General features: G+C 62.2%; 47 protein-coding genes and 3 tRNA genes (2 of these 50 cut by a window edge). 15 read left to right on the top strand and 35 right to left on the bottom strand.

Annotation, left to right across the window (positions count from 1 at the left end; genetic code table 11):
• Positions 1-925: the 5' portion of an energy-dependent translational throttle protein EttA gene (gene ettA / locus MON38_RS13285; RefSeq protein ID WP_241936660.1), read on the bottom strand. Its footprint begins 740 nt before the window's first position; only the first 925 of its 1,665 coding nucleotides appear in the window; its start codon is at positions 923-925; its stop codon lies beyond the left edge, outside the window.
• Positions 926-1,215: 290 nt separating this feature from the next.
• Here ettA and MON38_RS13290 point away from each other — a divergent pair, with 290 nt between their 5' ends.
• The 3 genes from MON38_RS13290 to MON38_RS13300 all read left to right on the top strand — a co-directional run bounded on the left by MON38_RS13290 (position 1,216) and on the right by MON38_RS13300 (position 3,672).
• Positions 1,216-2,535 carry a DUF349 domain-containing protein gene (locus tag MON38_RS13290; RefSeq protein ID WP_241936661.1) on the top strand — a complete coding sequence of 440 codons (1,320 nt, stop codon included), beginning with the start codon at positions 1,216-1,218 and terminating at the stop codon, positions 2,533-2,535.
• A gap of 102 nt (positions 2,536-2,637) precedes the next feature.
• Positions 2,638-2,859, top strand: coding sequence for a DUF2795 domain-containing protein (locus MON38_RS13295; protein WP_035561220.1), 222 nt, complete (start codon positions 2,638-2,640; stop codon positions 2,857-2,859).
• Positions 2,860-2,988: 129 nt separating this feature from the next.
• On the top strand, positions 2,989-3,672 hold the full coding sequence (locus MON38_RS13300; RefSeq protein ID WP_241936662.1) for an ABC transporter ATP-binding protein: 684 nt from the start codon (positions 2,989-2,991) through the stop codon (positions 3,670-3,672).
• Between the two features lie 57 nt (positions 3,673-3,729).
• Here MON38_RS13300 and MON38_RS13305 read toward each other — a convergent pair whose 3' ends face one another.
• The 3 genes from MON38_RS13305 to MON38_RS13315 all read right to left on the bottom strand — a co-directional run bounded on the left by MON38_RS13305 (position 3,730) and on the right by MON38_RS13315 (position 7,400).
• Positions 3,730-4,932 (bottom strand): lycopene cyclase family protein, encoded by a 1,203-nt coding sequence (locus MON38_RS13305; protein WP_241936663.1) that lies wholly within the window; start codon positions 4,930-4,932, stop codon positions 3,730-3,732.
• A gap of 99 nt (positions 4,933-5,031) precedes the next feature.
• A complete protein-coding gene (locus tag MON38_RS13310) occupies positions 5,032-5,775 on the bottom strand; it encodes an LOG family protein (RefSeq protein WP_241936837.1) in 744 nt (247 codons plus the stop codon).
• Between the two features lie 395 nt (positions 5,776-6,170).
• Positions 6,171-7,400, bottom strand: a complete 1,230-nt coding sequence (locus MON38_RS13315) for a Glu/Leu/Phe/Val dehydrogenase dimerization domain-containing protein (RefSeq protein WP_241936664.1) — start codon at positions 7,398-7,400, stop codon at positions 6,171-6,173.
• 335 nt (positions 7,401-7,735) lie between these two features.
• Here MON38_RS13315 and MON38_RS13320 point away from each other — a divergent pair, with 335 nt between their 5' ends.
• A complete protein-coding gene (locus MON38_RS13320; RefSeq protein WP_241936665.1) occupies positions 7,736-8,002 on the top strand; it encodes an ArsR/SmtB family transcription factor in 267 nt (88 codons plus the stop codon).
• A gap of 75 nt (positions 8,003-8,077) precedes the next feature.
• Here the strand turns inward: MON38_RS13320 and coaE are convergent, their stop codons facing one another.
• From coaE to MON38_RS13360, 8 genes are all read right to left on the bottom strand, one after another.
• A complete protein-coding gene (gene coaE, locus MON38_RS13325) occupies positions 8,078-8,677 on the bottom strand; it encodes a dephospho-CoA kinase (protein ID WP_241936666.1) in 600 nt (199 codons plus the stop codon).
• Positions 8,678-8,701: 24 nt separating this feature from the next.
• Positions 8,702-9,379, bottom strand: coding sequence for a YbbR-like domain-containing protein (locus MON38_RS13330; RefSeq protein WP_241936667.1), 678 nt, complete (start codon positions 9,377-9,379; stop codon positions 8,702-8,704).
• A 3-nt stretch (positions 9,380-9,382) separates the two neighbouring features.
• A complete protein-coding gene (yajC, locus tag MON38_RS13335; RefSeq protein ID WP_241936668.1) occupies positions 9,383-9,718 on the bottom strand; it encodes a preprotein translocase subunit YajC in 336 nt (111 codons plus the stop codon).
• An 18-nt stretch (positions 9,719-9,736) separates the two neighbouring features.
• On the bottom strand, positions 9,737-10,252 hold the full coding sequence (locus MON38_RS13340) for a DUF1573 domain-containing protein (RefSeq protein ID WP_241936669.1): 516 nt from the start codon (positions 10,250-10,252) through the stop codon (positions 9,737-9,739).
• A 133-nt stretch (positions 10,253-10,385) separates the two neighbouring features.
• On the bottom strand, positions 10,386-11,384 hold the full coding sequence (locus MON38_RS13345) for an isocitrate/isopropylmalate dehydrogenase family protein (protein WP_241936670.1): 999 nt from the start codon (positions 11,382-11,384) through the stop codon (positions 10,386-10,388).
• A gap of 129 nt (positions 11,385-11,513) precedes the next feature.
• Complete coding sequence (locus MON38_RS13350) at positions 11,514-11,825, bottom strand: YtxH domain-containing protein (protein ID WP_241936671.1); 312 nt, start codon at positions 11,823-11,825, stop codon at positions 11,514-11,516.
• Between the two features lie 214 nt (positions 11,826-12,039).
• Positions 12,040-13,203 carry a transcription antitermination factor NusB gene (gene nusB / locus MON38_RS13355; protein ID WP_241936672.1) on the bottom strand — a complete coding sequence of 388 codons (1,164 nt, stop codon included), beginning with the start codon at positions 13,201-13,203 and terminating at the stop codon, positions 12,040-12,042.
• Positions 13,204-13,354: 151 nt separating this feature from the next.
• Entirely contained in the window at positions 13,355-14,446 is a 1,092-nt protein-coding gene (locus MON38_RS13360; protein ID WP_241936673.1) for a Glu/Leu/Phe/Val dehydrogenase dimerization domain-containing protein, read from the bottom strand.
• A 262-nt stretch (positions 14,447-14,708) separates the two neighbouring features.
• Between MON38_RS13360 and MON38_RS13365 the strand changes: the two genes are divergently transcribed.
• Both MON38_RS13365 and MON38_RS13370 read left to right on the top strand, forming a co-directional pair.
• Positions 14,709-16,493, top strand: a complete 1,785-nt coding sequence (locus tag MON38_RS13365) for an ABC transporter ATP-binding protein (RefSeq protein ID WP_241936674.1) — start codon at positions 14,709-14,711, stop codon at positions 16,491-16,493.
• A 73-nt stretch (positions 16,494-16,566) separates the two neighbouring features.
• Positions 16,567-16,959: a VOC family protein gene (locus MON38_RS13370; protein ID WP_241936675.1), complete on the top strand. Its 393-nt coding sequence runs from the start codon at positions 16,567-16,569 to the stop codon at positions 16,957-16,959.
• Positions 16,960-17,021: 62 nt separating this feature from the next.
• Here MON38_RS13370 and MON38_RS13375 read toward each other — a convergent pair whose 3' ends face one another.
• Entirely contained in the window at positions 17,022-17,498 is a 477-nt protein-coding gene (locus MON38_RS13375; RefSeq protein ID WP_241936676.1) for a T9SS type A sorting domain-containing protein, read from the bottom strand.
• A gap of 189 nt (positions 17,499-17,687) precedes the next feature.
• On the opposite strand from MON38_RS13375, the gene MON38_RS13380 reads away from it, so the two are divergent.
• The 4 genes from MON38_RS13380 to MON38_RS13395 all read left to right on the top strand — a co-directional run bounded on the left by MON38_RS13380 (position 17,688) and on the right by MON38_RS13395 (position 19,667).
• Positions 17,688-17,761: transfer RNA gene (locus tag MON38_RS13380), tRNA-Pro, on the top strand.
• A 108-nt stretch (positions 17,762-17,869) separates the two neighbouring features.
• Positions 17,870-17,943: transfer RNA gene (locus tag MON38_RS13385), tRNA-Pro, on the top strand.
• 136 nt (positions 17,944-18,079) lie between these two features.
• Positions 18,080-18,775, top strand: coding sequence for a hypothetical protein (locus tag MON38_RS13390; protein WP_241936677.1), 696 nt, complete (start codon positions 18,080-18,082; stop codon positions 18,773-18,775).
• Between the two features lie 181 nt (positions 18,776-18,956).
• Complete coding sequence (locus tag MON38_RS13395) at positions 18,957-19,667, top strand: hypothetical protein (RefSeq protein WP_241936678.1); 711 nt, start codon at positions 18,957-18,959, stop codon at positions 19,665-19,667.
• 9 nt (positions 19,668-19,676) lie between these two features.
• On the opposite strand, the gene MON38_RS13400 is transcribed toward MON38_RS13395, so the two are convergent.
• Together MON38_RS13400 and MON38_RS13405 are read right to left on the bottom strand one after the other, a co-directional pair.
• Complete coding sequence (locus MON38_RS13400; protein ID WP_241936679.1) at positions 19,677-20,195, bottom strand: hypothetical protein; 519 nt, start codon at positions 20,193-20,195, stop codon at positions 19,677-19,679.
• A 129-nt stretch (positions 20,196-20,324) separates the two neighbouring features.
• Positions 20,325-22,103 (bottom strand): ABC transporter ATP-binding protein, encoded by a 1,779-nt coding sequence (locus MON38_RS13405; protein ID WP_241936680.1) that lies wholly within the window; start codon positions 22,101-22,103, stop codon positions 20,325-20,327.
• Positions 22,104-22,240: 137 nt separating this feature from the next.
• On the opposite strand from MON38_RS13405, the gene MON38_RS13410 reads away from it, so the two are divergent.
• Entirely contained in the window at positions 22,241-23,335 is a 1,095-nt protein-coding gene (locus MON38_RS13410; RefSeq protein ID WP_241936681.1) for a DUF5700 domain-containing putative Zn-dependent protease, read from the top strand.
• 14 nt (positions 23,336-23,349) lie between these two features.
• On the opposite strand, the gene truA is transcribed toward MON38_RS13410, so the two are convergent.
• From truA to MON38_RS13425, 3 genes are all read right to left on the bottom strand, one after another.
• Complete coding sequence (truA, locus tag MON38_RS13415) at positions 23,350-24,108, bottom strand: tRNA pseudouridine(38-40) synthase TruA (protein ID WP_241936682.1); 759 nt, start codon at positions 24,106-24,108, stop codon at positions 23,350-23,352.
• 30 nt (positions 24,109-24,138) lie between these two features.
• Complete coding sequence (locus MON38_RS13420; protein WP_241936683.1) at positions 24,139-25,860, bottom strand: FG-GAP-like repeat-containing protein; 1,722 nt, start codon at positions 25,858-25,860, stop codon at positions 24,139-24,141.
• Positions 25,861-25,985: 125 nt separating this feature from the next.
• Positions 25,986-27,191, bottom strand: a complete 1,206-nt coding sequence (locus MON38_RS13425) for a thiolase family protein (RefSeq protein WP_241936684.1) — start codon at positions 27,189-27,191, stop codon at positions 25,986-25,988.
• A gap of 90 nt (positions 27,192-27,281) precedes the next feature.
• On the opposite strand from MON38_RS13425, the gene MON38_RS13430 reads away from it, so the two are divergent.
• Positions 27,282-27,755 (top strand): DUF4293 family protein, encoded by a 474-nt coding sequence (locus MON38_RS13430; protein WP_241936685.1) that lies wholly within the window; start codon positions 27,282-27,284, stop codon positions 27,753-27,755.
• Between the two features lie 88 nt (positions 27,756-27,843).
• Here MON38_RS13430 and MON38_RS13435 read toward each other — a convergent pair whose 3' ends face one another.
• The 6 genes from MON38_RS13435 to MON38_RS13460 form a co-directional block, all read right to left on the bottom strand.
• Positions 27,844-28,884, bottom strand: a complete 1,041-nt coding sequence (locus MON38_RS13435; RefSeq protein WP_241936686.1) for a proline and serine-rich protein 1 family protein — start codon at positions 28,882-28,884, stop codon at positions 27,844-27,846.
• A 77-nt stretch (positions 28,885-28,961) separates the two neighbouring features.
• Positions 28,962-30,515, bottom strand: a complete 1,554-nt coding sequence (locus MON38_RS13440; protein WP_241936687.1) for an aryl-sulfate sulfotransferase — start codon at positions 30,513-30,515, stop codon at positions 28,962-28,964.
• Between the two features lie 286 nt (positions 30,516-30,801).
• Complete coding sequence (locus MON38_RS13445) at positions 30,802-32,754, bottom strand: CHU_0125 family OmpA-like outer membrane integrity protein (RefSeq protein WP_241936688.1); 1,953 nt, start codon at positions 32,752-32,754, stop codon at positions 30,802-30,804.
• Positions 32,755-32,858: 104 nt separating this feature from the next.
• Positions 32,859-33,371 carry a hypothetical protein gene (locus tag MON38_RS13450; RefSeq protein WP_241936689.1) on the bottom strand — a complete coding sequence of 171 codons (513 nt, stop codon included), beginning with the start codon at positions 33,369-33,371 and terminating at the stop codon, positions 32,859-32,861.
• A 205-nt stretch (positions 33,372-33,576) separates the two neighbouring features.
• The gene (locus tag MON38_RS13455) at positions 33,577-34,428 is read right to left on the bottom strand and encodes a (Fe-S)-binding protein (RefSeq protein WP_168671782.1); all 852 of its coding nucleotides are present in this window, start codon (positions 34,426-34,428) and stop codon (positions 33,577-33,579) included.
• A gap of 178 nt (positions 34,429-34,606) precedes the next feature.
• Positions 34,607-36,010, bottom strand: a complete 1,404-nt coding sequence (locus MON38_RS13460) for a 4Fe-4S dicluster domain-containing protein (RefSeq protein ID WP_241936690.1) — start codon at positions 36,008-36,010, stop codon at positions 34,607-34,609.
• A 168-nt stretch (positions 36,011-36,178) separates the two neighbouring features.
• On the opposite strand from MON38_RS13460, the gene MON38_RS13465 reads away from it, so the two are divergent.
• Both MON38_RS13465 and MON38_RS13470 read left to right on the top strand, forming a co-directional pair.
• Positions 36,179-36,251 (top strand) — tRNA-Phe (locus tag MON38_RS13465).
• Between the two features lie 163 nt (positions 36,252-36,414).
• A complete protein-coding gene (locus tag MON38_RS13470) occupies positions 36,415-37,167 on the top strand; it encodes a COG4705 family protein (protein WP_241936691.1) in 753 nt (250 codons plus the stop codon).
• A gap of 76 nt (positions 37,168-37,243) precedes the next feature.
• Here the strand turns inward: MON38_RS13470 and MON38_RS13475 are convergent, their stop codons facing one another.
• The 10 genes from MON38_RS13475 to MON38_RS13520 form a co-directional block, all read right to left on the bottom strand.
• Positions 37,244-38,443 (bottom strand): T9SS type A sorting domain-containing protein, encoded by a 1,200-nt coding sequence (locus tag MON38_RS13475; RefSeq protein WP_241936692.1) that lies wholly within the window; start codon positions 38,441-38,443, stop codon positions 37,244-37,246.
• 117 nt (positions 38,444-38,560) lie between these two features.
• Entirely contained in the window at positions 38,561-40,156 is a 1,596-nt protein-coding gene (locus MON38_RS13480; protein WP_241936693.1) for a glycoside hydrolase family 32 protein, read from the bottom strand.
• 162 nt (positions 40,157-40,318) lie between these two features.
• Positions 40,319-41,833, bottom strand: a complete 1,515-nt coding sequence (locus MON38_RS13485; protein WP_241936694.1) for a glycoside hydrolase family 32 protein — start codon at positions 41,831-41,833, stop codon at positions 40,319-40,321.
• 95 nt (positions 41,834-41,928) lie between these two features.
• Positions 41,929-42,852, bottom strand: coding sequence for a carbohydrate kinase family protein (locus MON38_RS13490; RefSeq protein WP_241936695.1), 924 nt, complete (start codon positions 42,850-42,852; stop codon positions 41,929-41,931).
• A 283-nt stretch (positions 42,853-43,135) separates the two neighbouring features.
• Positions 43,136-44,452: a sugar porter family MFS transporter gene (locus tag MON38_RS13495; RefSeq protein WP_241936696.1), complete on the bottom strand. Its 1,317-nt coding sequence runs from the start codon at positions 44,450-44,452 to the stop codon at positions 43,136-43,138.
• A 202-nt stretch (positions 44,453-44,654) separates the two neighbouring features.
• Entirely contained in the window at positions 44,655-46,385 is a 1,731-nt protein-coding gene (locus tag MON38_RS13500; RefSeq protein ID WP_241936697.1) for a RagB/SusD family nutrient uptake outer membrane protein, read from the bottom strand.
• Between the two features lie 93 nt (positions 46,386-46,478).
• Positions 46,479-49,637 carry a SusC/RagA family TonB-linked outer membrane protein gene (locus MON38_RS13505; protein WP_241936698.1) on the bottom strand — a complete coding sequence of 1,053 codons (3,159 nt, stop codon included), beginning with the start codon at positions 49,635-49,637 and terminating at the stop codon, positions 46,479-46,481.
• Positions 49,638-49,892: 255 nt separating this feature from the next.
• A complete protein-coding gene (locus MON38_RS13510) occupies positions 49,893-52,712 on the bottom strand; it encodes a substrate-binding domain-containing protein (RefSeq protein WP_241936699.1) in 2,820 nt (939 codons plus the stop codon).
• Positions 52,713-52,761: 49 nt separating this feature from the next.
• The gene (locus MON38_RS13515) at positions 52,762-53,238 is read right to left on the bottom strand and encodes a cupin domain-containing protein (protein ID WP_241936700.1); all 477 of its coding nucleotides are present in this window, start codon (positions 53,236-53,238) and stop codon (positions 52,762-52,764) included.
• A gap of 162 nt (positions 53,239-53,400) precedes the next feature.
• Positions 53,401-55,839, bottom strand: coding sequence for a TonB-dependent receptor (locus MON38_RS13520; protein ID WP_241936701.1), 2,439 nt, complete (start codon positions 55,837-55,839; stop codon positions 53,401-53,403).
• A gap of 288 nt (positions 55,840-56,127) precedes the next feature.
• On the opposite strand from MON38_RS13520, the gene MON38_RS13525 reads away from it, so the two are divergent.
• On the top strand, positions 56,128-56,691 hold the full coding sequence (locus MON38_RS13525; RefSeq protein ID WP_241936702.1) for a fasciclin domain-containing protein: 564 nt from the start codon (positions 56,128-56,130) through the stop codon (positions 56,689-56,691).
• A 288-nt stretch (positions 56,692-56,979) separates the two neighbouring features.
• On the opposite strand, the gene MON38_RS13530 is transcribed toward MON38_RS13525, so the two are convergent.
• Positions 56,980-57,045: the end of a J domain-containing protein gene (locus tag MON38_RS13530; RefSeq protein WP_241936703.1), read on the bottom strand. It continues 1,077 nt past the right edge of the window; only the last 66 of its 1,143 coding nucleotides appear in the window; its start codon lies off the right edge, out of view — the gene reads right to left on this strand; the stop codon is at positions 56,980-56,982.

Genomic DNA, 57,045 nt, shown 5'->3' on the forward strand with positions numbered 1-57,045 from the left:
GCTCCTTGTCCTTGGCTTCTTCGCTGGCCAGCTTGTCGTAGTTGGCCAGGCGGGCTTTGCCCTTGCTCTGGCGGGCTTTGGGCGACATGCGCACCCATTCCAACTCGCGCTGCAGCGTCTTGGCACGCTTGCTTTCGGAGTTTTCCTCCTTGGCCAGGCGGTCGGTTTTCTGCTCCAGCCAGCTGCTGTAGTTGCCCTTCCACGGAATGCCCGAGCCGCGGTCCAGCTCCAGAATCCAGCCCGCCACGTTGTCGAGGAAGTACCGGTCGTGCGTCACGGCGATAACCGTGCCTTTGTATTGCTGCAAGTGCTGCTCCAGCCAGAACACGCTTTCGGCATCCAAGTGGTTGGTGGGCTCGTCCAGCAGCAGCACGTCGGGTTCCTGCAGCAGCAGGCGGCACAGCGCCACGCGGCGCTTCTCGCCACCCGAGAGGTTGCCGATGATGGCTTCTTCGGGCGGCGTGCGCAGGGCATCCATGGCGCGCTCCAGCTTGGTGTCGAGGTTCCAGGCGTCGAGCTGGTCGAGGCGCTCCTGCACCTTGCCCTGGCGGTCGAGCAGCTTATCGAAGTCGGCATCCTCGGCCCCGAAGGCTTCGTTGATTTCGTCGTATTCCTTGAGCAGCGCCACGGTTTCGGCGGCGCCTTCCTCCACTACCTCGCGCACGGTTTTGGTGGGGTCGAGCTGAGGCTCTTGCTCGAGGTAGCCCACCGAGTAGCCCGGCGAAAACACCACTTCGCCCTGAAACTGCTTATCGACGCCGGCAATGATTTTCAAGAGGCTCGACTTGCCCGAGCCGTTGAGGCCGAGCACGCCGATTTTGGCCCCGTAGAAAAACGAGAGGTAGATGTTTTTGAGAACTTGCTTCTGGGGCGGGTAAACCTTGCTTACCCCGGCCATGCTGAAAATGATGGTCTGGTCGCTCATGGGAAATATATAGAAGTTGCTGAAGGAGAAATGCCGCCGCCGGGTTTGCCGGTCGTTGCGGAGCGCAAAGAACGGCAAACCCGGCGGCACAAGCTAACCTCGCCGCAGCCCGGGCAAGCGCCAAAAATCCGCACATCGACATATGTGCGCGGCGCATCATCCCATCATCGCCTTTTTGCCGTAAACTTGTAATTCCTTCCTGTATTCCACGTTCCGGCCCCGGTACTGCTTACCCCTGACCTGCTCTTTTCCTTTTCCCACACGCTTCCTACCCACGAGGTTATTATTTTATGGAATCAACCGCCCACTTGCTGGCCGACGCCCAGCGTTTCGGCTACGTGGAAGCCGACGGCGTTTGGCTGCGCCCGGTACTCGACCAGCCCGCCCGCCCTATTGGCTTAGTGAAGGACACCGCCGAAGCCGCCCTGCTGTACTTCGCCCAACGTTTCGGCCTGCTGCGCACCAAAGTGGCCAACACCCTGGCTACCATGGAAGCCAGCGAGAACAAAGGCTCTTTCCTGATGAAAGTGCTGCACCTCAAGGAGCAGCTCAAAACCTACGAAGGCCTTGGCGATTTCGAAGACCTGCAGCGCCAGCTGGTGGCCGCCGAGCAGGCCATGGCCGCCACCGTGGCCCAGAACCGCGAAAAAAACCTGGCCACCAAGCTCGGCTTCATTCAGGAAGCCGAGACCCTGCGCGACAGCATCGAATGGGTATCGGCCAGCGAAAAAGTGAAGGACCTGCGCCAGGGCTGGCTCAAAACCGGCCCCGTCGATAAAGCCCGCGCCGAAGAGCTCGAAAGCCGTTTTCAGAATGCCATTCAGGTATTTTTCGACCGGCGCAAGGCGTTTCAGTCCGATAAAAAGGCCATGACCAACCGGGTGCAGGCCCGCTACCTCGACCTCATTCAGCAGGCCGAAAACCTGAAGAACTCCGACCAGTTCGAAACCACTTCGCGCTCGCTCAAGCAATTGCAGCAAGCCTGGCGCGAAGTGAACGGCACGCTGCCCAAAAAGCAGGCCTCCGAGTTATGGACGCGCTTTCGGGCCGCCAACAACCACTTCTTCGAGCGCCTCAAAACGCACATTGCTTCGCAGCAGGCTGCTGGCGCGCCCGGCGCCCCGGCCTCGCCCGAGGTGCTGTTGGCCCGCAAGCGCGCCCTGGCCGAGCGCGCTGAAGCCCTGATGAACGTGCCCCCGCAGGAAGCCATCAACCACGCCAAAGCCCTGCAGGCCGAGTGGAAGCAGGTGGGCACCGTGCGCGGCGAGGAGTCGGACCGCATCTGGCAGCGCTTCATGGTAGCCTGCGACAAAATATTCGAGCTCAGCGCCCTGGAATACCACCTGCGCAAGCGCACCGACGGCGCGCCCATGCCCACCAATCCGGCCGAGCGCGCCCGCTTCCGGGCCAGCACGCTGCGCACGCTTCTCGTCGATGACAACCAGGAGCTGGCCACGCTGCGCGACAACCTTGCCAACCTCAGCCCCAGCCCCGCCAACGACGCCTTCCGGCAGATGCTGCAAACCAAGGTGCGCTCCTTCGAGCGGAAAATCCGCACCAAAAACGACCTGATTGCGCTGTTCACGCAGCAAGCCCAGGCCGCTGGTTGAACCTTGGCCCGCATTATGCGTTGTCGGAAGCAGCGCAACCCCCGGTTTGTATCTTAGCCGGAAAACCTTACCTTCGCCAACCCTTTTTTATCCCTTCGCACTATGTACTGGACACTCGAACTGGCATCTTACCTCGAAGATGCGCCCTGGCCCGCCACCAAAGACGAACTGATTGACTTCTCCATCCGCTCGGGCGCGCCCATGGAAGTGGTCGAGAACCTGCAAGCATTGGAAGACGACGGCCAGCCCTACGAAAACATCGAGGAGGTATGGCCCGACTACCCGACCAAGGAGGACTTCATGTTCAACGAGGACGAATATTAGAAATGTTGAGTGCTAAGGGTTGAATGTTAAATGATTGACGCCGATTTGCCGACAGGTACCCGCCAGTTATCTAACACTCAACATTCAACACTCAACATTCAGGACTTGGTTGCGGGCTACCCCGGAAGGGTGTTGGTCCGCAATCTTTTTTTATGCCTGCCCGAGCCGGCTTTCGTGGCCATCGTGGGGCACAACGGCGCGGGCAAAACCACCCTGTTTCGGGTGCTCACGGGGCAGCTGCCGTACCAGGGCCGCGTGCAGCTGCACGGGCAGGAAGTACGCACGCTGCGCCGCGCCGCCACCGCCGGCCTGCTCGGCTACCTGCCCCAGCGCGGCAGCCTGGGCTTCGCCATTGCCGTGCGCGAGCTCGTGGTGATGGGCCGCTACCGCCACCACGGCCTGCTCAGTGCCTATTCGGCAGCCGATTATGCGCTGGCCGATGCCGCACTGGCCCGCGTGGGCATGGCCCACCTGGCCGCCCGCGATTTCACGCAGCTCTCGGGCGGCGAGCAGCAGCTGGTGTGGCTGGCCCAGCTCAGCCTGCAGGATGCTCAGGTATACCTGCTCGATGAGCCCACCCAGCAGCTCGACCCGTATTACCGGCGCCAGGTTTTCAGCCTGGTGCACAACTGGGCAGTTCAGGAGAAGAAAACCGTGCTCTGCAGTACCCACGACCTCGACAATCTCACCGAACTTACCGGCTATTTGCTGAACCTGTCGGAGCCCGAGCCGCAACTGCGGCCACTTTCCATCGAAACCGTGTACGAGGCGCGGGGCTGGCTGGAGCAGGCTCCTCTGACAGTTAAAAGCTAAAAGTGAGGAGTTAAGATTCACTGTCTATGTGATGTTATAACTCTTCAATCTTCACTTTTAACTTCCTTCCCGCCGTCCCGGTCGGCCGCGCAACACCTGCGCAATGGAGCGCATAAACGGCCCGGCCGATACTGAATTCATGATGCGCAGGTTGTCGGCCCAGCTCGTTTGCTCATCCAAAAAGCGGAAGATGCGCTCCACGGGGTTGCGCTCGAACAGTTGGCGGAAAATGTCGCGCGTGCTTTCGCCCCGGCGCTTCATAATGTCGAGCAGCAGCGTATCGAAAAGATGAAATTGCCACTTGTCGCCGGTTGCATCAGCGGGCGGCTGGCCGGTGGTAGCCAGCGCCGCCACCAGCCGCGCCGAGTGCTGCTGAATGCGCTTGAAGGCATAGCCGGTGCTGGGTTTGGCGCGTCCGCCCCGCGTGCCCAGGTTGAGGATGTGCTGGCCTGCCCGCGCCGGCAGCGGGTGGTCCGTCATCGGAATCGCGCCTACTTCCTCGGCCGTAATGCGGTAGCTTTTCAGGCCCAGCGTGTGGGTTAGGTATGCCCGAATGGCGGTTTCATATTCCGCTTTTGATAAGACGATTTCGGAAAATAACGTGTACTCCACCAGCGCTTTGCGCGCCGAAAACGGCAGTACATAGATGAACCGCGCCTCGTGTTGCTGCTCGCCGCGAAAGTCCATAAACTCTACCGTAGTGGGGTCGAATACGTCGGCTTCTGTCTCAATTTCCCAACCCACGAAGTGCTGCAGCAAGTACCGGTGCTTCTCCGGTTGCTTCAGCTGCGCCAGGTTCGGCGGGCGGGAGTCGAAGGCGTAGCGGGCGGTGGGGGCGGTGCCGTCGGCAAGGTGGGCCAGTGCACCGGTGGGCGTATTTTCTACGCTTTCGACTGCGCTGCGCACTACCGTAAACTGCTCCGGCCGCGCCGCCAGTGCCCGGTGCACGAAGCGGTAGTAAGCGAGCCCGTTAATGGTTTTGTAGCGGTAGCGACCCAGGTCAATCACGCGCTCGAAGCCGGGGCTGCGAAAGGCGATTTTGCGCCATTCGTGCGCCACGATGCCGTCGAACACGCCGGGCGCATCGGACCAGAACGACCACGTGCGGTCGTTCTGCGTTTTCGCTTCAGGCTCGATAAGCAGCACCTTCTTAAGGGCTAGCCGCGGCTCCTGCGCTATGTGGTAGGCCAGGCTTAGGCCCGCCGCCCCGCCGCCCACGATGAGGTAGTCGTACTCAATCAGCGAAGTGGCGTTGGACATTGGAAGAGGATTAGCAACCGCAAAAATGGCACCGCGGCCAACAAAAAAGCCGAACCATACGGCCCGGCTTTCTTGGTAGCTGAATAACGACCGAACGGCTTAGAAGTTCGGCGACAGCAGGTACTTGTGGTAGAAGTCGTCGATAATTTTCACGGCTTCGCTGGCGTCGTCCACAATCTGCACCAGGTTCAGGTCGATGGCCGAAATGTTATTCTCCTCGTGCAGCATCACGTCCTCAATCCACTTGAACAGGCCGTTCCAGTAGGCCGAGCCCACCAGCACGATGGGGAAGCGGCTGATTTTCTTGGTCTGAATCAGCGTCATGGCCTCAAACAGCTCGTCGAGCGTGCCGAAGCCGCCGGGCATGCCCACGAAGGCCTGCGCGTACTTCACAAACATCACCTTGCGCACGAAGAAGTAATCGAAGTCGATGCACTTGTCCTGGTCGATGTAGATGTTGTGCGTTTGCTCGAAGGGCAGCTCAATGTTGAGGCCCACCGACTTACCACCCTCGGAGCGGGCACCTTTGTTGCCGGCTTCCATGATGCCGGGGCCGCCGCCCGTGATGACGCCGTAGCCGTGGCGCACCAGCTTGGCCGCAATTTCCTCGGCCTGCTTGTAGTAGGGGTTCTCGGGCTTGGTGCGGGCCGAGCCGAAGATGCTCACGCAAGGGCCGATTTTGGACATCTTCTCGAAGCCCTCCACGAACTCGGCCATCACCTTGAAAATCTGCCAGCTGTCGGCGATTTTGATTTCGTTCCAGTCCTTGTCCACGAAGGCTTTGCGCAGGCGCTGCTCGTCTTCCAGGGCCATGGCGGTTTCGCCGTTGGCGTTCTGGCGCATCTCCGTGATGGAGGTGAGCTTGTCGTCGTTTACGTTGGGCTGCTTGATGGTTTTGCCGCTGCCAGCGTTCAGCATGTCGTCAGCAACTTTGGTTTTGCTGGTTTTGGGTTTTTTAAGAGTAGCCATATGTTCAAAAGGGAATTCCTGCAAAAGCAAAATCGCCCCGAAACCGGGGCGACCAAAAGTAGGGCGTCAAAGTTATCGAATTGTTACCGAATAAAAATGCGATTGCGCAAAGGATTTTATCGGCTCACGCGGAAAGGCATCAAAGGCAAAAGAACGTCATGCTGAGCGAAGCCGAAGCATCTCTACCGCAGTAGTAAATCATTACTCTCGCAGTAGAGATGCTTCGGCAAGCTCAGCATGACGTGCCAGACGATTGCTGACACTCAGCTCTACACCAGCTGCCGCAGCGCCATCTCGAACGAGCGTTGCGCAATGCCCGTGGGCTGCGCATTCTCGGCGTGCGTACGTTCCAGCGCCGCCCCGATGATGCGCGAGGTATCGGCGAAAATGGCCTGGTCGGTGATTTCGGCGCCGGTTTCCATCAGGTAGGCGAATACGCGGGCCATGCCGCAATTGGCGATGAAGTCGGGAATGACAGCCGCGCGCTCGTCGGCAAACACGCCGGTGGGGCCAAAGAAAATCTCGGGGTCAGCAAACGGTACGTTGGCTCCGCAGCTAATCACCTTGAGGCCGCCGGCCAGCAGCTGCTCTACCTGCCCGCGCGTGACGAGCCGCGAAGCCGCCGCCGGAATGAAAATATCAGCCCCAATGGACCACACTTTTTCGTTCACTTCCTCAAACGACAGCAGGTTATCGGCCGCCAGCGCGTTGCCCTGCCGCGCCAGCAGCAGCGCCCGAATTTCCTCCAGGCCCAGCCCGTCGGTGCTCAGCAAGCCACCGGCCCGGTCGATGATGCCCACGATGCGCACGCCTTGCCCAGCCAGGTAATAGGCCGCCGCCGCCCCCACGTTGCCCCAGCCCTGAATAATGGCCCGCTGCCCGGCCAGCGACGTGTTGGGCCAGAGGCGGTAGTAGTGGCGCACAGCCTCGGCCACGCCGTAGCCAGTGATGAGGTCGGCCACGGTGTACTTGCGGGCTAGATTGGGCGAGAAAGTGGCATCTTCTACCACTTTGATAACGCCCTGGCGCAGCTGGCCCAGCTTCTGAATCTTCTGGGGTTCGGTGGCGCGGTAATGGCCGTTCACGACGCCTTCCTGCGGGTGCCAGAGGCCGTACTCTTCGGTAATGGCGATGACTTCGTGAATCTCGTCCACGTTCAGGTCGCCGCCGGTGCCGTAGTAGTTTTTCAGCAACGGAAACACGGCGCGGTACCAGCGCTCCAGCACACCGCGCTTGCGCGGGTCCTGCGGGTCGAAGTTGATGCCCGACTTGGCCCCGCCAATGGCCGGCCCCGACACCGTAAACTTCACTTCCATGGTTTTGGCCAGGCTTTCTACCTCGCGCTTGTCCAGCCCTTTGCGCATGCGGGTGCCGCCGCCGGCCGCCCCGCCCCGTAGCGAGTTGATGACGACCCAGCCCTCGGCTTCGGTTTCGGCGTCTTTCCATTCGAAGACGATTTCGGGGCGCTTGTTCTCAAATTTGGCGAGCAGGTCGAGCATCAGGAGGTATTAATTGGGTGGGAAAAGCGGCCGGCCGGCCGGTCGGCAAAGGTAGCCATGTCCCCTCATGTAGCCGTAAAACCAGAAAATGCCGACCGCCGGCTTCACTAATACCTGAAAAGACGTAAATATTTAAGTATCTTATAAATGATAAACCCACTTACCCATATTTTGCGTATTCGTTCGGAACTACGGCCAAGTGCCAAACGTCTTGCAGCAGTAGCGCCAAAGTATTGCACTTATCTACACTTCCATTTTACTTTTCACTCTTTATCGACTTCATGAAACCATTGCATTCGCGTGTAGAAGCGCAACAGTTGGACCGTGCTGCGGCTATGCTCAAGGTTCTCTCGCATCCCAAAAGGCTGGCCATTGTTGATTTGCTAGGGAAGACCAAGGGCAAGGACAGCCAGATGTCGGTGACCGATATTTACCAAGCCCTGGATTTGCCGCAGGCCATCGCTTCGCAGCACCTCATTACCCTCAAAGACCGGGGCGTGCTGAAATCCAGCAAAATCGGTACGAAGATTTACTACTCGCTGGCTGTGCCGCAGCTGATGAAGGTTATTGACACCCTCGAAGACTATTCGGGCCGCATCTAATTACCCGCCGCTCTCCTTTCCGTTCTGCCAGATGAAGGCTGCCCCGCAAGAGGCGGCCTTTCTTTTTGCCCGCTGCTACAAGCCCGCCAAAAATTGCTGGTGCAGCGCCAGCACCTGCGGCAGCAGCGGCTGCACGTCGTCGTTCACCAGCACGTAGTTGGCGCGCTGCATCTTCTCTTCCTCGCTCAGCTGCTTGGCCATGATGGCGGCCACGTCGGTGGCCGAACGTTGCGGGTCGCGCCGCAGCACGCGGGCCGTGCGCACCACCAGCGGTGCAAACACCGTGATGATGCGGTCGAGCTGTTTGTAGGAGCCGGCCTCGAAGAGCAGCGCTGCTTCCTTCAGTACGTAGGCGTGGCCGGCTTGCTGCTGCGTGGTGGCCCAACGCTCGAAATCGGTGCCCACGTGCGGGTGCACTAGCCCGTTAAGCTGAGCCAGACGGACCGGGTTATTGAATACCAAACCGGCCAGCACCGGCCGGTTCAGCCGGCCAGCAACATCGTAGGTATTAACGCCAAACGCGGCCTGCAGCTCGCCGCGCAGGGCTTCATCGTTTTCCATTACCCACCGGGCGCGGGTGTCGGCGTCGTACACCGGCACGCCAAGGACATGAAACAAGCGGCTGGCAATGCTTTTGCCCGAGCCGATACCGCCGGTAATGCCGATGCGTAGCATGCTGCAAATGGTTTGAAGTGAAAATCAGCGGCGCGCCAGATGCACTCGCACGGTGGTAGCCGCAACGCGCATCCGGGCCGGGGGCACCAAAGCAGCTTCCGCGTTGCCGTCTTTATCGGGGGCAGGCACCGCCACCGGGTAGGGGCTGGGCAGTGCCTGCACCAAGCTGGATGGCCCCCGAAACGTGACCACCGCTGGCTTAAACGTGGCTTTGTAGCGGCGAGCCGAATCGGAGGGCAGCGCCAGTGGCAGGCGGCGCGAGGCGTAGCGGTCGAAGGTCAGGCGCAGCGTGTCGCCCGACCATTCGTTCACCTGCACGCCTTCGAGGGCATTTTGCAGGCCGCGTCGCCACGCCTCGTCGGGCAGGTAGCGGGTGCCGGGGTAGGGCACGGGGCGCAGGTCGGCCGGGTGGGTGCCCCAGCCCATGTTGGCCCGCAGCAGCCGCCAGCCCTGCCCCGTAACCGTCACGGCAACCTTGGCCGGCAGCGGCCGCAGCGGCACGTAGCGGGCCGAGTCGTAGTGCCAGGCCAGCGGGAAGTCGAGGCGGGTGGTGTAGGTTTTGTTCAGGGCATTCATCTGCCAGAACAGGCCTGCCGCCAGCAGGCAGGCCGTGATGGCCCGGTAAAAGCTGGGCTCCTGGCCCGCGAAGGGGCGCACGAACCAGCGCAGCAGCCGGCCCGCCCGGGTCAGCGGCCCTTCCATGGCTTACGAGGCGATGGCATCACCGCTGGTGGTGCCGGCCACCGCCTTGGTGCCCACCTCACGGGCAATGGCCGAGCGGTCGAAGCGCAGCTTGGTGCCGCGGTCCACCTCTACCACCACGGTATCGTCCGTCAGGTCAACTACGAGGCCGTGCAGGCCACCGATGGTGACGATGCGCGAGCCTTTGGCCAGGGACTGGCGGAAGGCCTTCGCATCGGCCGTGCGCTTCTGCTGCGGCCGAATCATAAAGAAATACACCACCAAGCCAATGGCAATCGGAAAAAGCAACTGGGTGTAGCCACCGGCATCGGCAGCTTGCAGCAAAAGGGTCAGAAACATGATGCGAAAGTAAAAGGCTTACAGGGGTTTGTTGGCAGCACCGGCCGCATCCAGCACGTTGCCCTTGATAGCAATGGTCGTGATGTTGGGCTGGGTGTTGGCCCGCACCGCCACCTGCTTGTTGATGATGCCGTGCTTGCCGCGGCTGTCGAACTGCACTTCCATGGTGCCCTGTGCGCCGGGTGCCACGGGCTCTTTGGTCCAGCTGGGCGTGGTGCAGCCGCAGGAGGCTGTGGCGTCTTCAATCAGCAGCGGCGACTTGCCGGTATTGGTAAAGGTGAAGGTATGGCGCACCTTGGTATCAGCCTTGATGTCGCCAAAATCGAATTCCGACTCGGTGAATTTCATCACTGGCGCGTTGGGGTTGGGCGCTTCGTTCTCGCTCACCACGTTGGGGTTGTCCACGGTGGGGTTAGCGGTGTCGTTGGTTACGGTGGCCCCGGCGTTCACACCTTCAACGCCGGCTTCGGCGGCTTTGTCGCGGTTGCAGGCTGCCAGAGAAAGCGCGGCGGCCAGAATCAGGTATTGTTTCATAATGAGTTGATGGTCGTTTTTTCGTCTGTCATCCTGAGCTTGCGAAGGACCTTATCACGTCAGGACACTTGTTCATTCGTGATAAGGTCCTTCGCTGCGCTCAGGATGACAGCCGGTGTACGGCCAGATAAAATTACAGCTTGGCGATAATGCTCTGGGCGAACTGGCTGGTGCTGGCTTTGCCGCCGAGGTCGCCGGTGCATTCTTCCTGGTTCATCAGAGTCGCTTCCAGGGCTTTGTCAATTTGCTCGGCCTTGGCGTGCTCGCCGATGTGGTGCAGCATCATAATGGCCGAGCGGAGCAGGGCGGTGGGGTTGGCTTTGCCCTGACCGGCAATGTCAGGGGCCGAGCCGTGCACGGCTTCGAAGATGGCCATGTTGTCGCCGATGTTGGCACCGGCCACCACGCCCAGGCCGCCCACGAGGCCGGCGCAGAGGTCGGATAGCAGGTCGCCAAACAGGTTGGTGGTCACAATCACGTCGAACTGCTCGGGCTTGTTCACGAGCTGCATGCACATGTTGTCGATGATTTTATCCTCGAACACAATCTCCGGAAACTCCAAGCTGGCTTCTTTGCAGGCGTTGAGCATCAGCGTGCCGGCCATCTTGATGATGTTGGCTTTGTGGGCCAGCGTCACCTTTTTGCGGCCGTGCTTGGCGGCGTAGGCGAAGGCCGCGCGGCAGATTTTGCGCGAGCCTTCCACTGTCACGCGAGCAATGGCATCGGCGATGCCGAGGCGCTCGTCCCACATTTCCAGGCCCGAGTACAGACCCTCGGTGTTTTCGCGAAACAGCACCAAATCAATGCCTTCGTAGCGGGTATGAATGCCGGCCGTGGTTTTGCTGGGCCGTACGTTCTGGTAGAGGTCGTACTTCTGGCGCAGCGTTACGTTGATGCTGCGGAAGCCTTTGCCGACCGGCGTGGTAATCGGACCTTTGAGGGCCACCTTATTCTTTTCCAGCGACTTGAGCAAGGCGTTCGGAATCAGCTCGCCCGATTGGTCGAACGTGGTCTGGCCCGCGTTCTGCTCTTCCCACTGCACGGGCACCTGCGCCGCCGCGAAAATATCGGTTACTGCTTTCGTGATTTCGGGGCCTATGCCATCGCCGGGAATAAGGGTTACTACGTGCATCGTATCGGGTAATAAATGACTGGATGAGAAAGCAAAGAACGGAATGAGAGAATGAGCGAGGGCTGAATTTTCATCGGCCGTTCACCCATTCTCCCATTCCGTCAAGCACTTAGACACCCGTAAAAAAAATTAAGCGCCCTTGCGGGAATTGATTTGGTTGATGAGTTGGTCAACATCGCCGAGTAGCTGCTCGGCCTTGGATTTGGCATCGGAAATCACGCGCTGGCCTTCGCTTTTGGCGGAAGACTGGCCGGTGGCTTCGCGGCTGGTCACGAGGCTGTCGGTGAGGTCGGCGAGTACCGAGCGGTACTTTTCGAGCTGGTAGCTGAGCCAGGAGCGGGTTTCGGTGCCGGGTTCGGGGGCATAGAGCAAGCCAAGGGCTGCGCCGGTGAGGGCGCCGCCCGCGAAGCACAGGATGCCGGTGGTGGTTTTGCTAGCCATGGTCGTCGGAGTGGGGAAAATTGGGTGAGAGTGTTTTCAGAGCTGCGTACGCAGAAACGCGGCCGTAGATGCAAAAGTGGCCAATCTGAACGTCACGCAGAGCGCAGCGAAGCGTCTTGCGTGCAATAGTAATAATTACTTGTTGCAACGAAGCGGGCAAGATGCTTCGCTGCGCTCTGCATGACGTTCCGGTTAACCTTAACCAGCAAGTCGCTTACTGGTTGTCCAGCAGGCCGCGGCCCGATTTGCGAATGTCGCCGCTGGCGGCCAAATCCGTCGCCAGCTTGTCCAGAATGCCGTTAACAAATTGTTTGCTCTTCGGCGTGCTGTAGAGCTTGCTGATTTCAATGTACTCGTTGATAGTGACTTTTACCGGGATGCCGCGGAAAAGCTGCATCTCGGTAAGGGCCATTTTCAGGATGATTTTGTCGAGCAGGGCCACGCGCTCCACGTCCCAGTTCTGCACCGAGCCGGCGATGAGCTTCTCCATCTTGTCGTCCTCGATGAGCGTTTGCTTATAAAGGGTTTCGGCAAACTCGCGGTCGTCGGCCCAGTTGGCCGAAAGGTTCATCAGCTCCTGCTTCTCATCCGCACTGTAGGGCAGCATCTTGAGCGTTTTCAGCACCAGGTTGCGCACGATGGGCCGGTTTTCTTCCCAGTTCAAGTCGTCTGATTCGAGCTGGCGGGGCAGGGCCTCACCTTTGAAAACGAAGTCCTTGTAGATGTGACGCAGGATTTCGAGGTCCGTATCGTAGTCCATTTCGGGCTGGTCGATGTCCTTGCCGCTGAGGTAAGCCAGCATGGTTTCGTCGGCTTTCATTTCTTCCCAGGCGGCGCGCAGGGCTTCCACTTCTTCGGAGCCTTCCCAGGCCAGCTTACGCCGGATGGTCTGGCTCTGCAACTGCTCGTTAGCCATCAGCTTGGCAATGGCCTTGTTCTTATGCAGGCGGGTCGCGTCCAAGGCATCCTCGCGCGGGCCGAGGCGGCGGCGCTCCTCGCGGCTCTGCTCTTCCTCAATCACGCCGAGCAGGGCGGCGGGCAGGTTCAGGAGGTGCAGGTACTGGTCGTGGATGCTTTCGGCGCCCACCAACAGCTGCCCGCCGTAAAAATCAGCGTCCTTCTTCACCTGGTTCTGGAAGGAGTTGATGGCGTCGGTCACAGCCTTGTCCACGGCTTTATCATCCGTTTTCTCGGGCGTGATACCGGTGCGGTACCAATCGCGCAGCTGGGCTTCACCCATCTTGCGCTGGCCTTCCAATTGGCGACGGTCGGGGGCCTCTTTGGCCGTCAGGTCGGGCTCGAAAGCAGCCGCGATGCGGTCCTGTGCCAGCATCAAATCAGCTCCCACCGCCTGGTGGTAGGAGTAGAGCGACTGCATGACTTTGATACGGAGGAGGCGGCGATTTAACATAAAGGGTTGAGTTTTGAATGTTGAGGGTTGAGTTGAAAGCTGAAGATTAAGTTGGCAAACCAACACTGCGCTGGAAACCTGTCAACTCAACCCTCAACATTCAAAACTCAACACTCCTTTAGTACGTCGACTTCACCCGGCCCACGTTGGCGATGCGCTCCTTGGCCTGCCGGATGGCGGCGGCCTGCGGGTGCGTGCCTTCTTCTTCGGCCTTGGCCAACACCTGGAGGGTGAAATCGTAAATTTTTTCGGTCTGGGTGAGGGCGCCTTGGCGGCTGCCGCCGGTCACTTCGGAGTACACGTTGATGAGACCACCGGCGTTGATGAGAAAGTCGGGGGCGTACACAATGCCGCGGCGCACGAGCTCGGGGCCGTGCTGGTTTTCTACTTTCAGCTGATTGTTGGCGCAGCCGGCCACCACGCGGGCCTTCAGGCGCGGAATGGTGTCGTCGTTGAGCGTGGCACCCAGCGCACAGGGCGAGTAGATGTCCATCTCCTGGTCATAAATCTCGTCGAGTCCCACGGCAGTGGCGCCGAAGCGGTTGGCCGCATCGAGGGCGCGGTCTTCATAGTAATCGGTCACGATGAGCTTCGCGCCTTCTTTCTGCAAATGCTCCAGCAGGTAGGTGCCCACGTGGCCCGTGCCCTGCACGCCGATGCGCTTGCCGGCCAAGCTTTCGGAACCGAAGGCTTTTTTGGCGGCAGCTTTCATGCCCATGTACACGCCGTAGGCCGTCACAGGCGACGGGTCGCCCGAGCCGCCCATGCTCTCGGGCAGGCCGGCTACGTGCTTGGTTTCCATGCGGATGTATTCCATGTCCTTGGTGGTCATGTTCACATCTTCAGCCGTGATGTACTTGCCGTTCAGGTTCTTCACGAAGCGGCCGAACTTGCGCAGCAGGGCTTCGGTCTTCAGCGTGGCGGCGTCGCCAATGATGACGGCCTTGCCGCCGCCCAGGTTCAGGCCCGAGATGGCGGCCTTGTAGGTCATGCCGCGCGAGAGGCGCAACACGTCGTTTAGGGCCTCAGCATCGGAGGCGTAGTGCCACATGCGCGTACCTCCGAGGGCCGGGCCGAGCACGGTGTTGTGGATGCCGATGATGGCCTTGAGGCCGGTTTCGTGGTCGTGGCAATACACGACCTGCTCGTGCTGATGCTCGGCAATCTGGCCGAAAATCGACTCGGGGGCGATAATCTGGGTTTCAATCATGGGATGGAGATTGAGGATGTGGGAATTTGGGGAGGGTTGGGAATAGTGCGGCGTAACTTTGTTGGGTCTTTGGGCTTGTACGAAAATTCAGAACGTCATGCTGAGCTTGCCGAAGCATCTCTACCGCGTAAGTGAATAATTACTACTGCGGTAGAGATGCTTCGGCAAGCTCAGCATGACGTTCGAATTGACCATTGACTTTACGTTTCAGGCCGCAAAAGTACCGCTATTTTCCCGAACCGGCCCCTTTTCCATCCTGCCCGTGCGCGCATTATCCGCCGTTAACCCGTTCATCTTCCGCTACAAGTGGCATTTCCTCGCCGGGGTGCTGTTCGTGGCCCTGAGCACGCTGCTGGCTATTTTTCCGGCCCAGCTGGTGCGCTACGCCTTCGACCTGGTGAACGAAGGCATCGACCTCTACCACCTCTACGCCGGTACCGAAGCCCAGAAAGGCGTGTACCAGCTATTTGGGCGCAACGTGCTGTTCTATGGTGTGCTCATTATTGCGCTGGCGCTGGGGCGCGGCATCTTCCTGTTCTTCATGCGCCAGACGCTGATTGTGATGTCGCGCCACATCGAGAACGACCAGAAGAACCAGATTTACCAGCACTACCAGTCGCTGCCGCTCAGCTTCTACCGCCGCCACAGCACCGGCGACCTGATGTCGCGCATCTCGGAGGACGTAAGCCGCGTGCGGATGTACCTCGGGCCGGCCATTATGTATTTCCTGCAGCTGGTGCTGCTGTTCCTGCTCATCGTGCCGCTCATGCTCATGGTGAACGTGAAGCTGACGCTTTACACGCTGCTGCCGCTGCCCATTCTGTCGGTTAGCATCTTCTACGTCAATAACTTGATTGAGCGAAAGTCGGATGAAATCCAGCGGGCGCTGTCGGGTATGACCACTTTTGTGCAGGAGGCTTTCTCGGGCATTCGGGTCTTGAAGTCCTTCGTGCGCGAAGCCGATTCGCACGCGCAGTTCTCGGCTGCTAGTAATGAATACAAGGAAAAGTCGCTGAGCCTGAACTTCGTGAATTCGCTATTTTTCCCGCTTATCCTGTTTCTCATAGGCTTGAGCACGCTCATTACGGTGTGGGTGGGTGGCCAGGAGGTTATTCGCGGCACCATCACCACGGGCACCATCGCGGAGTTTCTGATTTACGTGAACCTGCTTACCTGGCCGGTCACGGCGCTGGGCTGGACCTCCTCGCTGGTGCAGCGGGCCGAAGCCTCGCAGGCCCGCATCAACGAGTTCCTCGACCAGAAAACGGACATCATCTCGCGTCAGAACGTGGAGCGCGAGCTGGCCGGCGATATCGTATTTGAGAACGTGTCGTTCACCTACCCCGATACCGGCATTCAGGCCCTGAAAAACGTGAGTTTCCGCGTAAAGCCGGGCCAGACGCTGGCCGTGATTGGCAATACCGGCTCGGGCAAAAGCACCGTGGCCGCGCTGCTATGTCGCCTCTATGATGTGACCGGTGGCGACATTAAAATAGACGGTACCGACGTGCGCGACTACTCGCTGCGCGCGCTGCGCGGCCAGATTGGCTACGTGCCGCAGGACGTATTCCTGTTCTCCGACACCATCCGCAACAACATCAACTTTGGCATTGACGAACCCGAAGAAGCCCGGATGTTGCAAGCTGCCAAGGATGCCGATGTGTACGAAAACATTCTCGCCTTCCCCGAAGGCTTCGATACCAAAGTGGGCGAGCGCGGCATCACGCTCTCGGGCGGCCAGAAGCAGCGCGTGAGTATGGCCCGGGCGCTGGTGAAAGAACCCAAAATCCTGATTCTGGACGACTCGCTCTCGGCTGTGGATACCAAGACGGAGAATGCCATTCTGGGCAGCCTGCAGCGTATTATGGCCGCCCGCACCAGCCTCATTATTTCGCACCGGGTGAGTTCGGTGAAGCTGGCCGATGAAATCCTGGTGCTCGACGACGGCATCATAGTGCAGCACGGCACCCACGATGCGCTCATGGCTGACGCGGCGGGGCTATACAAAGCGCTGTACGACCGGCAGCTGCAAACCGAAGAGGCGTAAGGTAGCGCGGACTTTGTGAGTCCGCGAATTTGATTAACCCGCTCGCGGACTAAAAGTCCGCGCTACTGCTCTCATGAACCAACGAATCGCCCACGTCACCCTAATCGTTCGCGATTACGACGAAACCATTGCCTTCTATACCAACGTGCTGGGCTTCAGCCTTGCCTCTGACCTGGACATGGGCAGCGGCAAGCGCTGGGTGGTGGTAGCGCCGCCCGGTCCCGCCGGCTGCAGCCTGCTGCTGGCCGAAGCCAAAACCGACGAGGAAAAGCAGGCCGTGGGCCGGCAGGGCGCCGGTCGGGTGTGGCTGTTTCTGCACACCGACGATTTTTGGCGCGACTACCCAGTGCTGCAAAGCCGCGGCCTGCGCTTCCTCGAAACGCCACGCTCCGAAGTGTATGGGCACGTGGCCGTTTTTGAAGACCTGTACGGCAACAAATGGGACCTGCTGGAACCGCTGCAATAATTTGAATAAAAAAAGACCCGTTACGATAAGCGTAACGGGTCTTTTTTTATTCAGTAACAGGCTTACTGCCCAATCATCACGCGGCGCATACCTGTTTTCTCATAGGCGGTGCAGCGCACGATGTAGGTGCCGGCTGGCAGCTGGCCCACGTTGAGAACGGCCGGCGTCTGGCCGTTCATCATGGTGTAGGTAAGCACCGGTCGGCCGCCGCCATCGGATACTTCGACGCGGGTCGGGCCGGGGTTGTCGGTTTTCACGGTGAGCTTGCCGCCCACGGCTTCAGCTTTTACCTTGATGGCGTTGGGGTTGGCGGCCGGTGTTTCGGGCGCGGGGGCAATTTTGGAGGTGCTGGCCGCGTCGGCAGGCGCGGCGGCAATGGGGGCAGGCGCTACGGCCCCGTTGGGCAAAATGGCTTCTTCTTTGGCAGGTGCGGCGGGCGTGGCGGCGGTGGGGGCCGGCGTGGCCGAAGCCGGGGTTTGGGCGTGCGCAGCTACCGAAGCTAAGGCGCTGGCCACTACAAGTAGTAATATCTTTTTCATAACTAGGATACGAATGAGAAGAGGTAAAATTGCTTCCGTAAAGCTAAGCAATTCTGGGGCCGCTTCCGGCAAATTCGCCGGGCCGGGCGCGGCTGAGGGTGAGAAAAACACCGGCTTTTGAAAACTTTATTTGCCCCTGGCTTGCACTAAACGCAAATAAAGCCTTACCTTTGTCGCTCCAATACCAATCGGGGTGTAGCGTAGCCTGGTATCGCGCCAGCATGGGGTGCTGGAGGTCGTAGGTTCGAATCCTGCCACTCCGACGGAAGAGCAGCCGCTCTCTCAAAAGCCTCCGAACTTCCGGGTTCGGGGGCTTTTTTCGGCCGCTTAATATTGGAAATAGAAAACCAGTCGCCCCATCGGCTGGCTTTCGGGGTGTAGCGCAGCCCGGTAGCGCGCGTCGTTCGGGACGACGAGGCCGTAGGTTCGAATCCTGCCACCCCGACCCGAGATAAAAAGGCCCTTCCCAGTTCGCCGGGAAGGGCCTTTTTTTGTGCTGTTTCGCCATATTACGGTGGGGTAGTCGTTGGAACCGGCCGCAGTAGCTTTGCGGCGTTATTTCTTTCCACCATTTTTCTTTCATGAAAAAGACCTTCTTGTCCCTTTTTCTGGCTGCCGGGGTGCAGCTGGCCCAGGCCCAAAGCATTCCGGCCGGTACCGTTTCGTTGGGCGGCAGCGTGGGCTATAGCCGCAGCACCAGCAACAACAGTGGCACCTCCAATGGCACCACCTACACCAACGAGACGACTACCAGCCAGTTTAGCCTGGCACCATCGGTGGGTTATTTTGTGGCCGACAATCTGGCCATTGGCTTGACTTTCAGCTACCAGGCGTTTAGCAAGCCCTATATCACCTACACTCCGGCCCCGAGTGTCGTGCGCGCACAACTCGACCCCACTACCACGCTCCGTCTTGGCGCCTATGGGCAGTACTACAAAATGCTGACGGAGCAGTTTGGCTTTCTGGGTACGCTGGGCGGTGGCTACCAGTCGATGCGCGACTACGCCTACACAGGCAACAGCAGCAGTGCCCTTATCAGCGAGTTCAAGGCATCCGGCTATTATGCAGAACTCACGCCCGGCATCGTGTTTTTCCCCATTCCGAAGCTGGGCCTGACGGCCTCGATTGGCTCACTGGCCTTCAACCACCTCAATTACGACTACCCGACCAATTCCGGAACTGCACCGAGCGGCTACGAAAGCAAGTCGTCCACGTTCGGGGCCAGCTTTGGCCTGAGCCAGCTGCAATTTGGCGGCACGTACTACTTCGGCCGCTAGCCCACATTAGATACCTGCAAAAAGCCGATAGCCCCAAGAGGTTGTCGGCTTTTTTGTGGGCTACAGGCCACGCAACATGCCGGGTTGGGGTGCAACCAAAGCTGCTTTCAAAATAGGAGTTGTATTCATGTGGTCAACATCTTAGCTTTGATAGTATTGCTGCTGTACTTAACCGGAAGTCATGAAAACTACCCTTACGCTACTGGCGCTGCTGGCGGCAGCTCTTGGTTTTAGGCCGCAACAGGCCCGGGCGCAGTGCGGCTTCGTGTTTGTGGGGCACAGCAGTTCGCACCGACACGATTCCTGCGCGGTGAAAAAGCCGTTTGTGCCGGGCCGCATTGGCGGCTCTGTGGGGTTGCTGGGAGCTTCTGATAGGTTGAGCACCCCTTACCTGGGCATGGATACGGAAGCCCACTACTGGCTGCTGCCCCGCTGGAGCGCCGGCCTGCGCGGCAGCTACACCGGTGAAATGCCGGCTGCTACTGCGCCGGCCGAAGTATATGGCGGCGCTGCCCAGCCCCGGCTGCTACTCTTCAGCGCTACCTGGAACAACCAGCTGCTGCTGGCCGAAAGCACCCGCTGGCGGCTGGTAGCCGAGGTGGGCGCGGGCCTGGGCGGGGCCAGCCTCTACGACAAAGCCCAACAGGTGCAACGGAAAGGCCAGAACTGCGGCTGCACCACCGCTAAGCGGCTCGATACGGCCGTGGCCCCGGTGACGGAGCTGGGGTTGGCGGCCACCTACAAGCTCAAGCGCATTGATGGGCCATGGCTGACGGTGCGCGGCGGTTTTCGGCAGTGGTACGCCGGCGCGCCATTTGGCACGTCCGACCAGTTTTCGGCCTACCTGCTGAGCGTGGGCGTGAGCGTGCCCGACCTCACGCGCAAACGCTAGCGCCATCGGCTACTTCACGCCCACCCATACTTCCGATTCCTCGTTGGCCCCGAAGCGCTCGAGGTAGAAGTTGCCGCGTTGCGTGAGCTTCTGTTTTTTCACGGCCTCAAAGGCGGCGGGGTAGAGCTTGTTGGGGGCCAGCAGGTAACTCACGCCGGTGAGGCGGGCGGCCAGCACGCGCTGTCCGGCCGGCACCACGCGGTAGCGGAAGCCGGCGGGCAGGGCCAGCGTGGTATCGGCCACGGTAAGGCCGATGAAGGCGCGGATGGTGTCGTGGGCTGTTTCGGGGTCGTTGAGGTAGAGGTTGGCGAGGTCGCCGTGCAGACTTGCCTGGGCATCCTTGGCCTGGCGGAACAGCTTGCCGAAGGCATCGCCGGTAACCGCGCCGTGGAAGGGCTGGCCCGCCAGGTACAGCGGCGCGGCGGTGGTTTCGAGCGTGATTTTGGGCTCGCGGGTGCCGCCGAGGTAAACGTAGACGCCGGCCGCGAGCAGCGTGAGCAGGATGATGGCGAGAAAGAGGTAACGCATTTTTTTTGCTTTTCATAATAGAACGTCATGCTGAGCTTGTCGAAGCATCTCTACCGCGCAACGTAATCATTTACTACTGCGGTAGAGATGCTTCGACAAGCTCAGCATGACGTTCTTTTTACACTTTAATTACGACTCGCTAGCTACCACGTACTGCATGCGGTAGAGCTGGGCGTAGTAGCCTCCTTCGATGCGCAGCAGTTCCTCGTGGGTGCCGGTTTCCTTGATTTCGCCCTTGTCGAGCACGATGATTTTATCGGCTTTCTGGATGGTGCTCAGGCGGTGGGCGATGACGAGCGAGGTGCGGCCCTGCATCAGCTTCTCGATGGCCTGTTGAATCAGTTCTTCGGTTTCGGAATCGACGGAGGACGTGGCTTCATCGAGCACGATGATGTGGGGCTGGTACACCATGGCCCGCACGAAGCTGATGAGCTGGCGCTGGCCCACCGAGAGCGTGGCGCCGCGCTCCATCACGGGGTAGCCGAGGCCCTCGGGCAGGCGCTCGATGAAGCGGCGGGCGCCCACGAGGTCGGCCGCTTCCCAGATTTGGGCGTCGGTGATGGTTTTATTGCCCAGCGTGATGTTGTCGCGGATGCTGCCGGCGAAGAGGAAAACGTCTTGCAGCACGATGCCAATCTGGCGGCGCAGCAGGCTGAGGTCGTACTCGCGCAGGTCGCGGCCGTCGATGCAGATGCTGCCTTCCTGAATGTCGTAGAAGCGGCTCAGCAGGTTGATGATGCTGGTTTTGCCCGCGCCGGTGGCGCCCACGAAGGCGATGGTCTGGCCGGGCTTCACGTGGAAGCTGATGTCCTTGAGCACCCAGTCGGGCTCGTTGTAGGCAAACTTAACGTGCTTGAATTCCACATCGCCCTGCAGCTCGGCGGGGGCAAAGGTTCCGCTGGGAGCAATCAGGTCCTGGTTATCGAGCAGCTTGAGCAGGCGCTCGGTGCTGACGAGGCCCAACTGCAGGGTGTTGAACCGGTCGGCAATCTGGCGGATGGGGCGGAAGAACAGCGCGTTGTACATGATGAAGGCGATGAGCGCGCCCTTCGAAATCGAGCCCTCAATCTGGCCCTGCGCGGCGTACCACACCAGCAGGCCCACGCCGATGGCGCCCAGCACTTCGGCCACCGGGAAGTAGATGCTGTAGTAGAGCACCGAGCGAATGTTGGCATCGGTGTGCTCCTTGTTGATGGCTTCGAACTTGCGGTATTCGCGCTCCTCGTTGTTGAAAATCTGGACCACGTTCATGCCCGTGAGGTGCTCCTGCACGAAGCTGTTGAGCTTGGCCACGGCCGTGCGCACATCCTGAAACGAGCCTTTGATTTTCTCCTTGAACACGTAGGTGCTGAACAGCAGCGGCGGAATAACGGACAGGCTGATGAGCGTGAGCCGCCAGTCAATCCAAAACATAAAGGCCATGATGAAGAGCAGCTGCAGAATGTCGCCCACCATGGCCGCCAATCCCTCGCTGAACACGTCGGACAGGGTTTCGACGTCGGAAATGTTGCGCGTCACGAGCACGCCAATGGGCGTCTGGTCGAAGAACCGGAGCTTGAGGCTGAGCAGGTGCTGATACAAATCGGTGCGGATATCGCGCACGATGTACTGGCCCAGCCAGCCGCCGTAGTAGGTCTGCAAATAGCTCACCCCGGCGTGGGCCACCAGCAGCACCAGCAGCAGCAGAAACATAAAGTTCAGCCCCTTCATGTCGCCCTGCTCGATGCTGACATCGACCATGCGCTGAATGAGAAAGGGCCGCAGCGTACCCAGCACGGCCGTGGCCACGGTGAGCACGATGAGGCCGATGAACACGCGCCGGTAGGGGCGCACGTAGCCGAGCAGGCGGCGCAGCACGGCCCAGTCGAAGACCTGGCCGGTTTTGGTGGCGGAAGTGGTGGGGTCCATAAGTAGGGCAAAGGTCGGGAGGAAACCGCGGGCGGGGCCAAAGAGTTGGCGAGCGTCTACTGCCACGAGCCTTTGGGCCAGGCAACGTTTAGGCGCTTTTCTTCATCTTCGAGCACATCAACCATTCCATCTACGCCATGCCCCGCCTGCGCCCAACCGTATTCCGCCTACTTTTCTTTGGGCTGAGCCTGCTGCTGGCGGGCCCCGGCCGCGCCCAAACCGTGAACGTGGAGGCCGTCACGCGCTACTGGGAAATCACCGACCGGCTGCGGCAAAACCAGCCCATTACCGACGAGGTATGGCGGGAATTTCTGGAAATTCCGGGCAACAAGGTGTACGTGCGGGGCATCTACTCGGCCGACGACTTGGTGCGCTACCGCAAGGCCCTGCAAATCGTGTACATGCCGCGCTACGATTCCATCCGGCAGGTGCGGCTGAAGGCGCAGTCGTGGTACTACGTCCTCATCAACGACTACAAGGAGCGCGAGCCCGCCTACCGCAACTTTGTGGCGACGGTAGCCAAAAGCCCCGCCGCGCTGGCGCTCATGTACCAGAAAGCCTACGAGTACCTGCCCGCGCGCAACCACACCAAAGTCGCTAACCTGAACATCTACTACGGGGCCCTCGGCAACGATGCAACCTCGCAGCAGGAGGGCTTATTCTACAGCCTGCGGGCTACTTTCGATGCCAACGAAGTGCAGGCCGGCATTCTGGAAGGCCACGAAATGCACCACCAGCTGCGTACCGGCAAGGACTTTGGTACCATTGCCGCCGATGACCAGGGCCTGATGGAAATCATCACCAGCACTCAGAGCGAAGGCTTGGCCGACCTTATCGACAAGCCCGCCACCCTGGCCCTGCCCGGCGACACCCACGGCATCCGCGAGTGGGCACTCGACCCCGCCCCTAAATTTCTGCACAAGATGGATTCCACCATTCAGGCGCGGGCGGCGGGTGGGGCGCCCGCTACCGGCCGCTACTACCGGCAGCTTTCCAACGGTTCGAATGGCCACGTGCCCGGCTTCTTCATGGCGCGCACCATCCAGCGCAACGGGTACACCAAGCAACTAATCAAAACAGCCGACGACCCGTTTGCCTTCTTTTACCTCTACCAGCAGGCAGCCAAGAAGGACAAGGAGCACGCCCCGCTGTTTTCCGACGACGCTATGCGCTACCTCAGAACCCTGGAGGTGCGCTACACCAAAGCCCGCCGTCCCGCCAGCGCTTCCTGAAGCGGCAGCAGTAGCTACCGTTCCGGCGGCACTACGCCTTCTTCGTATTCCACCCGGCTTAGAAAAAGGCCTTTGGCTGGGGCCGCGCCGCCGGCATCCACGCGTTTCTGGGCCCAGAGCACCTGCTGAAACTCGCGCGGCGTCATCTTGCCGCGGCCCACGTCGAGCAGCGTGCCCACCACCAGCCGCACCATGCCCCGCACAAAGCGGTTGGCCCGGATATGGAACACCCAGCCGCCCGGCGCGGGGTGCCAGCCGGCGGCCGTGCAATAGCACACGTAGTGGTTTTCACCGCCTTTCACCTTCGAAAAAGACGTAAAATCGAACTGGCCCAGCATATAACTGGCGGCCTCATTCATGGCGGCAATATCCAAGGGCCGGTCCACGTACAGGGCCTGGTCGCGGCGGAAGGGGTTGGGCTGCGTCACCACAAAATACTCGTAGTTGCGCTCTTCGGCCGAGAAGCGGGCGTGGGCCTCGGCCGGCACCGTGTGCAGGCGCAGGGCCCCGATGTCGGGCGGCAGGGCGCGGCGCAGGCGGTAGAGCAACACGTCGAGCGGAAGGTTTTCGGGCAGGTCGGCGTCGAAATGCGCTACCTGGTGGCTGGCGTGCACGCCCGAGTCGGTGCGGCCGCTGCCCACGCAGTAGGTGGGGCGGCGCAGTATCTGGGTCAGGCAGCGGTCGAGCTCGGCCTGCACGGTGGGCATGCCCGGCTGAATCTGCCAGCCACAGTAGGAAGTGCCGTCGTAGGCAAGGTGCAGGAAGTAGCGCATGAGGCGCAAAAGTACGGCCCCGGGCGCGCCTTACTCCACCACCACGCGGCGGGCCAGGGCCGTGCCGCCGGCCTGCAGCCGCAGCGTGTAGAGGCCTGGGGCCAGCCCGCTCGTTTCTACCCGAAAGCGGAGGCCGCGCGGAGCCTGCCGCCGCACCACCTGGCCCAGCGCGTTCAGCAGCTCGGCCGAAGCCACGGGGCCGAAGCCGGCCGGCAGCGTCACGGTGAAGGCATCGTGGGTGGGGTTGGGGGCCAGGGCAACGTCGGCCGGCCGGGCCCCCAGAGCGGCGCTGGGGGTACTCACCAAAAAGGAGACGCCAGCGGCGGTGCCTCCGGGGGTTGTCACGGTCACCGGGCCGCTGGTGGCGCCGGGGGGCACGGTAGCCGTCACCGTGGTAGCATTCACCACGGCGAAGGTGGTGGCAGCCGTGCCGTTGAAGCGCACGGCTCGTACGCTGCTCAGGTAGGTGCCGGTAAGGGTGATGCTGAAGCCCACCGGACTGTTGGCGGGGCTCACGCTGCGCAGGGTGGGCGGCTCGTACACGGTGGTGTTCAGCAATACGCCGGCCGAGTACGTGCTTTCGTTGGTCGTAATGATGTCGAGCTTCCCGTCGCCGTTGGCATCGCCCAGCGTCAGGCCGACCAGCGCGCTGCCGGCGGCGAAGTGCACCATTGGGGCAAAGTTGCCGAGGCCGGTGCCGAGCAGTACGCCGGCCGTGCCGGACAGGTAGTTGCCGCTGACGATGTCAAGCTGCCCGTCGCCGTTCACGTCGCCCAACGCCACGCTTTGGGGCGCGCTGTTGGCCCCGGCGGCGTACTGCGTCGCCGATGCAAAGGTGCCGCCCCCCAGGCCCAGCAACACCCCCACCGCGTTGCCGGCCCCGTTGCCCCCCACAATGTCCAGCTGTCCGTCGCCGTTCACGTCGCCCAGCGCCACGCCAAGGGACCGGGAATTTATCCCGCTCAACTGATATTCGACGGGAACGGCGAACCGGCCGCCTCCTTGCCCCAGCAGCACGGCGGCTAGGCCAACCGGCGGGCCGGGGGCGGAGGTATTGAGCGTCGAGGTGGCTGCTACAATGTCGAGCCAGCCGTCGCCGTTCAGGTCGCCTAGGGCCACGCCGATGGGCTGGGAAGCCGCCGCACCTGTGGCATATTGTACCACGGCCGCGAAGGTGCCCCCCGCTTGCCCCAGCAGCACGCCGGCCGTGCCGGTGTTGTAGTTGGTTACGACCAGGTCGAGCCGGCCATCGTTGTTCACGTCGCCCAGCGCCAGGCCATTGGGCGAGCCGTTGGCTCCGGTGGCATAGGGCACGGCCGCCGCGAAGGTGCCGCCGCCCTGCCCCAGTAGCACGCTGGCGGTAGGCAGGTTGCCATTGGTCACCACGATGTCGGGCCGGCCGTCACCGTTAAGGTCGCCCACGGCCACTTCGTAAGCAAGGCCACCCCCGGCGGGGTAGGCCACCACCGGCGCAAATGAGCCGCCGGGGGTTCCCAGCAGCACCCCAACCATGCCCGCGTAGAAATTGGCCGTGACGATGTCGAGGAGGCCGTCGCCGTTGAGGTCACCTTGGGCCACGCCATGGGGGGCGCTGAGGATGCCCACTCCCGAGGTGTAGCTCACGACAGGCGCGAAAGAACTGGCCTGCGCCCGCGCCGCACCCACCGGCACAACGAGCAAGGCTAGCAGCAGCGCCCCGCCCCATGCGAGGCCAGCGAAATAATTTGTGGCAAGAGTAGAAACGTGTTTCATGCGGGAAAGCAACAGGAGGTTTGCCGAAGTTGCGAAAGATATGCCGACGAATGAACGCAAGAAGCCGGGGCGGCTAAGCATAATGCTTAACGGCCCCGGCTTCCACTTTTTTGCAATGTTTCCCGTTACAGCTTCTCGTAAATCACCGCAGCGCCCTGGCCCACGCCCACGCACATTACGGCCAGGCCGTAGCGCATGCCCTCGCCGCGGCGGTGCATCTCGTGCAGCAGTGTGGCCGTGATGCGCGCGCCCGAGCTGCCCAGCGGGTGGCCCATGGCAATGCTGCCGCCGTTCACGTTCACCTTGGCCATGTCGAGGCCCAGCTCGCGCACGCAGGCAATGCTCTGGGCGGCGAAGGCTTCGTTGAGCTCAATCAAATCGATGTCGGCCAGCGTGAGGCCGGCGCGCTCCAGCACCTTTTGGGTCGCCGGAATCGGACCCAGGCCCATCACCGACGGGTCGACGCCGGCCACGGCCGAGGCTACCACGCGGGCCAGCGGCTTCAGGTTGTACTTCTTCAGCGCGTCTTCGCTCACCATCAGCACGGCCGCCGCGCCGTCGTTGATGCCGGCCGAGTTGCCGGCCGTTACCGTCCCGCCCTCGGGCTGGAAAGCGGGCTTGAGCGTGGCCAGCTTCTCGATGGGCGAGAAGCGGGGCTGCTCGTCGGCATCAAACAGCGCCGTATCACCTTTGGGGTTGGGAATGAACACCGGCACAATCTCCTTGCGGAAACGGCCTTTTTCCAGTGCCCGCGCGTATTTGCGCTGGCTCTCGAAGGCAAACTGGTCCTGCTCCTCGCGGGTAATGCCGTACTGCTTGGCCACGTTCTCGGCCGTCTGGCCCATCGCAAACGGGTAGTGCAGCTTGCTCAGCTTGGCGTTGATGAAGCGCCAGCCCAACGTGGTATCGTGAGCCGTGAGCTCGCGCCCGAAGGCCGACTCCGACTTGGCCATCACGAACGGCGCGCGCGTCATGCTCTCGGCCCCGCCGGCCAAGTACACGTCGCCCTCGCCGCACTTAATGGCGCGGGCGGCATCCATGATGCTCTGCAGGCCCGAGGCGCAGAGGCGGTTCACCGTGTTGCCGGGCACCGTGATGGGCAAGCCGGCCAGCAGGGCGGCCATGCGGGCCACGTTGCGGTTGTCTTCGCCGGCCTGGTTGGCCGCGCCGATGATGACATCCTCAATGGCATTCTTGTCAACGGACGGGTTGCGGCGCATGAGCTCGCGGAGCACGTGGGCGGCCAAATCGTCGGGGCGGACGCTGCTGAGCGCGCCCGCGAATTTTCCAATCGGGGTGCGCACGGCATCCACGATATAAGCATTCGGCATTAGGAAGTGGCAATAGCGGCGCAAGCGCCGGATGGGACTAAATTTGTGGCCCCGGCACAAGCCCGGACCTTTTCTTTCACTACAACAAAGATGATACAAAGAATCCAAAGCGTGTTTTTGCTGCTGCTGGCGCTGGCCATGCTCAGCCTGCTGGCGCTGCCCCTGTGGCACAAAATCGACCCCCTCACCAATCAGGAGCTCACTCTCACCGCCTTCGGCTACGTGAGCAAGGGCGTGAACCTGCCCGCCAACCCCGGCCCCGTGTGGCTGATTGGCTCGCTGGCCGCCGCCTCGGCGGCGCTGGCTATTTATGAGATTTTCCAGTTCCGCCACCGGCTGCGCCAGCTGCTGCTCGGCACCGTCAACCTGCTGCTCATCACGGCCACGCTCGGGGCCGAGTACCTGTTCTACAGCAAGGGCGAGCAGCTGCTCAACATCAAGCTCGAAGGCGAGATTCTGATTGCCTTCTACCTGCCCACCCTGGCCCTGGTGCTGAACCTGCTGGCCAACCGCTTCATCCGCCGCGACGAGCAGCTGGTGCGCAGCGCCGACCGCCTGCGCTAACGCCGGTCCCGACCGAACGGTCATTGCGACGAAAAAGGGCCGCTGTCATCACGACAGCGGCCCTTTTATGTTCAACCTCCCCAGGCGTCTAGCGCCGGGAGGCACCGGCCACGGCGGCTTCCACGGCCCGGGCCCCGCTTTCCGTTTCGAACACCTCGTACACCCGGTTGAAGTTCTCGGGGTCGCTGACGTGCGAGTAGGCAAACGTGGCCAGGTCGATGCGGCAGGCTTCGGAGTTGATGGTGCGCAGCAGACGGCTCAGCTCGTCGGTGCGCAGGCTGCGCTGGGCCAGGCCGTCTTTGGCGGCGCTCAGTTTGCTGGCTTCGGCAATGCGGGCCTGCACGGTGCGCACCAGCACGTCCACATCCTGCGGGGCCAGGCTGCGGTAGCTGCTGGCGGCCGGGGCGGGGTAGGGGGCACGCGTGGGGCCGTTGTTGTTGTAGCCGCCGCCGTTGGGCGTGGGGCCATAGCCACCGTTCGGGGTGTTGGGCGTGCCGTAGCCGGGGCCACCGGGGGAGTTGGGGTTGCTACCGTAGCCGCCGTTGGGCGAGTTTGGATTGGTGCCGTAGGAACCACCATTCGGGTAGTTCGGATTGGTGCCGTAGCCGCCGTTGGGAGCTGGCGCGTTGTTGTAGCCGTCGTCGTTGTCGTCGTCATCGGTGCCGTACGGGGCGGGCGCGGGGTAGCTGCCCGGGTTGCCGTAGCTGCCGCCCTGGCCGTAGGGAGCGGGGGCGTTGTAGCGTCCGCCGCCGTTGTTGTAGTAGCCAGGGCCGCCGCCGTACAGGGCCACTGCGTTCACCTGCTGCAGATACAACGGCTGGCCGGGCCGGGTCACCAGCACAAAGGTGGTTTCGAGGCCGGGCTGCAGCCATACGCGGCTGCGGAAGCGCGTGGCCCCGCCATACGCGGTGGGCACCGTGAAATCGGCCCAGTGCTGGCCGGGCAGCAGCCGGTCGACGTGCACCTGCCGGGCCATGCCGCGCGTGAGGGGCCGGCCATCGAACACCAGCCCGAAAGGCACGCCGCGCTCCGACGTGAAGTTCACGTTGGCCGGCACCGGCGGATAAGCAAACGCGGGGGCCGCGGCCAGCAGCCAGCCCACCAAACCCAGAAGTAGCGCCTTTTTCATGGCTTAAAAAGAAAATTCCCGGCCGGAAACTCCGGCCGGGAATGCTATTTCCAAAACCTGTGCCACGTTCTGCCGGGCTACTCGCCGAAGCGCGTCGCATCGGCCCGGTGAAAGCCGAAGCCGTTGCCCGTGGTCAGGCTCAGCTCGAAAACCGGCTGCCGAGTGGCGTAGTCAATCTCGATGATTTTGCCGCCCAGGCCCGTAGCCGTGGGCACTTGGTAGCCGGGGCAAAACCGCACGTGGTTCACCCCAGGCAGGAATTCGACGCGCGACACGATGGACGAATACGTCTCGCTTCCGCGCTCTTTTCCATAGGCCCACGCCTGCTGCACGGTACGGCGCACCGGGTCGATGTGGAAGACCACGGCGCGGCTGTAAGTACCGGGGTTGGGGTCGAAGTTGCGGTGCGTGCCGTTGTCGAACAGCAGCCAGTCGCCGTTGGGCAGGCGCACGGGCGAGTGCTGGTACCAGTTCCACTCAAAGCCGGAGTAGTTGGTGGCCCCCAGCGCCACGTTGGGGTCGGCAATGGGCTGGCCGGCGGCATCGAGCGGCGTGAGCAGAAACTTGCTCAGGTCTTCGCCGCGGCGGTTGGTGCCCCAGTCCTTGTGCGGGGCCAGTATCCACACAATGCGGTCGTCGTAGCCCAGCTTCACCACGCCCTGAAAGCGGGCCGAAACCACGATGGTGTTGTCGGTTGGGTCGTAGGCGACGGCGTTGGTGTGGGCCCAGTCCACGGGGTCGGCTTCCAGGGCGTGGCGGTCTTCGTCGAGCAGCTGCTTCAGGTCCCACTCGTGCGTCACGGTGCCCGAGGTGCGGCTCAGCTCAATTATCACGTCTTCTACCGTGGGCGAGCCATCGGGGTGGGTGCTGCCGGTTTTGTTCACGTTCACCAGGAAGTTGCCATCGGGCTTTTCCAGTACTTCGTGATGAAAGGTGTAGCCGGGCATTTTCCAGGTGTGCAGCAGCGCGCCCAGGCCATCTACCTCATACAGCTGGCTGGTCGTTTTGTCGCCGAAGAGGTAGTTGCCGTTGCGCAGGCGGCTGATGCCGCAGTCGTACGACAGGCGCTGCAGCACCGGGTGCGTGCGGTAGTCGAGCACCCAGCGAATGTCGCCGTAGTTGTCTACCACCAGCGGCATCTGCGGGTTGCTGGCGCTGAAGTTGCTCACCAGCGTGAGGCCGGCTCCCAGCTCGGCAGTCGGGGCCTGGGCCACGGCAATGGCGGTGGGCAGGTTGGGCGGCAGGGCCCCGGTTGGCACCGTCAGCGAGGTTTTCTGCACCAGCCAGCCGTCTTCCGAGGTGAAGGTGATGTCGACCTCATTGGCATAGCTGGCGTAGAGGCCCAGCACTGGTACCGCATGCGTGGTATCGGCGTCGTGGTACTGCTGCACCACGTCGGAGGCTTCGCCGTGCTTGCCGTGCACCACCACCGTGGTGGTGCCCGCCGAACGGGTGTGGAAGGTGAGTTGCGCCGCCAGCGGCGCGTAGCCGGTGGGGTTCAGCACGAGGTCGCTGGTGGCCAGCACCAGCGGTCGGACGGTGGGCGTGGGCGGCACCACCACGTCGTCGTGGCGGCAACCATTGAGCAGGCCAATACAGGCCAGGCCGAGGGGTAAGACCCGGAATCGCATAGGAGCAGAAAAAAAGGTGGAAAGGAAAAGTTAGCGGGCTGTCGGGCCCGCCAGATGGTAGCTAGACTGCCAGCCGGCAGCCAGGTTTAGTGCCCGTCGTAAAAAATAGCGCGGTGGTGGAAAAGGACTGCAAAGCTATATCTGGTTTGAAGTAAAAACCCCCGGCATTGCTCGCAAACCTGCATAAATCAACTATTTTCTCAGCCGACTCCCATCCCTGCCCCAACGAAAAACGCCCCCGCAGCAGCAGCTACGGGGGCGTTTCAGGTAACTTAAGCGGAGCGGTTTAGTTGGCTACCCTCGTCACCTTGAACTCGGTGCGGCGGTTGCGCTGGTACTCCTCTTCGGTCTTGGCATTCGGAATCAGCGGGCGGGTTTCGCCGTAGCCCTTGGCCGTGATGCGGGCCTTGTCAATCCCTTTGCTCACGATGTAATCGACGGCGGCCTGGGCACGCTGTTGCGAGAGCTTGAGGTTGTAAGCATCCTTGCCGCGCGAGTCGGTGTGCGAGCTTAGCTCGATGCTGATTTTGGGGTTGTCCACCAGCGTCTGCACCAGCGTGTCGAGGCGAATGGCGGCGTCAGGCCGGATGTCGAACTTGTTGTAGTCGTAAAGAATGTCTTTGACTTCGATGGCTTTGGCCAGGATGATTTTGTTGAGCGTAAGCGTGACGGGCAGCTTCACGTCGTTCATCGGGTTGGGCAGCTGGGCCTGGCTGGGCTTGCGGCCGCTGGTGTTCAGGCTGGTGCGGGCGGCAAAATCGCCGGGCCGCTCGGCAATAAACGAGTAGTTCGTCACCGAATCCAGCTTCACGCTGAACTTGCCGTCGGGGCCGCTGGTAGCGGTCTGGCGCTGGCCGTTGGCGCTGGTCACCGTCACGGTGGCGCCGGCTACGGGCAGGGTGGTTTTGGCTTTGTCGTCGCGCTCCAGCACGGTGCCGTCGGCGTAGAAAGTCACCAGTTTCAGCGACTTCTTCTTGTACATGTACTCATCGTCGGAACCCTTGCCGCCGGCCCGGTTCGAGCTGAACAGGCCGGTTTCGTTGGTGAGGGGTACCGGCGCGAAGTCGTCGGCGGGGCTGTTCACGTCGGCGCCCAGGTTCACGGGCTTGCCGGCCTTCACCATGAAAATATCAAGTTTGCCCACGCCGGGCCGTCCATCCGAGGCGAAGTACAGCGTGCCGTCGGGGGCCACGCCGGGGAAGTTGTCGTTGCCGGCCGAGTTGATGCTCTCGCCCAGGTTTTCGGCGGGCGAGAAGCGGCCGTTCGGGCCCAGCGTGGCGCGGTACAGGTCGTTGCCGCCCTGGCCGCCCTTGCGTCCCGAGGCGAAGTACAGCGTGGTGCCATCCGGTGCGAAAGCCGGTGAAAAGTCGTCGGCCGTGCGGTCGTTGATATTGGCCAGGATGGGCTCGCTCCAGGCCCCGGCTTTGTAATACGAAATCCAGAGGTCGACGCTTTGCAGGGTGGTTTTGCTGCCGTCGGGGCCGCGGTAGTCGTTTTTCTTGCCGGTGTTCGAACGGGCAAACACCATGGTGTGGCCATCCGGAGTATAGGTGGCGCTGGCTTCGAGCCGGTTTTCGGAATTAAACGGGCCTTCGAGCTTGCGGGCGGTGCCACCGGTCATGGCCGCCGCGTTGTCGAATTTGATGGCGTAGAGGTCGAGGTAGCTTTCGCCGTTGCCCAGGTATTTCTTCTGGTTGTCGCGGCCCGAGGCAAACACCAGCTCGCCGGTGCTGGCCATCATGGTGCCGCCAAAGTCGGAGCTTGGCGAGTTGAGCGCGTCCACCGGCATCACCTCGTAGGCGTTCTTGATGGCCGCTACTTCCTTGCTGGCCAAGGCGTCTTTGCTGGCGCTTTCGGCGCGGGCGGCCAGGTTGCGGTTGCCGCCGCTGGTGGCGTAGGTGGCAAACTGGGCGGCAGCTTCGTCAAACTTGCCGTTGGCGCGCAAAGCCTCCGCGTAATGGTAGCCTGCGTCGGCGTTCTTCACTTTGCCATCGATAGCCTCTTTGTAGAAGGGTTCGGCCAGCTCCACGCGGTTCGACAGCCGGTAGGCTTCGCCGATGCGGTAGTTGGCAATGGCGGCATTCTGGCCTTTGGCGGCTTCGGCCTTGTAGAGCGGAATAGCCAGCTCGTACTGGCCCCGGGCAAACTGCTTGTCGCCCTTAATGCCGCCCGAAGTTGCGCAGCCGCTTAGTAGCGCGACCGAACCGGCCGCGACGCAGGTAAATAATAGTTTACTCATAGGTGGTCGGGGGGGAGGGAGGGGGTGGTGGCGAGGGGCGGCCGAAAAGGGGATTCGCGGCACGGAAACTTTCCGTTAGCAATAATACTACGTTTGCGTAGGATTCAAGCAAGCCCCGGGTTTTTTTCCACCGTTTTGAAGTATCGCGCCAGCCAGGTTGCCCCGGCCGGCCGGGGCCAAATGGTATCCAGCTCGCCCTTAGTGGCTAAGGTATTGTCGAAATACAAGGTGTCTGCCGCTACGGTTCCGCTTGCCGTGGCGGCTTTCAACTCGCGGCGGTCCAGCAGCTGCACCTGGCCGTTTTGCACAAAGGCCAGCCGCGACTTCTCCAGCAACTCCAGCCCCAGGTGCTGCTCCAGCTGTGCCACAAACCGCACCGATGCATCGATGGAGCAGCCGCTGGCCCCGGCCACGGCCTCGTCGAGGCCCAGCACCAGAAAGTGCTGGTGCAGCACCGCCGCCGAGGCCAGCAGGCTGCGGCCGTGGCTGGTCCACTCCTCGGCAAAGCGCGCCAGCGCGGGCAGCATGCCCACGGTTTCCTCGCTCGTGAACGGGCGGCTGGCCTGGTAAATCCACACCCGCGCCGTGGCGGGCAACTGGTCAAAAGCAACGTACATACATCACGGATTAGTCGGAGGATTCGCGGATTCGTCGGATTTCGCAGCCGGTGCGTACGCCGGGGCGCGTTTCACCGGGGTAGAAAATGAACCAACGAAAAGGCCGCAAAAAAAATGCGCCGCTGCCCTGCCGAAAGGCAGAACAGCGGCGCAAGGTCGCCCACAAAATCCGACGAATCGGCGAATCCTCCGGCTAATCCGTGATTTAAGCGTTGATGCCCTCGGCCGAAGCCACCAGCTCGGCCAGGTCGAATACCTGCACCTTGCTTTCCTGCTCCTTGTTTTTCACGCCGTCGCTCATCATCGTCATGCAGAAGGGGCACGATACGGCGATAATGCTGCCCTGCAAATCGTGGGCCCCGGGGGCGCTGGTTTCAGTTTCGACACCGCCCAGGTTGGCCAGCGCCTCGGCCTTGCCGGCCAGCGTCGCCAGCGCCTCTTCGGTGCGCTCGATGTTGATTTCCTTTTTGCCCGGCTCGGCTTCCTTCCACATCTGGGCGCCGCCCGCGCCGCAGCATAGGCCGTTGGCGCGGCTGCGTTTCATCTCCACCAGGTCGGCGTCGAGGGCAGCCAGCACGTCGCGCGGGGCCTCGTAGATGTTGTTGGCGCGGCCCAGGTAGCACGAGTCATGGAAGGTGATGCGGCGGCCCTTGAAGCTCTCGCCCCCGGTCACGCCCACCTTGCCCTCATTGATAAGCTGCTGCAGGTAGGTACTGTGGTGAATTACCTCATAATCACCGCCCAGTGCCGGGTATTCGTTCTTAATCGTGTTGAAGCAATGCGGGCAGGCCGTCACGATTTTCTTGATGCCGTAGCCGTTCAGCGTCGTGATGTTCTGCATGGCCTGCATCTGGAACAGGAACTCGTTGCCAGCGCGCTTGGCAGGGTCGCCGGTGCAGCTTTCTTCCAGGCCAAGCACCGCGTACTTGGTGCCCACGTGCTCAAGAATGCGCACAAAGGCGCGGGTCACGCGCTTGTACCGGTCATCGAACGCCCCGGCGCAGCCCACCCAGAACAGGATTTCGGGCGACTCGTTGCGGGCCGCCAAATCGGCCATGACGGGAACGTTGATTTGCTTTTTAGAGGGAGCTTCGGGAGTCATATGAGAATGGAACGACACGGTTGTCATCCTGAGCGCAGCGAAGGACCTTATCACGTCCGTGCTACAATTGATTTACTAATCCAGACGAAAGCAGCGGTGATAAGATGCTTCCTTCGTCAGCATGACAGGCGATTTAAGCTACTGCCGTCTTTGCTGGCTTCTCGGCCGCAAACAAGTCATCGGCCCAATTGAACCGGTCCGACGGCGAGAAAGCCCACGGCGCGCCGTTGTTCTCGATGTTGGAGAACATCACGTTCAGCGAGTTGGGCGCGGCCGACTCTTCCAGAACCAGGAAGCGGCGCATTTCGATGATGCTTTCCAGCGGGTTGATGTTCACGGGGCAGCTTTCGACGCAGGCGTTGCAGGTGGTGCAGGCCCAGAGCTCCTCGGGCGTCACTTTGCCGCGAAGCAGCGTGGCGTTGGCCAGGTCGGTGATGGGCTCGTGCTTGGCTTCTTCGCCGTACACGTTGGGGCGGAAGATGAGCGGCGAGTTATACTTCTCCTCCATCCGGTCGCGCGTGTCCATGATGATTTTGCGTGGCGAGAGCAGCTTGCCCGTCAGGTTGGCGGGGCACACCGAGGTGCAGCGGCCGCACTCGGTGCAGGAGTAGGCGTTCAGCAGGTTGGTCCAGGGCAGGTCGTCCACATCCTTGGCGCCGAAGGGCGTGGGGGCCAGGGCCGAGCCGTCGGGAGCCGTCGGCGCGGGCGGCACCACGAAGCTGGGGTCCATCATGGCCTTCACCTCGTTGGTGATGCTTTCCACGTTCGAGAACTGGCCCTGCGGTACCAGCCGCGAGTACCACACGTTCGGAAACGCCATGATGATGTGGAAGTGCTTCGAGCTGGGCAGGTAGTTGAGGAACAGCAGGATACCGGTGATGTGAATCCACCAGCCCAGGCGCTCCAGCACATGCAGCGTGCCTTCGGCGGAAGGCAGCAGGCCCACCAGCAGGTTGCTCACCGGGAAAGTGCCGGGCAGGTCTTCGCCGCGTAGTTCGTGCAGTTTTAAATCGGCGGTGTTCATAAAGAACAAGGCCAGCATCAGCGCCACTTCGATGTAAAGGATGATGTTGGCGTCGAGCTTGGGCCACATCCGCAGCTCAGGGCCGCTGAAGCGCTTGAGCGGCGGGTTGCTATTGCGGCGCCACCAGAACGCGGCCACGGCCGCAATCACCAGCGCAGCCAGGATTTCGTTGGTGGCCATCAGCACATCGTACACCGGCCCGAGGAATTTGAGCGAGCGGTGGAAGCCGAAAATGTTGCCGAACAGGCCGTCAATCACAATCTCAATTACCTCGATGTTGATGACCAGAAAGCCCACGTACACCACCAGGTGGAGCAGGGCCGGCGTCATGCGCTTGAACATTTTCTGCTGCCCGAAGGCCACCAGCAGGGTTTTCTGGAACCGCTCGGCGGCATTGCCGCTCATGTCGCGGTCGCGACCGACGAGGATGTTGGCCCGGATTTTCCGAACCTGCCAGATGAAGAGGCCAAAGGCTGCGACCAGCAGCAGCGCAAAGAGGAGGGATTGCAACATGCGGTAAAGGTAAGGCGGGAACGTTTGGGGCCGCAAGATAGTCGGCATGCCTAACATATTTTAAAAAAGAAGTCATTCCTGCGACTTTTTTTGCGCGGGTTCTTGCGTCATTGCGCGGCGTTCGTACCTTTGCGGTCCCCAAAGCGCCTTCCGGAGCGGCGGGGAAACGGCAACATAGCTCAGTTGGTAGAGCACAGCACTGAAAATGCTGGTGTCGTTGGTTCGATTCCAACTGTTGCCACGAAAAACCCCGTTCCTGATTCAGGAACGGGGTTTTTGCTTTCCAAGACTAGTGTGGCAGTATCAAGGAAGATTATTCTAGTCAATAATCGTAGCAAGCGTGACTTCAGCATTCCTTCAGCATCGGGCGGCATCTTGGCCGCTCACCCTCGCTGAAGCCAGCCATGAAGAAAATCCCCGAAGTCACGTTGCTGTTCTGGATAATGAAAATCTGCGCCACCACGCTGGGCGAAACCGCCGGCGACCAGCTGGCCCAGACCATGAAGGTGGGCTACGCCGTGAGTTCGCTCATTCTCATCGGGTTTTTCCTGGCCACGCTGGCCGGGCAATTGGCGGCCCGGCGCTACATTCCGGCCCTGTACTGGGCCGTGATTCTGGCCACGAGCACGGCCGGCACCACCATGTCGGACTACATGGACCGCACCCTGGGGCTGGGCTACGCCACCGGCTCGGCCATTCTAGTGGCCATTCTGCTCACCATTCTGGGGTTGTGGTGGCTGAGTGAAAAGTCGTTGTCGGTAACGGACGTGCAGTCGCGCAAAGCCGAGCTGTTTTATTGGGCGGCCATCCTGTTTTCAAACACGCTGGGCACGGCCCTGGGCGATTTCCTGGCCGATGATTCCGGGCTGGGCTTTGGCGGCGGGGCGCTGCTGATTGGCGGCGCGTTGGCCGTGGTGGTGGGGCTCTACTACTTCACCAGCCTGTCGCGGGTGCTGCTGTTCTGGGTAGCGTTTGTGCTCACGCGGCCGTTTGGGGCCACCTTTGGCGACTTGCTAACGAAGCCGGTCGAGAAGAACGGGCTGGGCTTCGGCACTCAGGGCTCGTCGCTGATTTTGCTGGGGCTGCTGGTGGCGCTGGTGGTATACGACTCGGTGCGCAAGCGCCCGGCGGCCGTGCGGCCCGAAACAATGATGTAGCGGTGCCATTCTTCGTCGGGTAGCTAACCGTCCCGACGAAGAATGGCACCGCTGCAAATCCATTGTTATTAACAGTTTACAGCAGCACCAGCTTTTGCACCGAGCGGGCCTCGCCTACCTGCACGCGCACCAGGTAGGTGCCGGCGGCTACGCCCGTGGCGTCGATGTTCACCAGGTGCGAACCGGCGGCTTTGGGGCCGTGGTCGAGCACGCGCACGGGGCGGCCCAGCAGGTCGGTGAGAACGACGGTGACTTCGGCGGCAGTGGGGGCCTGGTAGCTCAGCGTGGCCGGGCCGTTGGCGGGGTTGGGATAGAGGCGCAGGCCGAGGGCCGCGTCGTCGGCGGCGCGGGTGCCGAGCACGGTGCCGCCGGTGGCCGTCACCTGCAGCGTGGCTACCTGCCGGCCCGGAATGGCCGTGAAGTCGGGACTGTGCTGAAGGCTGCCGTTGGCATCAGCCCCGGGGGCCGCGCCGGTGTTCTGCGGAATGATGTCGCTGGAGAAGAAGTCGCCGTCGGCATTGTTCTGCAGGCCGAAAAGCTGGAGCGCGCCGCCCGTGCTGGGCAGGCCCAGGCTGGCGCGGCTCATCGAAATTTCGAGGCCCGACGAGCCCGCCCCGCCGCCCGATGCGAAGCCGGGGTTAGTGGAGAGCAGCGAGCTGTTCCGAAACGCCACCACGGCATTGGCAAACAGCGCGTATTGGCCCGTGGCCTGGGCCGTGCCGATGGTGACGGGCGCGCCCGTGGTCACGTTGGCCCCGGTGGCGTTGATGTTTTTGGTGATGGCCGTGGCCGGGTTGCCGGCGCTGTACACCACGGCGTCGACCTGCACTTGGCCGGCCACGCCGTTGCCCTTCACGCCGATGGCAAAGTCGCCGGGCAGCTCCATTTTCGAGCTCACCAACTTGAAGGAAGTGATGGGGTTGCTAAGCGCGGGCATGGGCAGCGCGGTGCCCACCGGCACGGCCGACACGCCCGGCCGGGCCGCGTAAATCTGCAGCGAGTTGCGAATCTGGCCCAGTGTGGCGGTCGCGCCGTCGGTTTCCAGCGTGCCGGCCAGGAAGAAGTAGACGTTGGTAGCATCGGCGGTAGCGTAGAAGGCCAGCAGGCCGGCATCGCCGAAGCTGTGGCGCTGGTTGTAGCGCCCGATGAGCTGGTAGCCGGTGCTGCTGATTTCGCTGGCACTCAACGTGCCATCCACGGTAATGGCCTGGGCGTGGGTGGTGAGGGCGGTGGCGGCCAGCGCGCCGGCCAGGGCAAGGGTAAAGGTTCTTTTCATGGGAATTGGGATGGGGATGAAAGTGAAAAATGAGGGCGTAGCAAGGGCTGCTCGGGCCCGAAAACCGGGCCGAGAGGGCAATAATCCGGGGCGCTTTGGGGCGCGGCTTGGCAGGAACTAGGGCTTGGTTATCCGCAGGTTTTTGAAGGTGGCGGAGCTGTTATCGGCGAAGATGCCCCAGGAGGTGCGCGGGGCTTTGTAGATGCGCACCGACAGCGCGGCCACGCCGTTGAGGTACACCACGACCACCGAATTTTCCTCCACGATGTCGACCGCGTAGTCGGTGTTGGGCTGCATCGGGAAGGGTACGTCGGCCACGGCTGAGGTGCCGGCGTTGAGGCCGGAGCGGTTCACGCGGTCGAAGCTGAAGCGGTTCTGGCCGGGCACGAAACGCAGGCTGTAGAACTCGTTGGTGCCGTCGCAGGCCCCCAGCATAAAGCCGAAATCCTTGGCCGCCTGCGTGTAGGACACCGTGGCGCTCAACTTGAAGCGCGTGAGGTTAATGGGTTGGTAGAGCACGTTGGCCAGCGGGCCGGCGGCCGGGCCGGTGAGGATGTAGGTGCTTGAATCGGGCCGGGCGGCGCTGGCGGTGCGGCTCACGCGCTGCAGCGGTTCGGGCTGGGCTTCGAGGTAGGTGCGCAGGGCGGGCACCATACTCACGGTGAGGTCGCCGGTGGGCAATTGGTTGAGCTGGTGCGTGACGAGGTTGCCGCCCCACCACCAGTTGCCGGTGTCGGTGTTGTTTTCGAGCCGGTTCACCCAGCCGATGAGGTAGCTTTTGCCGGTGACGGGGTTGTTGAGCACGCGGGCAGCGTAAAGGCCGTTGCCGTCGAAACGCTCGATGCCGGAGGGCGCACTCCAGGGGCCGTTGGGCAAGGCACTTTTGCGGTAGTAGAAGTAGCGGGTGCCGGTGTCGGAATACGTGAGGTAGTAGGTGCTGCCGAGCTTGAACAGCTGCGGGCATTCCATCATGAAATAGCTGCTCGTGCCGCCGTCGTAGAGCACGCCCTGGTAGGTCCAGGTCAGCAAATCGGCGGAGGTGTACTTCACCACCACGCCCCGCGAGTTGCGGCGGGCGGAAACCAGCATGGCGTACTGCCCGCTGGCATCGTCCTGATACACAAACGGGTCGCGGAAGTTGTCGTTCTCATCGAAGCCCTGGCCGGTGGGCACGTAGAGCGTGGCGAAGGCCGCGTTCTTGCTGAACTTCTGGTTGGGGGCGGGGGCGGTGGCCAGCATCACGCCTTCCTTGCGGCGGCCGCAGTTGTCGGAGTTGGGGTTGTGGCCGGTATAGAAGGCGTAGTAGGTGCCGTTGCGGGCAATCACGCTGCCCGTGCCGATGGCGCGGTCCTGCGCGCAGCTGCCGCTGGAGCTGGGCAGCAGCTCGCCGGCCGGCAGTTCGGTGTATTGGCGGAAGTCGTTGGTAGTGAAGCCGTACCAGGGGTGGCGCTGGTTGGTGGCGTCGTTCCACACGTCCTTCAGGTAGTAGATATACTGGGTGCCCGAGGCCGCGTCGAAGAAGGGCATCACGTCGCCCACGCCCGCGCCGTCGGCCACTTTGGGGAAGATGCTGTAGTCGCTGCGCTCGGCCGAAGGCGTGCATACCAGCTGCACGCCGGGCTTGACGACGGGCGGCGTGGGCGTGGCCGGGTCGCTCTTTTTGCAGCCGGCAGCCAGCAACATAGCGGATAGGAAAAAGGGGCGAAGGGACATGGGTGGGGTTGGTTTTCGGCGCGGGCGTGGGGCCTCACCCCCTGCCCCCCTCTCCGGTGGAGAGGGGGCACCGGTTCGGCGCGGGTAATTGTAGCGTGGACTGTTAGTCCGCGCCGGGAAACGCAGAAGATTAGAGGCCAATTCGCAGACTAACAGTCCACGCTACATCTTCAGCAGCGGGCTGCTTAGCTGGTTGTACACCAGGTTCTGCACCGTCATGCCGGCCGCCGATTCGAGCCGGATGGTGGTGAAGGGCTTGCTAGGGAAGAACAGCTCCGTAGCCACGCTCAGCCCGCCATCGGCAAACAGCTCGACGGAGGTGGCGTCGAAAAACAGCGTCAGGTCCGCGCCGGGCGTGGTGGCCAGGCGGGGCGTGAGGTGCCGGCCGGCAAACTTGTCGCTGAAACCCATTGGTCCGGATTTACGGCGGTCGACGAAGTAATTTTTGGCTTGGGCGTCGTAGCCCAGGCGCAGCTCCTCGCCGGCGGCGTTGCTCAGCACCAGCGCGAAATCGCGCAGCTCGGGCGTGCTCATCTTCAGCGAGAACTTATCGCCGCTGAATTTCAACGGGCCGGTGAGGTCGGTTGATTTAGTAACAGTGAGCTTGCTCAGGGTTTGGGCAGGGCGGGCCAGCTTGGCCAGCTCCTTCACGGGCTGCGAGGTGAGGTAGATTTCGCTGCCCACCTGGCGCAGGCCCAACTCGCGCGGCAGGGTGGTGGCGTTGCGCCAAGGCGAGGTGGGCACCTGGTTGGCGTAGTCCCAGTTGCTCATCCAGCCCAGAAAAATCTTGCGCGCGCCGGTGTTGGCCCAGGTCACGCCGGCGTAGTTGTCGGGGCCGAAATCGGCCCATTTCGTCTTCTCATTCAGCGGCGTGAACTGGTGGCCGTTGAAGCTGCCGATGAAGTATTGGGTGCCCGAGCCGCCGTTGGGGCCGCCGGGGTTCAGGTTCACGATGAGCACCCAGTGGGTTTTGCCGTTGAGGGTGAGCGGGAACAAATCGGGGCATTCCCACACGCCGCCGTGCGCCCCCAGCTTCGCGCCAAACTCGCTTTCGCGGGTCCAGCTTTTCAGGTCCGCCGACGAGTAGAAGGTGATGCGGTCCTTGGTGGCCAGCGTCATTATCCATTTCTTTGCCACTTCGTTCCAGCTCACTTTGGGGTCGCGGAAATCCTGAATACCGGGGTTGGGCAGCACGGGGTTGCCCTTGTATTTCGTCCAGGTTTTGCCCGCGTCGAGGCTATAGGCCAGGCTCTGGTATTGGTGCTTGTTGGTTTTCTTTTTCTCCTCGGGGTCGTTGTGGTGGGTGAAAATGGCCACCATTGCATTCTTGCCGAAGCCCGCCGTGTTGTCCTTGTCAATCACGGCCGAGCCCGAAAAAATCCAGCCCAATTCATCCGGAAACAGCGCAATGGGCTGCTCCTGCCAGCTTAGCATATCGGGGCTGGTGGCGTGGCCCCAGTGCATGGGTCCCCAGGTCATGCCATCGGGGTAATACTGGAAAAACAGATGATAGGTGCCCTGGTAATACACCATGCCGTTGGGGTCGTTCATCCAGTGCGCGGCGGGCGAGAAGTGGTAGCCGGGCCGGTACTGCGGCGTGACCGGCGGCACGGGCGTTTGCTGCGCGTGGGCGAGGAGGCTAAGGCTAAGCAGGGCGGGCAGGAGGAGGCGTTTCATGCAGGTGGGGTTGTAGCGTGGACTCTGCGAGTCCGCGCAATCGTGAAGAGGTAGTAGTGCTTTCGCTTTCGATGCGCGGACTCGCAGAGTCCACGCTACAGTTCGGCGGGCATGGCCGCGCCCATCAGCTCCCGCACGTCGGCTTCGCCGAAAGCTGGCGTGGCGCCTTGGTGCGTGGCCACCAGCGCCCCGGCGGCGCAGGCGAAGCGCAGGGCCGCCTCGGGCGCGTGGCCAGTGAGCCAGCAGCGCAGCAGCGCCGCCAGGAAAGCGTCGCCGCTGCCAATGGTGTCCTGCACTGCCACCGCCACGCCGGGGGCGCGGTAGAGCTGGCCGTTGGTCCAGAGCAGGGCGCCGTCGGCTCCGCAGGTGACGCACACGGCTTGCAGGTCGAAGCGCTGGGCCAGCCAGGGCATGGCGGCGGCCGGCTCGGTAGCGGCCCCGAACCAGTCCATGATTTCGGCCAGCTCGTGGTGGTTCATTTTCACCAGGTTGGCTTTGCCGAGCAGGTATTTCACCACCTCGCGGGTGTAGTGCGGCGGGCGCATGTTCACGTCGAACACCTTGAACTTGGCGTTTTCGAGCAGACGGTAGAGGGTTTCGCGGGTGCCCGCCTGCCGGGCGGCCAAGCTGCCAAACACGAAGGCATCGGCGGTGGCCACGGCGGCTTCCACGTCGGCGTCGAAGTGGATGTAGTCCCAGGCTACGGGCTGCACAATCTTGTAAGTCACCTCGTTGGCATCGTCCACGTTGGCTTTTACCACGCCGGTGAGGTGGGTTTTGCCCTGCTGAATGAGGTTGGTATCCACGCCTTTTGAGGCTACGAACTCGACCAGCTCGGTGCCCAGCTCATCGTCGCCCACACGGCTGATGAAGCGCACCGGCAGGCCCAGCTGGTGCAGGTGCACGGCCACGTTGAAGGGCGCGCCGCCCGGCTGCTTGCCGGTGGGCAGCACATCCCAAAGGATTTCGCCGAAGCAGGCAATGGTGGGCGACTTGGGGGCTTGAGGACTGAGGGACATGGTTGGCAGGGGTTTTTAGAACGTCATGCAGAGCGCAGCGAAGCAGCTCGCGTGGGTTAGTAACTTGATATCGAGCACGTCATTGATTAGTGGTGGCACGCGAGATGCTTCGCTGTGCTCTGCATGACGGTCTTGTATTGTTCAATTCATCACTCGATTATAGCCAACCGGCGCGGGCTGGCCGAGGCATTCCGGCAACATCGGGCGCGTCCCACCACTCACCAAAGTGCACGCCCAACGATAAAGTGCCCGAATGACCCGGCCAGCCCGGGCCGACCAGCGGCTAGTGCAGCACCAGCACCTTATCGGCTTCTTCCAGGGTTTTGCCCTTGGTTTCGGGCATCAGTTTCCACACGTACAGCAGCTGCAGCACCATCATGCCGGCGAAGAAGGCGAAGGTGTTGCCGCCGCCCAGCGCCTCGGTCAGCTTCGGGAAAATGAAGGTGATAACGGCCGCCAGCACCCAGTGCGTGCTCGAGCCCAGCGCCTGCCCCTTGGCCCGCACCGCCGACGGAAAAATCTCGGAAATAAACACCCAGATAACCGCGCCCTGCGAAAAAGCGAAGAAGGCAATGTAGCCGAACAGCAGCACCGGCACCGCCTCGAACTGCTGCGTGTAGAAGGCCCGCGCCACCAGCCCCAGCGTCACAATCAGCCCCACTGAGCCCACCAGCATCAGCCGGCGGCGGCCAAATTTGTCGATGATATTCACGGCCAGCAGCGTGAAGCAGAAGTTCACCAGCCCAATGCCGGCCGACGACAGCAGTGCCGCGCTCTGCCCGCGCCCGGTCATCTCGAAAATGCGCGGCGCGTAGTAGATGATGGCATTGATGCCCGCCAGCTGGTTGAAGGCGGCGAAGAGGATGGCCAGCAGCACCGGCCGCCGGTACTGCGGCGCCCACAGCGACTCGCCGGGGCCCTGCTCGGCCGCATTAGCCACCAGAATGGTGCTGATGTTGTCGTTGGCCGTGGCCGGGTCGATGCGCTCGAACACGGCGCGGGCCTCCTCGGTGCGGCCGTGGCGCAGCAGCCAACGCGGGCTTTCCGGAATGCGGAACAGCAGGAGGAAGAAGGCAATAGCCGGCACCGCCTGCACGCCCAGCATCCAGCGCCAAGCATCGGGGCCGATGTCGCGCAGCAGGAAATTGCTCAAATAAGCCAGCAGAATGCCGAACACCACGTTGAACTGGAACATGCCCACCATGCGGCCCCGCGAAGCCGGCGGCGACACCTCCGAGATATACAGCGGGGCCGTGACCGACGACGCGCCCACCCCCAGCCCGCCCAGAAAGCGGAACACCATGAACGGCACCCAGCTCGGCGACAAGGCCGCGCCCACCGCCGACACGAGGTAGAGCACCGCAATCCAGACCAGGGTGCCGCGGCGGCCCAGCGCATCGCTCGGCACGCTACCGAAAATGGCGCCCAGCACAGTGCCAATCAGGGCGATGGACATGGTGAGGCCGTGCTCGTAGGCGTTCAGGCCCCACAGCTTCTGAATGGACTCTTCGGCCCCGGAAATCACGGCCGTGTCGAAGCCGAACAGCAGGCCGCCCAGCGCCACCACTATCGACCAGAAGAATACGTTGCGGTTTTTCACAAGGAAACAGGGTTAGATGTATAGAGTTGGTAATGCGTTATTTTAGAACGTCATGCAGAGCGCAGCGCAGCGGAGCCGAAGCATCTCGCGTGCTGCCACTAACTCAATCGTTCGGTCATGTTGATTACTGCTGCACGCGAGATGCTTCGACTCCGCTGCGCTCCGCTCTGCATGACGTTCTTTTTCGATTCAGGCAGTTCTACTACCACCCCGGGTTCTGCTGGTAGAGGCCTTTGCTGAAGTTGATTTGGTTCTGCGGGATGGGCAGGTACTCATCGCGGCCGCGGGTGAAGCGGGCATCCTGCAGGTACTGGCGGCGGGTTTTTTCCTGGTTCAGGTAGGTGGTGAGGTAGTCGGCGGCGATGCCCCAGCGCACGAGGTCGAAAAAGCGGCTGCCTTCCATGGCGAACTCCAGCCGGCGCTCGAAGCGCAGGGCCTGGCGGGCGTAGGCCGGCGTCCAGTTGGTGCTGGGGTAGAGGCCGATGTGGTAGTTGGAGGTGGGCGCGCCGGTGCTGGTGCGCAGCAGCGCGGTGCTGTTCTGGGCGCGCTGGCGGATGTCGTTGATGATGGGCAGGGCCTCGGCGGCGCGGTTCAGCTCAATCAGGGCCTCGGCCTTCCAAAGCAGCACGTCGGCGTAGCGGATAACGGCCCAGTTCTTCGACGAGCTCATGAACGGCGGCTCCTTCTGGAAGCTTGGGTCGTTGGGCCCCACGTTCTCCTTCATCGACATGAAGTAGCCGTAAATGCCCGGCACCCGCACCCACGACTGCTGGAAGATGAAGCCCGGGTCGTACTTCCACGGGTGGCCGGGCACGGCCACGGTGTGGTCCACGCGCGGGTCCACGGGGTTCAGGTTGAAGTCGAGGGCCGTCTGCAGGTCGCCGCTGGTGTTGAAGTTGGCGAACATCGGCAGGCCGTTGGCGTCGGTCTTGAAGGAGTTCACCAGGTTCTGGCTGGGCTGGTGGAAACCGCAGCAGCCAAACTCGGCATTCATGGGGTAGTTCAGCTTGTTGCCCTGCTGGATGCGGCCCTTCGGCGTGCCGTCGTTCTTCGAAAACTGAATGGCGAACACCGACTCCGCGCCATTGTCGTGGTTCGACTGGAAGTTGTTGCCGAAATCTGGGTACAGCGAGTAGCGGCTCGAGCCAATTATCTCGTTCGTCAGCTTCAGTACCTCCTGCAACTTGGCCTGGTCGATGCTGGCCACCGAGTGGTCGGCGTTCTGCTTATACGCCTGGTAGAGGCGCGTTTTGGCCAGGTAGGCCTTGGCCGACAGCTGGTTGGCGCGCCCCACCTCGGGCTGGTTGGCGGGCACGTTATCGACGGCAAACTGGAAGTCAGCCGCGATTTTATCCCACACCTGGTCGCTGGTCAGGGCCACGTTCGACACGGTGTTGTAGTCGGCCACTTCCACCGTTTCATCGATGTAGGGCACGCGGTCGAACAGCGTTTTCAGGATGAAGTAGAAGTGGGCGCGCAGGAAGCGCACCTCGCCCTGGCGCACCTTGCGGTTGGGCATGGCGGCGTCGGAAATGGCGTTGAGGCGGCGCAGGGCATCGTTGGCGCGGCCCACCCCGATGTAGAGGCGGAACCACACCTCGTCGGTGTTACCGATGTCGGGCCGGTTGTAGCTGAAGGTTTCGTAGAAGTGAAACGCGTCCACGTCGCCAGTGCCGCCGCCGCCCTTGTAGGCATCGCCGGCGCGCAGGTTGCCGTAGGGCCACAGCGAGGTGAACGGGGCCGTGAAGCCGTCGTTGCCCAGCTGCGAGTAGGCGGCAATCACCTGCTTTTCAATGTTCTCGGCGTTGTTAATCTGCTCGTCGCTGATAGCGCCGCGCGGCGGCACGTCCAGAAACTCCTTGTCGTTGCACGACGTGGCGAGGCCCAGCGTGAGCAGCGAGCAGGCCAGCGCCAAAGTCTTAAAGGTTTTCATAATGGTTAGTATTGAGTAGCAAGTATTGAGTAGTTAGTAGCAGGTATCAGACACTGTCTCAATACTCATTACTAACGACTCACTACTAAAGGCTTAGAAGGAAACGTTGAGGCCGGTGGTGAACGTGACCGGGATGGGGTAGCCGAAGGTTTGCACCTCGGGGTCGGGGGCGGTGTAGGCGCCGTCGCCCTTTTTCTGGTAGAAGGCCAGCAGGTTCTGGCCCTGCACGTAGAGGCGGGCCTGCGTCATGCGCAGCCGGCCGATGAGGCTGGCCGGCAGCGAGTAGCCGATTTGCACGTTGCGCAGCTTCAGGTAGGAACCGTTTTCGAGGAAGTAGGTGGAGGTGCGGCCCTCGTTGTTGTTGTTAATCAGCGACACGGCCGGTATATTCGAGTCGGGGTTTTCCGGCGTCCAGGCGTCGAGGGTGCGCTGGCCCCAGTTCTCGCCCGAAGTCAGCGACGAGAAATCGGTGCGGAACTTGGTGTCGCTGTACACCTTCAGCCCCTGCACGCCCTGCAAAAACAGCTGCACGTCGAAGCCCTTGTAGCTGGCGCCCAGGTTCAGGCCGTAGCTGAAATCGGGGTTGCCGTTCGAAATCCAGGTCTGGTCCTTGGCGTCGATTTTCCCGTCGTTGTTCAAATCCTTGTAGCGGATGCGGCCCAGGCCCTTGCCCGTCTGAATGGGCGAACTGGTCACTTCCTCGGTGCTGCGGAACAGACCGTCGGCCACATAGCCGAACACCGAGCCGATGGAGCGGCCCAGAATGGTCTGGTCCTGGCCGTTGCCGCCGTAGGCGTTCACGGCGGCTTCCGGCAGGTAGGTTACCTCGTTGCGGTAGCTGGAAAGGTTGCCGCTGGCGTTGAAGGCCAGGCCGTTATTCAGCTTCTTCTGGTAGTTGAGCAGGAATTCCCAGCCCTTGTTGCGCAGCGAGGCGCCGTTGATGAACTGGCCACCGCCCTCGCCCACCACCGCCAGGTAGGGCAGGTTCACCAGAATGTCCTTGGTGTTCTTCACGAAGTAGTCCACCGAGCCCGAAAGCTGGTTGTCGAGCAGGCCGAAATCCAGGCCTACGTTGGTTTGGCTGGCGGTTTCCCACTTCAGCCGGTCGTTGCCCTGCTGGAAGCGCTGGAAGCCCGAAGGCAGCAGCCCGGTTTTGTTGCCGTTGATGTCGTAGGCCGTGCCGGTGTCGGGGTCCCAGGTGGGGTCCGAACCGTAGTTGGGGCGGTAGAGGCTGCGGGCGGCGTTGTAGGCAATGTCCTGGTTGCCGGTCTGGCCCCAGCCGGCGCGCAGCTTCAGGTCCGAAAGGATGCGCACATTATCCTTCAAAAAGCCTTCCTCGCTCAGGCGCCAGCCCGCCGACAGCGCCGGGAACACGCCAAACTGGTTGTCTTTGCCGAAGCGCGACGAGCCGTCGCGGCGCAACGTGGCCGACACCAGGTACTTATCGGCAAACGAGTAGTTCAGCTTGCCGAAGTACGAGGCCAGGCGGTAGGCCGACGAGTAGCCGCCGTTGTTCTGCACGCCGGTGCCGGCGTCGAGGTACATGAAGTTGGGGTCGGTGATGGCGAAGCCCGTGCGCGTGGCAAACGTCTCCTCGAAGCCGTAGCTGATGCGCTCGGTGCCGGCCAGGAAGTCAATCTGGTTGCGGCCCAGGTCGAGGTGGTAGTTCAGGGTGTTCTGCCACACCCAGTTGCCAAACACGCGGCTGGTGTTGCTCACGCGGCTCTCGTTGTTCGAGAGGTAGCCCGACTTGTAGGGCAGGTACATGCCCCGGAAGGTGAACAGGTTGTAATCGAGCCCGAAGCTGCTGCGAAGCTTCAGGCCCTTGAGCACCTCCAGCTCGGCAAACACGTTGCCGAAGGCGCGGTTCGAGTAGGCCTTGTTCTGGCGGTTGTCTTCCAGAATGCGCACCGGGTTGTTGCGGTCGGCAATGCCCGACACGGGGCCGCCCCAGCCCACGCCGTCCACGGTGTGCACCGGCACAATGGGCAGGCTCAGTACGGCCAGGCCGCGGGCCTGCCGGTCTTCGCCGTAGGTCTGCATGTTGCGCACCAGCGTCAGGTTTTCGCCCACCTTCAGCCGGCCGCCGAAGAAGTTGTAGTCCGAATTCAGGCGGGCCGTAAACCGCTCGAACTCCGAATACTTAATCACGCCCTTGTTGTCGAAGTAGTTCAGCGACACCAGCGCGCCGCCCTTTTCGCTGCCGGTGCTCAGGTTCAGGTTGTAGCTCTGCGCCAGCGAGTTCTGCTGAATCTCGTTGAACCAGTTGGTGTCGGCTGAGCGCTGCGTGCGGTCATTGCCCAGAAACTCGGGCACAATCACGCGGTCGAGCACCGGGCGGCCGTTGGCGTCGTTGTGCTGCTGGTAGGTGTAGAGCTGCGTGGGCGGCGTCACGCCGTCGTTCACGGCGGCCTGCCACAGCACCCGGCCGTACTGCTCGGTGTTCAGCAGCTTGGGCTGCTTGCCCGGCCCCTGCACCGTGAAAAACGTGCTGAAATCCACGCGGTTCACGTTGCGCTGGGCGCGCTTGGTGGTGATGATAATCACGCCATTACCGGCCCGCGAGCCGTAGATGCTGGCCGCCGAAGCGTCCTTCAGCACCTGAATGCTCTCGATGTCGTTCTGGTTTATCTGGTTGATGCCGTCCTTGGTCGGGATGCCGTCAATCACATACAGCGGGTCGTTATTCCCCAGCGTGCCGATGCCGCGAATGCGCACACTCACGTTGCCATCGGGCGCGCCGTCGGTGACGATGTTCACGCCCGGCACGCGGCCCTGCAGGTTGCGGGCCACGTTGTTCGAGGGCAGGTCCTTCACCTCGTCCACTTTTATCACGGCCACGGCCCCGGTCAGGTCGGCTTTTTTCTGGGTCTGGTAGCCGGTCACCACCACCTCGTCGAGGGCGGCGGCGTCGGTGGCCAGCTGAATGGCGAAGGTGCTCTGGGCGCCCACGGCCACCTCCTGGGTTTTGTAGCCCACAAAGGAAAACACGAGCGTGGCCCCGGCGGGCGCGTTCAACGCAAAGCTGCCATCGGGGGCGGTGGTGGTGCCCATCGAAGTGCCCTTCACGAGCACCGTGACGCCGGGCAGGCCGCCGCCTTTTTCGTCGGTTACGCGGCCGGCCACGGGCTGGTCGGCCGCCGGAATGCCGGCCGGCGAAGCGGCCGCCGCGAGCGGGGCGGCCAGGGCCGGGCCGCCGGTGAGCAGCGCCAGCAGCGCCGCCTGCGGAAGGGTGAATAGTCGTTTGTTCATGAGAGAAGCGGAGCGGGAATTTGGAATCGGGAGCAAGTCATCCGCCAGGTTCGGCAACAGGCCGGGGGCTGATTGATGGTCCAAATTTCCGCTGGCTCCCGACGGAAGCCTTGCTCTATCCTCTCAAAAGCTTCTACTATCCGTTCATGGCTGCGAAATCGATTTAACTGCTTGTTTTTTAACGTAATGATTTGCCGCAAACGTTTGGGGGAGGTTGCGGGCTTGCACTCACGTTACCTCACTTTCATTATCCGTTCATTCTACGGGCGTGGTGTGCAGGGCGCGATACTCCGAGGGCGAAATCTGGTAACGCGCCTTGAAGCTGGTGGAGAAATAGGAGGGCGAATTGAAGCCCAGCCGGTAGGCCACCTCCGCAATCGTGAGGGCATCATCGAGCAACAGCTGCCGCGCTTTGGTGAGGCGGATGCTCTGCACGAAGTCCGTCGGGCTGGTGCCGAGCACGGCTTTCACCTTGCGGTAGAGCTGCACCCGCGAGATGCCCAGGCTGCGGGCCACGTCCTCCACGCTCAGCTCGGCCCGCTCCAGGTTGGCCTCGATAATGGCCGTGAGGTCGGCCAGGAATTTCTGGTCGACGCGCTGGGCCGGGGCCACGGTGGCGGTGTCCACGCTCAGCTCGCGGCGGAAATGCTCGCGCTGCCGCTCGCGGTTGCTGAGCAGCGTGCGCAGGCTTTCGAGTAGAAAGGTCGGGTTGAACGGCTTGGTCAGGTAGAGGTCGGCCCCGGCCTGCACGCCTTCCACCTGCTGCTCGGGCGCGCCCCGCGCCGTGAGCAGTACCACCGGCACATGCGAAGTGCGCCAGTCGCCCTTCAGCTGGGCCACCACCTCCAGTCCGCTGATTTCGGGCAGCATCACGTCGCACACCACCAGGTCGGGAATCAGCTCGGCGGCCAGGCGCAGGCCGCTGCTGCCGTCCAACGCCGTGCGCACCTGGAAGTGCGGCCGCAGCTTCTGGGCCAGAAAGGCATTCACTTCCTCGTTGTCTTCGATGATGAGCACCAGCGCGTCGCGCCCCTCGCCGGTGGCAAAGCCGGCCTCGGCCGCTTCGGGCGCGGCCAGCGCGGCTCCGGCAGCCGGGGCCGCCATCAACTCTTCCTGGGCCAGGCCCGGCGCGGCGGGCACGCTGCCGGCCGGGGCCAGCATGGCGGCCGGCAGCGCCAGCGGCAAGGTCACCACAAACGTGCTGCCCTGCCCGCTCAGGCTGGTGAAAGTGAGCTGGCCCTGGTGCAGGCGCGTGAGGCCCAGCGCCAGCGCCAAGCCCATGCCCGAGCCCTGCGCCCCCGGCTGCTGCCCCTGATAAAACCACTCGAAAATGTGCGCCCGGTCCTGCTCGCTGATGCCGCGGCCGGTATCCTCCACGCTCACCCGCACGCTGTTTTCGCTGGGCACGGGCTGAATGCTGACGGTAATCTGCCCGCGCTCGGGGGTGAATTTCAAGGCGTTGGCCAGCAGGTTGAAGAACACCTTGTCGAGAATGTTCACGTCGAAGGGCAGCAGCACCGTGGGCTCGGCGGGCAGGAAGCGCAGGGCCACGCCCTTCTGTCGCGCCGGCTTCTCGAAGGCGTCAAGGATGTCGCGCACGAAGGCCACGAGGTTGCCCTCGGTGGCCCGCACCGGCATCTTGCCCACGTCAATCTTGCGGAAATCCATGAGCTGGTTCACCAGGCGCAGCAGGCGCTGGGCGTTTCGGCGCACCAGGCCCAGGTCGTGCCGCTGGGCGGCCGTGAAGTCGGCCCCGGTGGTCAGCATCTCCTCCACCGGCCCCAGAATAAGGGTGAGCGGCGTGCGCAGCTCGTGCGAGAAATTGGTGAAGAAGCGCAGCTTGGCCTCGGTTTCGACCTGCGCCCGCTCGGCCAGCTCCTGAATCTGGTTGCGCTGCGAGCGGATTTCCTCGTTCTGGCCGGCCAGTACGCGGGCAATGCGGCGGTTGGCGCGCAAGGCTCGCCAGGCCAGCAGGCCCAGCGCGGCCACCAGCAGCAGCGCCCCGGCCAGCCCGTACAGCACCGTTTGCTGGCTGGCGTAGGTGTCGCGCTGCTGCTGCAACAGCCGCTGCTGCCGCTCAATGTCCTGCTGCTGGGCCGCGAGCTGCTCGGTTTGCATCTTCATCGTCAGCACGTTGGTCGAATCGATGACCATCGTGCCCAGCACGTTTTCCTTGTCATAAGGCTGGTGCTGCAGAATCCGCATGGCCGTGCGAATGGCTTCCTCGCCGCCCGGCGGGTAGAGCAGCGTGGCCGTCAGCACGCCGTCCTGCACCAGCTGGATGCCGCCCTGCGGCCCCGCCAGTCCATCCACGCCCACCACCCGCACGCGGTGGCTCAGCCCCAGCTGCTTGCACACCTGGTAGGCCCCTAGCGCCATGCGGTCGTTGTGGGCGAAAATCAGGTTCACCTCGGGGTGGGCGCGCAGCACGGCCGGCAGGTTGCGAATCACGCTCGGCCGCTTCCAGTCGCCCTGCACCCGGGCCGCCAGCCGCACGCCGGGGTAGGCGGCCAGCGCGGCAGCAAAGCCCCTGTGGCGGTCCACGGCCGGCGAAGCGCCGGCTAATCCTTCAATTTCCAGCACATTGCCGCGTCCGCCCAGCAGGCTGCCCACGTAGCGGCCGGCGGCGCGGCCCACTTCCACGTTGTTGCCGCCCACATAGGCAGTATAGAGTTTTGAAGTCGTGCGCCGGTCCAGTATCACCACCGGAATGCCGCGGTTGAAGGCTTCCTCCACCACGGGTGTCACGGGCTCGGCCTCGTTGGCCGACACAATCAGCAAATCCACTTTCTCGCGCAGAAACTCCTGAATCTGCTGCTGCTGACGGCGGCTGTCGTCGCGCGCGTCCTTCAGCCGGAAAGTCACGTTGGGGTAGAAGCTCAGCTCCTTGCGCATACCGGCCAGCATGGCCTGCCGCCAAGCGTCGGCCGTGGTACACTGCGAAAAGCCGATGACGTAGTGCGGCGCCGGGTTGGTCTGGGCGTGGCCCGCCGTCGCTCGCAAAAGCAGCCAGCCAAACAGCAGGCCGCTCAGCGCCACCACTATCGGCCGGAAGAATACGTTGCGGTTTTTCATAGAAGATAAGTGGCTTGCGGTGGTGCGCCGGCCAAAACGTGGCGCGGGCCTAGGTAAACTGCATCACCAACTCCGTCAGGTGCGGGAACTCGTGGATGAGCGCCGCCCGTTCGGCCAGCTCGAAATCGAGGAAATCGAAGCCCGGCGCCACGGTGCAGCTCACCAGGGCATGGCCCACGCCCGTCGGCAGGTGGGCCGCAAACCAGGTATTGGCGGGAATGACGGCCTGGGGCACCGCACCGGCGGCTAGGTCGTTGCCGAGCACAATGCGGTACATCTGCCCGTCCGTCAGTAGCACAATTTCCAGCGCCTGGCCCTGATGAAAAAACCACAACTCATCCGACTTAATGCGGTGGAAATGGGATTTGTCCTCGTTTTCGAGCAGGTAGTAAATGGCGGTGCTGACGTTGCGGGTATGACCCTCCGGCGTGGCCACGGTGGGCACCGCCCGGTAGGTTTCCCGGTAGTAACCGCCTTCGGGATGGGGCAGCAGTTGCAGGTGGCGGATGATGTGCTCGGCGGACATGAAAAAAGGCGGGACGAAAAAAGCTACAGCCGGCTCAGCGGTGAGGAGCCGAAAACGAAAGATAATGCGCCTGCCGTTCCATTTGGTAGATAGCCGCCCGCAACCTGCCAGACAACGCCTACCACGGCCGACAGCACCAGCAAGTGCACGGCCCTCCGCCCCCTAAAACTCCACAATGAAGCCCACCGTGGGCACCACCAGCGCGTCGCTGTCGGGCAGCAGAATGGGCACGGCGTTGCTGCCATCGGGGCGCAGGGGCTGGCCGTCGGTGGTGGTGTAGGCCGAGTTGTCGGCCAACCGTTCGAAGGTATACGTGGGCACCGACACGGGCTTGGCCAGCAGCGCATTCTGCACGTCGATGTAGAAATCAAAGCTCAGGCGGCGCAGGCTTACCTTCTTGTCGAGCCGTAGGTCGAGCTGCTGAAAAGAACTCAGGCGCTGGGTATTCAGCTGGCTGTAGTCGAGGATGCCCTGGCCCACGGCCTGGTAGCTGGCGCGGCTGGCGGCCGCATCGTAGGGTGTGTAGGGCGCGCCGCCGCCCACGCGGTACTTGGCACCCAGCTCCCAGCCGCGGCCCAGCTTGTAGCCCAGCAGTGCCGAGCCCAGAAAGCGCGTGTCCCAGGCCGTAGGCTTATACACGCCATCGGCCCCGCTGAACTCGGAGCGGAAGGCCGTAAGCGACACAATGGCGAAGAGCTTGCCGCTGAGCTTCTGCTGGAAAAACGCCTCGGCCCCGTAGGCGCGGCCCTGGCCGGTACTCGTGATGGCTTCGTTGCCGATGGCGTTGAAGTCGCCGCCCAGGTTGGCCAGGCTGATGCCGTCGCGCACGCTCACCGGGTAGTAGGCGTACTTTTTATAGAAGCCCTCCAGCGTGAGGCGGGTGGCCGCGCCGGGCAGCCACTCCAGCCCCGCCACCGCGTGGTCAGACCGGATGTAGCGGCTGCCCTCGTTCACGAGCCGGCCACCGGCGTCGCGGTAGCCCAGAATCGTACTCGGCGGAATCTTGTAGTAGCGGCCAAGGCTGGCGTTCAGGTTCAGCGTGGGCAGCAGCGCGTAGCTGATGGAGGCGCGCGGCGACAAAGTGCGGTCGAGCCGGTAGCCTTGCAGCAGGGCGCTGGTGCCATCGGCCCGCACGCCGGCCGATACCGTCAGGCGGCTGTCGGCGCCGTAGGTACGGGTAGCCTGCGCAAAGAGGCCGTAGCGCACGAAGTCGAGGTCGGTGACGAAATTCACCGTCACGGCCGGGCTTACGAGCGCGCCGCTGCCGTCGCGCACTTCGGCCCTGATGCGGTTGCGCAGGTTGTTGTCGTAGTGCACCAGTTGGCCCACCACGCCGTAGCTGTATTGCCAGCGGCCCACGCGCTTGTTCACGTCGGCGCGCAGCTTGTTTTCGGTTTCGTGGCTGCGGGCGAAGAGCTTGCGGTAGGTCTCCTGCCCGGTGTAGCCGTATTGGAACTGGTCGGCGGCGCTGTATTGCTGGGTGCGGCTCAGGGCCAGGTTCAGGTAACCATTTTCGACTAAATGGCGCAGGTTCAGGCCCACGGTGTAGTTCCACTGGTTGATGGTGGGGTTATTGCGCAGAATGAATTCCTTGCTCGGCGAGCTGTTCTTGGGCGGCACAATCTCGAAGTGGTCAATAGCCCCCAGCCCCAGCGTGGTAAGCGTGGTTTTGGGCGAAATCTTCGTGGTCGTCTTGAACTGAAAGTCGTAGAAATCGGGCCGGATGGGCAGGTCAATCAGCTTGAAAAGCAGCTGCAAGTAGCTGCGCCGGGCCGAGGCCAAAAAGGTCGTGTTCTTGGTCAGCGGCCCTTCCAAGGTGGCCGCTACCTCCGTGCCCGAGGTGCGCAGGTTGCCTTGTAGCCGCTCCGAGTTGCCGTCGCGCTGCCGGAACTGCAGCACCGAGCTCAGCGCATTATCATACCGCGCCTGAAAGGCCGACGAGCTCAGCGTAACGTCCTCGATAAAGCTCACATTCAGAATGCCCGCTGGTCCGCCCGCGCTGCCCTGCGTGGGAAAGTGGTTGATAACCGGCACCTCAATTCCATCGAGGTAGTACACGTTTTCGTTCGGCGCGCCGCCCCGGATGATGATGTCGTTGCGAAACCCAGCCGTGCCGCCCGAGCCGCCGCCGCCCACGCCGGGCAGGCTCTGCACCACCCGCGAAATGTCGAAGTTGCCGCCCGGGTTACTCTTGATTTCCTCGGTAGTGAGACGCTGCACGCTCAGGGGCGTTTCGGCCGTGGCCACCCGAATGGCGCGGTTGGCCGTCACCGTCACCTCGCCCAGTGCCTGCGGGCTTTTATTGATTTCAAGGTTGAGCGTGTTCACGTTGCCGCTGCTGATGGCCACGTCGGCGCGCAGCAAGGCATCGTAGCCCACGAAGCTGGCGCGCAGGTTGTAGGCCCCGGCCGGCACGCCGGTGAGGCGGTAGCGGCCCTCGGCATCGGTGGCCGTGCCGAAGGTGGTGCCATCCAGCACGACGCTCACGCCGGGCAGGGCTTCCTGGGTGGCGCGGTCGCGCACGGTACCGGCCAGGGTGCCGGAGTTTTGGGCGCGACCAACGAGGGAAAGGAGCAGGAGCAGCAGGGTAGTTATTCGCATGCAACAGCAAGAATCGGAAAAGGAAAATGTTTGGTGTCGGCTGATGTGTTGTGGTCTTCTGTCATTCTGAGCTTGAAGGACTTTATCTCGTTTGCGCCGATTGAGTTGGTGTGAATCATTGTGCCTTGATAAGGTCCTTCGCTGCGCTCAGGATGACAGACAAAAAGCCTGAATTCCGCTCAGAATTACAACCGCTTGCAGAAAATATTACGGCTGAGGCAATCCGCTCGCGCGGGTCGGGGCGTAGGTGAGGCATCTTTCACAACATTCCAACATTTATCTATAAAGATGAAGAAGCCCCTGTTTTCCCTCGCCCTCGTTGCCCTGTTCAGCTTTGGTGCTACCACCACCGTTTCGGCCCAGAAAGCTAAGACCGTAATGGTTGGCGGCGCGCCCATGTACCCCACGAAAAACATCGTGGAAAATGCTGTTAACTCGAAAGACCACACCACCCTGGTAGCCGCCGTGAAAGCCGCTGGCCTGGTGGAAACCCTGAGCAGCGCCGGTCCCTTCACCGTATTCGCTCCCACCAACGAAGCCTTCAACAAGCTGCCCGCCGGCACCGTCGAAACCCTGGTGAAGCCCGAGAACAAAGCCACCCTCACCAAAATCCTGACCTACCACGTAGTAGCCGGCCGCATGACGGCTGCTGACTTGGCCAAAGCCATCAAAGCCGGCGGCGGCAAAGCAACCCTCAAAACCGTGCAGGGCGGCACCCTCACGGCCATGATGAAAGGCAAAAACATCGAGCTGAAAGACGAAAAAGGCGGCATGTCGATGGTAACCATCGCCGACGTAATGCAGAGCAACGGCGTGATTCACGTAGTGAACACCGTGCTGATGCCTAACTAAGGCTTTCTGAGCTTCTGAATGCAACTACGGCAACCGCCGTCGGCCCCGGGCCGACGGCGGTTGTTTGCGTTTTGATGGGACAGGACCGGGGCGTCTGTCATTGCGAGTGGAGCGTAGCGCAACGCGGCAATCCTTCTTCACTAAGCGACCAGCTTGATAATGTGACGCACGTTTCACTGAAAGCAAAAGCCCGGGCTCTATTTCAATGCCGAGGCTTTTCACATCTCCAGGCTTTCTGCATCGAGCGGAAGGATTGCCGCGCTGCGCTCGCAATGACAGATGCCCCGCCTATTTGCACCTGCTTTGCGCTTCCCGCGCATACGCATACCCCAACGCCACCGCCCGGCGGTAAAA

This window comes from Hymenobacter cyanobacteriorum, from assembly GCF_022631375.1.
Lineage (GTDB): Bacteria > Bacteroidota > Bacteroidia > Cytophagales > Hymenobacteraceae > Hymenobacter > Hymenobacter cyanobacteriorum.

Coding starts and splice junctions, on each gene's coding strand:
- MON38_RS13290 (WP_241936661.1), top strand. CDS start 1,216: ATGGAATCAACCGCCCACTTGCTGGCCGACGCCCAGCGTTTCGGCTAC.
- MON38_RS13295 (WP_035561220.1), top strand. CDS start 2,638: ATGTACTGGACACTCGAACTGGCATCTTACCTCGAAGATGCGCCCTGG.
- MON38_RS13305 (WP_241936663.1), bottom strand. CDS start 4,932: ATGTCCAACGCCACTTCGCTGATTGAGTACGACTACCTCATCGTGGGC.
- MON38_RS13310 (WP_241936837.1), bottom strand. CDS start 5,775: ATGCGCCAGAACGCCAACGGCGAAACCGCCATGGCCCTGGAAGACGAG.
- MON38_RS13315 (WP_241936664.1), bottom strand. CDS start 7,400: ATGCTCGACCTGCTCGCCAAATTTGAGAACAAGCGCCCCGAAATCGTC.
- MON38_RS13320 (WP_241936665.1), top strand. CDS start 7,736: ATGCTCAAGGTTCTCTCGCATCCCAAAAGGCTGGCCATTGTTGATTTG.
- coaE (WP_241936666.1), bottom strand. CDS start 8,677: ATGCTACGCATCGGCATTACCGGCGGTATCGGCTCGGGCAAAAGCATT.
- MON38_RS13330 (WP_241936667.1), bottom strand. CDS start 9,379: ATGGAAGGGCCGCTGACCCGGGCGGGCCGGCTGCTGCGCTGGTTCGTG.
- yajC (WP_241936668.1), bottom strand. CDS start 9,718: ATGTTTCTGACCCTTTTGCTGCAAGCTGCCGATGCCGGTGGCTACACC.
- MON38_RS13340 (WP_241936669.1), bottom strand. CDS start 10,252: ATGAAACAATACCTGATTCTGGCCGCCGCGCTTTCTCTGGCAGCCTGC.
- MON38_RS13345 (WP_241936670.1), bottom strand. CDS start 11,384: ATGCACGTAGTAACCCTTATTCCCGGCGATGGCATAGGCCCCGAAATC.
- MON38_RS13350 (WP_241936671.1), bottom strand. CDS start 11,825: ATGGCTAGCAAAACCACCACCGGCATCCTGTGCTTCGCGGGCGGCGCC.
- nusB (WP_241936672.1), bottom strand. CDS start 13,203: ATGCAGTCGCTCTACTCCTACCACCAGGCGGTGGGAGCTGATTTGATG.
- MON38_RS13360 (WP_241936673.1), bottom strand. CDS start 14,446: ATGATTGAAACCCAGATTATCGCCCCCGAGTCGATTTTCGGCCAGATT.
- MON38_RS13370 (WP_241936675.1), top strand. CDS start 16,567: ATGAACCAACGAATCGCCCACGTCACCCTAATCGTTCGCGATTACGAC.
- MON38_RS13375 (WP_241936676.1), bottom strand. CDS start 17,498: ATGAAAAAGATATTACTACTTGTAGTGGCCAGCGCCTTAGCTTCGGTA.
- MON38_RS13390 (WP_241936677.1), top strand. CDS start 18,080: ATGAAAAAGACCTTCTTGTCCCTTTTTCTGGCTGCCGGGGTGCAGCTG.
- MON38_RS13395 (WP_241936678.1), top strand. CDS start 18,957: ATGAAAACTACCCTTACGCTACTGGCGCTGCTGGCGGCAGCTCTTGGT.
- MON38_RS13400 (WP_241936679.1), bottom strand. CDS start 20,195: ATGCGTTACCTCTTTCTCGCCATCATCCTGCTCACGCTGCTCGCGGCC.
- MON38_RS13405 (WP_241936680.1), bottom strand. CDS start 22,103: ATGGACCCCACCACTTCCGCCACCAAAACCGGCCAGGTCTTCGACTGG.
- MON38_RS13410 (WP_241936681.1), top strand. CDS start 22,241: ATGCCCCGCCTGCGCCCAACCGTATTCCGCCTACTTTTCTTTGGGCTG.
- truA (WP_241936682.1), bottom strand. CDS start 24,108: ATGCGCTACTTCCTGCACCTTGCCTACGACGGCACTTCCTACTGTGGC.
- MON38_RS13420 (WP_241936683.1), bottom strand. CDS start 25,860: ATGAAACACGTTTCTACTCTTGCCACAAATTATTTCGCTGGCCTCGCA.
- MON38_RS13425 (WP_241936684.1), bottom strand. CDS start 27,191: ATGCCGAATGCTTATATCGTGGATGCCGTGCGCACCCCGATTGGAAAA.
- MON38_RS13430 (WP_241936685.1), top strand. CDS start 27,282: ATGATACAAAGAATCCAAAGCGTGTTTTTGCTGCTGCTGGCGCTGGCC.
- MON38_RS13435 (WP_241936686.1), bottom strand. CDS start 28,884: ATGAAAAAGGCGCTACTTCTGGGTTTGGTGGGCTGGCTGCTGGCCGCG.
- MON38_RS13440 (WP_241936687.1), bottom strand. CDS start 30,515: ATGCGATTCCGGGTCTTACCCCTCGGCCTGGCCTGTATTGGCCTGCTC.
- MON38_RS13445 (WP_241936688.1), bottom strand. CDS start 32,754: ATGAGTAAACTATTATTTACCTGCGTCGCGGCCGGTTCGGTCGCGCTA.
- MON38_RS13450 (WP_241936689.1), bottom strand. CDS start 33,371: ATGTACGTTGCTTTTGACCAGTTGCCCGCCACGGCGCGGGTGTGGATT.
- MON38_RS13455 (WP_168671782.1), bottom strand. CDS start 34,428: ATGGCCGATTTGGCGGCCCGCAACGAGTCGCCCGAAATCCTGTTCTGG.
- MON38_RS13460 (WP_241936690.1), bottom strand. CDS start 36,010: ATGTTGCAATCCCTCCTCTTTGCGCTGCTGCTGGTCGCAGCCTTTGGC.
- MON38_RS13470 (WP_241936691.1), top strand. CDS start 36,415: ATGAAGAAAATCCCCGAAGTCACGTTGCTGTTCTGGATAATGAAAATC.
- MON38_RS13475 (WP_241936692.1), bottom strand. CDS start 38,443: ATGAAAAGAACCTTTACCCTTGCCCTGGCCGGCGCGCTGGCCGCCACC.
- MON38_RS13480 (WP_241936693.1), bottom strand. CDS start 40,156: ATGTCCCTTCGCCCCTTTTTCCTATCCGCTATGTTGCTGGCTGCCGGC.
- MON38_RS13485 (WP_241936694.1), bottom strand. CDS start 41,833: ATGAAACGCCTCCTCCTGCCCGCCCTGCTTAGCCTTAGCCTCCTCGCC.
- MON38_RS13490 (WP_241936695.1), bottom strand. CDS start 42,852: ATGTCCCTCAGTCCTCAAGCCCCCAAGTCGCCCACCATTGCCTGCTTC.
- MON38_RS13500 (WP_241936697.1), bottom strand. CDS start 46,385: ATGAAAACCTTTAAGACTTTGGCGCTGGCCTGCTCGCTGCTCACGCTG.
- MON38_RS13505 (WP_241936698.1), bottom strand. CDS start 49,637: ATGAACAAACGACTATTCACCCTTCCGCAGGCGGCGCTGCTGGCGCTG.
- MON38_RS13510 (WP_241936699.1), bottom strand. CDS start 52,712: ATGAAAAACCGCAACGTATTCTTCCGGCCGATAGTGGTGGCGCTGAGC.
- MON38_RS13515 (WP_241936700.1), bottom strand. CDS start 53,238: ATGTCCGCCGAGCACATCATCCGCCACCTGCAACTGCTGCCCCATCCC.
- MON38_RS13520 (WP_241936701.1), bottom strand. CDS start 55,839: ATGCGAATAACTACCCTGCTGCTCCTGCTCCTTTCCCTCGTTGGTCGC.
- MON38_RS13525 (WP_241936702.1), top strand. CDS start 56,128: ATGAAGAAGCCCCTGTTTTCCCTCGCCCTCGTTGCCCTGTTCAGCTTT.